The organism is Streptomyces sp. NPDC001493, assembly GCF_053597235.1.
This window is the reverse complement of record NZ_JBSFHV010000043.1, coordinates 1-49,104: the sequence shown is the minus strand read 5'-3', so window position 1 is coordinate 49,104 and position 49,104 is coordinate 1. Positions and strand designations below refer to the sequence as shown.

At 71.4% G+C, this 49,104-nt stretch carries 41 protein-coding genes and 3 pseudogenes; 16 read left to right on the top strand and 28 right to left on the bottom strand.

Annotated elements, in window-relative coordinates:
• From ACWCWD_RS35550 to ACWCWD_RS35525, 6 genes and pseudogenes are all read left to right on the top strand, one after another.
• Positions 1 to 278: pseudogene (locus tag ACWCWD_RS35550) on the top strand (hypothetical protein); the annotation flags it as partial.
• Entirely contained in the window at positions 275 to 1,066 is a 792-nt protein-coding gene (locus tag ACWCWD_RS35545) for an ABC transporter permease (protein ID WP_450779551.1), read from the top strand. The pseudogene ACWCWD_RS35550 and the gene ACWCWD_RS35545, both read left to right, overlap by 4 nt.
• Positions 1,067 to 1,185: 119 nt before the next feature.
• Positions 1,186 to 2,280 carry an NAD-dependent epimerase/dehydratase family protein gene (locus ACWCWD_RS35540; protein ID WP_450779549.1) on the top strand — a complete coding sequence of 365 codons (1,095 nt, stop codon included), beginning with the start codon at positions 1,186 to 1,188 and terminating at the stop codon, positions 2,278 to 2,280.
• Positions 2,281 to 2,395: 115 nt separating this feature from the next.
• Positions 2,396 to 3,133 (top strand): glycosyltransferase family 2 protein, encoded by a 738-nt coding sequence (locus tag ACWCWD_RS35535; protein WP_450779547.1) that lies wholly within the window; start codon positions 2,396 to 2,398, stop codon positions 3,131 to 3,133.
• Entirely contained in the window at positions 3,130 to 3,810 is a 681-nt protein-coding gene (locus ACWCWD_RS35530) for a TIGR04282 family arsenosugar biosynthesis glycosyltransferase (RefSeq protein WP_450779545.1), read from the top strand. The genes ACWCWD_RS35535 and ACWCWD_RS35530 overlap by 4 nt, the downstream gene beginning before the upstream one ends.
• Positions 3,807 to 4,619, top strand: a complete 813-nt coding sequence (locus tag ACWCWD_RS35525) for a class I SAM-dependent methyltransferase (RefSeq protein ID WP_450779543.1) — start codon at positions 3,807 to 3,809, stop codon at positions 4,617 to 4,619. Before ACWCWD_RS35530 ends, ACWCWD_RS35525 begins: the two co-directional genes overlap by 4 nt.
• A 403-nt stretch (positions 4,620 to 5,022) precedes the next feature.
• Here the strand turns inward: ACWCWD_RS35525 and ACWCWD_RS35520 are convergent, their stop codons facing one another.
• Positions 5,023 to 6,261, bottom strand: a complete 1,239-nt coding sequence (locus ACWCWD_RS35520; RefSeq protein ID WP_450779541.1) for a molybdopterin-dependent oxidoreductase — start codon at positions 6,259 to 6,261, stop codon at positions 5,023 to 5,025.
• A 175-nt stretch (positions 6,262 to 6,436) separates the two neighbouring features.
• On the opposite strand from ACWCWD_RS35520, the gene ACWCWD_RS35515 reads away from it, so the two are divergent.
• Positions 6,437 to 7,846 (top strand): hypothetical protein, encoded by a 1,410-nt coding sequence (locus tag ACWCWD_RS35515; protein WP_450779539.1) that lies wholly within the window; start codon positions 6,437 to 6,439, stop codon positions 7,844 to 7,846.
• A 55-nt stretch (positions 7,847 to 7,901) separates the two neighbouring features.
• On the opposite strand, the gene ACWCWD_RS35510 is transcribed toward ACWCWD_RS35515, so the two are convergent.
• The 5 genes from ACWCWD_RS35510 to ACWCWD_RS35490 form a co-directional block, all read right to left on the bottom strand.
• A complete protein-coding gene (locus ACWCWD_RS35510; RefSeq protein ID WP_450779537.1) occupies positions 7,902 to 8,930 on the bottom strand; it encodes an LLM class flavin-dependent oxidoreductase in 1,029 nt (342 codons plus the stop codon).
• Positions 8,931 to 9,248: 318 nt separating this feature from the next.
• Complete coding sequence (locus tag ACWCWD_RS35505) at positions 9,249 to 11,471, bottom strand: NADP-dependent isocitrate dehydrogenase (RefSeq protein ID WP_450779535.1); 2,223 nt, start codon at positions 11,469 to 11,471, stop codon at positions 9,249 to 9,251.
• 164 nt (positions 11,472 to 11,635) lie between these two features.
• A complete protein-coding gene (locus tag ACWCWD_RS35500; protein WP_450779534.1) occupies positions 11,636 to 13,228 on the bottom strand; it encodes an NCS1 family nucleobase:cation symporter-1 in 1,593 nt (530 codons plus the stop codon).
• Between the two features lie 180 nt (positions 13,229 to 13,408).
• Complete coding sequence (locus ACWCWD_RS35495) at positions 13,409 to 14,410, bottom strand: TIGR03842 family LLM class F420-dependent oxidoreductase (RefSeq protein ID WP_450779532.1); 1,002 nt, start codon at positions 14,408 to 14,410, stop codon at positions 13,409 to 13,411.
• A gap of 320 nt (positions 14,411 to 14,730) precedes the next feature.
• A complete protein-coding gene (locus tag ACWCWD_RS35490; RefSeq protein ID WP_450779530.1) occupies positions 14,731 to 16,059 on the bottom strand; it encodes a hypothetical protein in 1,329 nt (442 codons plus the stop codon).
• 449 nt (positions 16,060 to 16,508) lie between these two features.
• Here ACWCWD_RS35490 and ACWCWD_RS35485 point away from each other — a divergent pair, with 449 nt between their 5' ends.
• Positions 16,509 to 17,498, top strand: a complete 990-nt coding sequence (locus tag ACWCWD_RS35485) for an ArsR/SmtB family transcription factor (RefSeq protein ID WP_450779528.1) — start codon at positions 16,509 to 16,511, stop codon at positions 17,496 to 17,498.
• A 146-nt stretch (positions 17,499 to 17,644) separates the two neighbouring features.
• The gene (nadE, locus tag ACWCWD_RS35480) at positions 17,645 to 18,487 is read left to right on the top strand and encodes an ammonia-dependent NAD(+) synthetase (protein WP_450779526.1); all 843 of its coding nucleotides are present in this window, start codon (positions 17,645 to 17,647) and stop codon (positions 18,485 to 18,487) included.
• 151 nt (positions 18,488 to 18,638) lie between these two features.
• Here nadE and ACWCWD_RS35475 read toward each other — a convergent pair whose 3' ends face one another.
• Positions 18,639 to 19,586, bottom strand: a complete 948-nt coding sequence (locus ACWCWD_RS35475) for an endonuclease/exonuclease/phosphatase family protein (RefSeq protein WP_450779524.1) — start codon at positions 19,584 to 19,586, stop codon at positions 18,639 to 18,641.
• 416 nt (positions 19,587 to 20,002) lie between these two features.
• Between ACWCWD_RS35475 and ACWCWD_RS35470 the strand changes: the two genes are divergently transcribed.
• From ACWCWD_RS35470 to ACWCWD_RS35460, 3 genes are read left to right on the top strand one after another with little or no spacing between them, the layout of a single operon-like run.
• Positions 20,003 to 20,902 carry an ABC transporter ATP-binding protein gene (locus ACWCWD_RS35470; protein ID WP_450779522.1) on the top strand — a complete coding sequence of 300 codons (900 nt, stop codon included), beginning with the start codon at positions 20,003 to 20,005 and terminating at the stop codon, positions 20,900 to 20,902.
• Complete coding sequence (locus ACWCWD_RS35465; RefSeq protein WP_450779520.1) at positions 20,899 to 21,891, top strand: ABC transporter substrate-binding protein; 993 nt, start codon at positions 20,899 to 20,901, stop codon at positions 21,889 to 21,891. Before ACWCWD_RS35470 ends, ACWCWD_RS35465 begins: the two co-directional genes overlap by 4 nt.
• A 6-nt stretch (positions 21,892 to 21,897) precedes the next feature.
• The gene (locus ACWCWD_RS35460) at positions 21,898 to 23,964 is read left to right on the top strand and encodes an iron ABC transporter permease (RefSeq protein WP_450779518.1); all 2,067 of its coding nucleotides are present in this window, start codon (positions 21,898 to 21,900) and stop codon (positions 23,962 to 23,964) included.
• A gap of 104 nt (positions 23,965 to 24,068) precedes the next feature.
• Here ACWCWD_RS35460 and hydA read toward each other — a convergent pair whose 3' ends face one another.
• The 6 genes from hydA to ACWCWD_RS35430 form a co-directional block, all read right to left on the bottom strand.
• Positions 24,069 to 25,466: a dihydropyrimidinase gene (hydA, locus tag ACWCWD_RS35455; protein ID WP_450779516.1), complete on the bottom strand. Its 1,398-nt coding sequence runs from the start codon at positions 25,464 to 25,466 to the stop codon at positions 24,069 to 24,071.
• Between the two features lie 164 nt (positions 25,467 to 25,630).
• Positions 25,631 to 26,914: an aspartate aminotransferase family protein gene (locus ACWCWD_RS35450; RefSeq protein WP_450779514.1), complete on the bottom strand. Its 1,284-nt coding sequence runs from the start codon at positions 26,912 to 26,914 to the stop codon at positions 25,631 to 25,633.
• Positions 26,911 to 27,753, bottom strand: a complete 843-nt coding sequence (locus ACWCWD_RS35445; protein WP_390965657.1) for a nitrilase-related carbon-nitrogen hydrolase — start codon at positions 27,751 to 27,753, stop codon at positions 26,911 to 26,913. The genes ACWCWD_RS35450 and ACWCWD_RS35445 overlap by 4 nt, the downstream gene beginning before the upstream one ends.
• 220 nt (positions 27,754 to 27,973) lie before the next feature.
• Positions 27,974 to 29,383, bottom strand: a complete 1,410-nt coding sequence (locus tag ACWCWD_RS35440; protein WP_450779511.1) for a hypothetical protein — start codon at positions 29,381 to 29,383, stop codon at positions 27,974 to 27,976.
• A gap of 154 nt (positions 29,384 to 29,537) precedes the next feature.
• Positions 29,538 to 29,918 (bottom strand): PPOX class F420-dependent oxidoreductase, encoded by a 381-nt coding sequence (locus ACWCWD_RS35435; RefSeq protein WP_450779510.1) that lies wholly within the window; start codon positions 29,916 to 29,918, stop codon positions 29,538 to 29,540.
• An 85-nt stretch (positions 29,919 to 30,003) separates the two neighbouring features.
• Positions 30,004 to 30,378, bottom strand: coding sequence for a helix-turn-helix domain-containing protein (locus ACWCWD_RS35430; protein WP_450779508.1), 375 nt, complete (start codon positions 30,376 to 30,378; stop codon positions 30,004 to 30,006).
• 41 nt (positions 30,379 to 30,419) lie between these two features.
• Here ACWCWD_RS35430 and map point away from each other — a divergent pair, with 41 nt between their 5' ends.
• On the top strand, positions 30,420 to 31,187 hold the full coding sequence (map, locus tag ACWCWD_RS35425) for a type I methionyl aminopeptidase (RefSeq protein ID WP_450779506.1): 768 nt from the start codon (positions 30,420 to 30,422) through the stop codon (positions 31,185 to 31,187).
• Between the two features lie 101 nt (positions 31,188 to 31,288).
• Here the strand turns inward: map and ggt are convergent, their stop codons facing one another.
• The 3 genes from ggt to ACWCWD_RS35410 form a co-directional block, all read right to left on the bottom strand.
• The gene (gene ggt / locus ACWCWD_RS35420) at positions 31,289 to 33,100 is read right to left on the bottom strand and encodes a gamma-glutamyltransferase (RefSeq protein ID WP_450779504.1); all 1,812 of its coding nucleotides are present in this window, start codon (positions 33,098 to 33,100) and stop codon (positions 31,289 to 31,291) included.
• Between the two features lie 211 nt (positions 33,101 to 33,311).
• Positions 33,312 to 33,743, bottom strand: coding sequence for a DoxX family protein (locus tag ACWCWD_RS35415; protein ID WP_450779502.1), 432 nt, complete (start codon positions 33,741 to 33,743; stop codon positions 33,312 to 33,314).
• Positions 33,744 to 34,012: 269 nt separating this feature from the next.
• Complete coding sequence (locus tag ACWCWD_RS35410; RefSeq protein WP_450779500.1) at positions 34,013 to 35,479, bottom strand: cellulase family glycosylhydrolase; 1,467 nt, start codon at positions 35,477 to 35,479, stop codon at positions 34,013 to 34,015.
• 638 nt (positions 35,480 to 36,117) lie between these two features.
• Here ACWCWD_RS35410 and ACWCWD_RS35405 point away from each other — a divergent pair.
• Both ACWCWD_RS35405 and ACWCWD_RS35400 read left to right on the top strand, forming a co-directional pair.
• A complete protein-coding gene (locus tag ACWCWD_RS35405) occupies positions 36,118 to 37,272 on the top strand; it encodes a lytic polysaccharide monooxygenase auxiliary activity family 9 protein (protein ID WP_450779499.1) in 1,155 nt (384 codons plus the stop codon).
• 159 nt (positions 37,273 to 37,431) lie between these two features.
• Positions 37,432 to 38,175, top strand: a complete 744-nt coding sequence (locus ACWCWD_RS35400) for a hypothetical protein (protein WP_450779497.1) — start codon at positions 37,432 to 37,434, stop codon at positions 38,173 to 38,175.
• A gap of 344 nt (positions 38,176 to 38,519) precedes the next feature.
• Here the strand turns inward: ACWCWD_RS35400 and ACWCWD_RS35395 are convergent, their stop codons facing one another.
• From ACWCWD_RS35395 to ACWCWD_RS35375, 5 genes are all read right to left on the bottom strand, one after another.
• On the bottom strand, positions 38,520 to 39,383 hold the full coding sequence (locus ACWCWD_RS35395; protein ID WP_450779495.1) for an amino acid ABC transporter permease: 864 nt from the start codon (positions 39,381 to 39,383) through the stop codon (positions 38,520 to 38,522).
• Positions 39,380 to 40,024 carry an amino acid ABC transporter permease gene (locus tag ACWCWD_RS35390; protein WP_386892440.1) on the bottom strand — a complete coding sequence of 215 codons (645 nt, stop codon included), beginning with the start codon at positions 40,022 to 40,024 and terminating at the stop codon, positions 39,380 to 39,382. Before ACWCWD_RS35390 ends, ACWCWD_RS35395 begins: the two co-directional genes overlap by 4 nt.
• A gap of 13 nt (positions 40,025 to 40,037) precedes the next feature.
• On the bottom strand, positions 40,038 to 40,949 hold the full coding sequence (locus ACWCWD_RS35385) for a glutamate ABC transporter substrate-binding protein (protein ID WP_450779493.1): 912 nt from the start codon (positions 40,947 to 40,949) through the stop codon (positions 40,038 to 40,040).
• A 14-nt stretch (positions 40,950 to 40,963) separates the two neighbouring features.
• The gene (locus tag ACWCWD_RS35380; RefSeq protein WP_450779491.1) at positions 40,964 to 41,707 is read right to left on the bottom strand and encodes an amino acid ABC transporter ATP-binding protein; all 744 of its coding nucleotides are present in this window, start codon (positions 41,705 to 41,707) and stop codon (positions 40,964 to 40,966) included.
• A 147-nt stretch (positions 41,708 to 41,854) separates the two neighbouring features.
• Positions 41,855 to 42,295 carry a DUF6278 family protein gene (locus ACWCWD_RS35375; protein ID WP_450779489.1) on the bottom strand — a complete coding sequence of 147 codons (441 nt, stop codon included), beginning with the start codon at positions 42,293 to 42,295 and terminating at the stop codon, positions 41,855 to 41,857.
• Between the two features lie 109 nt (positions 42,296 to 42,404).
• Here ACWCWD_RS35375 and ACWCWD_RS35370 point away from each other — a divergent pair, with 109 nt between their 5' ends.
• A complete protein-coding gene (locus tag ACWCWD_RS35370; protein WP_450779487.1) occupies positions 42,405 to 43,184 on the top strand; it encodes an SDR family NAD(P)-dependent oxidoreductase in 780 nt (259 codons plus the stop codon).
• A gap of 59 nt (positions 43,185 to 43,243) precedes the next feature.
• On the opposite strand, the gene ACWCWD_RS35365 is transcribed toward ACWCWD_RS35370, so the two are convergent.
• From ACWCWD_RS35365 to ACWCWD_RS35335, 7 genes and pseudogenes are all read right to left on the bottom strand, one after another.
• Positions 43,244 to 43,981 (bottom strand): Clp protease N-terminal domain-containing protein, encoded by a 738-nt coding sequence (locus ACWCWD_RS35365; RefSeq protein WP_450779485.1) that lies wholly within the window; start codon positions 43,979 to 43,981, stop codon positions 43,244 to 43,246.
• Between the two features lie 88 nt (positions 43,982 to 44,069).
• Positions 44,070 to 44,849 (bottom strand): exodeoxyribonuclease III, encoded by a 780-nt coding sequence (locus ACWCWD_RS35360; RefSeq protein WP_450779483.1) that lies wholly within the window; start codon positions 44,847 to 44,849, stop codon positions 44,070 to 44,072.
• Between the two features lie 64 nt (positions 44,850 to 44,913).
• On the bottom strand, positions 44,914 to 45,561 hold the full coding sequence (locus tag ACWCWD_RS35355) for an MBL fold metallo-hydrolase (protein WP_450779481.1): 648 nt from the start codon (positions 45,559 to 45,561) through the stop codon (positions 44,914 to 44,916).
• Between the two features lie 13 nt (positions 45,562 to 45,574).
• Positions 45,575 to 46,888: a bifunctional 3-oxoadipate enol-lactonase/4-carboxymuconolactone decarboxylase PcaDC gene (gene pcaDC, locus ACWCWD_RS35350; protein WP_450779479.1), complete on the bottom strand. Its 1,314-nt coding sequence runs from the start codon at positions 46,886 to 46,888 to the stop codon at positions 45,575 to 45,577.
• Between the two features lie 25 nt (positions 46,889 to 46,913).
• Positions 46,914 to 47,711 (bottom strand): site-specific integrase, encoded by a 798-nt coding sequence (locus tag ACWCWD_RS35345; RefSeq protein WP_450779553.1) that lies wholly within the window; start codon positions 47,709 to 47,711, stop codon positions 46,914 to 46,916.
• 133 nt (positions 47,712 to 47,844) lie between these two features.
• Positions 47,845 to 48,162 (bottom strand): annotated as a pseudogene (locus ACWCWD_RS35340) (Arm DNA-binding domain-containing protein); the annotation flags it as partial.
• Positions 48,163 to 48,351: 189 nt separating this feature from the next.
• Positions 48,352 to 48,809, bottom strand: a pseudogene (locus tag ACWCWD_RS35335) (transposase family protein); the annotation flags it as partial.
• Between the last annotated feature and the right edge of the window lie 295 nt (positions 48,810 to 49,104).

Below are 49,104 nucleotides of genomic sequence, written 5' to 3'. Positions count from 1 at the left end.
TGCCCGACGCCTCCCGCGACGACGACGCCCTCGCCCTCCAGATCCTCAGCGACGGCAGCCAGCGCGAACTCCGCACCATCCTCGACCGCCTCGACACCGCCCACGTCGAAGCCGACGAACTCACCGTCCACACCCCCGACCTCGACGACGTCTTCTTCGCCCTCACCGACGCCACCCGCGTCCCGCACCAGTCCGACCCGTCCAACCCGTCCGAACAGTCCGACCCGTCCGGCGCGCCGGCCCGGTCGGTCAACTCCCAGGAGGACGAAGTCCGATGAGCTCCCTCTCCCTCGCCGTGCGCGACTCGTCCACGATGCTGCGCCGCAACCTGCTGCACGTCCGGCGCTACCCGTCCCTGACACTGAACCTGCTGCTCACGCCGGTGATGCTGTTGCTGCTCTTCGTCTACATCTTCGGCGACACCATGAGCGCGGGCATCGGCGGCGGCGGCGCGGACCGTTCCGAGTACCTGAAGTACCTCGTCCCCGGCATCCTGATGCTGACCATCGGCGGAACCACCATCGGCAGCGCGGTCTCCGTCTCCATGGACATGACCGAGGGCATCATCGCCCGCTTCCGCACCATGGCGATCCACCGGGGATCGGTGCTCATCGGACACGTCGTCGGCAGCGTGCTGCAGTGCGTGATGAGCGTGGTCGTCGTCGGGGCCGTCGCGGTGGCCATCGGTTTCCGGTCCACCGACGCCACCGTCCTCGAGTGGCTGGCGGCCTTCGGCCTGCTGGTGCTCGTCTCCCTGGCGCTCACCTGGATCGCGGTCGGCATGGGCCTCTCCAGCCCCAACGTCGAGGCGGCCTCCAACAACGCGATGCCGCTGATGATCCTTCCGCTCCTCTCCAGCGCCTTCGTCCCGCTGGACGCGATGCCCGGCTGGTTCCAGCCGGTCGCCGAGTACCAGCCCTTCACCCCGGCCATCGAGACCCTGCGCGGACTCCTGCTCGGCACCGGGATCGGCAACAATGGCTGGATCGCCGTCGCCTGGTGCCTCGGACTGGCCCTGCTCGGCTACTTCTGGTCCACCTCTCTCTTCAACCGCGACCCGAAGTAGCACCGGCACCCGGCTCGGCGGCGCACCCGACACCCCGTCGGAGTGCGCCGCCCGCGCCTGTGCGGGAACACCCCTCGCCGATCCGCCGCGAACGGCCGGACACGGCCTAACGTGGCGCCATGCGTGTACTCGTCACAGGCGGAGCTGGATTCATCGGGTCGCACATCACCGAGGCCCTGGTCTCGGCCGGGCATCAGGTGGTGGTGATCGACGCGTTGCTGCCCTCGGCCCATTCCGGCGGCACCGCCCCGGAAGGGCCGTACGAGCGGCTGATCGTGGGTGACGTACGGGACCCCGCGGCAGTGGCCGGCGCGCTGGCGGATGTCGACGCGGTCTGCCACCAGGCGGCGATGGTCGGTCTGGGCAAGGACTTCGCCGACGCGCCGCTCTACGTCGGCTGCAATGACCTGGGCACGGCGGTGCTGCTCGCCGCGATGGCGGCGGCCGGAGTCCGGGATCTGGTGCTGGCCGGGTCGATGGTGGTGTACGGCGAGGGGAAGTACGACTGCCTGCGGCACGGGCCCGTCCGGCCGGGGCCTCGCGCCCGGCACGATCTGGAGGCGGGCCGCTTCGAGCCCCGCTGCCCTTCCTGTGGGACGGATCTCGTACCGGGGCTGGTCCCCGAGGACGCCCCGGCGGACCCTCGGAACGTCTACGCCGCCAGCAAACTCGCCCAGGAGCACCTGGCCGCCGCGTGGGCGCGCGCGACGGACGGCCGGGCGGTGTCGCTCCGCTACCACAACGTGTACGGGCCGGGGATGCCGCGCGACACCCCGTACGCCGGGGTCGCCTCGCTTTTCCGCTCCGCGCTGGCGCGCGGTGAGGCGCCCCGGGTCTTCGAGGACGGCGGCCAGCGGCGCGATTTCGTGCACGTGACCGATGTCGCCGCGGCCGCCGTGACGGCGCTGACCGCCCTGCCGCAGCGGGCCCCCGGTGCCCTCACCGCCTACAACACCGGGAGCGGGGAGCCGCACACCATCGGGGAGATGGCGGCGGCGCTCGCCGCCGCGCACGGCGGTCCGCCGCCGGTCGTCACCGGGGAGTTCCGGCTCGGGGACGTACGCCACGTGACGGCCGACTCCGGTCGGCTGCGCGCGGAACTGGGCTGGCTGCCGAAGGTGGGGTTCGCCGAGGGCATGGCGGAGTTCGCCGCCGCCCCGCAGCGGGGAGCGGCGGTCGTGCCCCCGGGTGGCGCCCGGCTCGCGGACGTCTGACGGAGGGACACGGCGGAGGGCGGCCGCCGCTACGGAGGGCTGCCCGATCGACGTCACCGTTTCGGTGGGCCCGTATGCAAGCAAATGTCCGATCCGTCTCCATAGGGTGAGCCGGGTGACCGACACCTCGACCAACTCCCTCACGCCCACGCCCACCCCGTTCTCCGTCGACGTGGTGCTGCCCTGCCTCGACGAAGCCGCAGCCCTCCCCCGGGTGCTGGCCCGCATCCCGGCCGGCTGGCGCGCGATCGTCGTCGACAACGGTTCGACCGACGGCTCGGCGGAGGTGGCGCGTTCGCTCGGCGCCACCGTCGTGCACGAGCCACGCCGCGGCTTCGGCTCCGCGTGCCATGCCGGACTCGTCGCCGCCGAGGCGGAGTTCGTCTGCTTCTGCGACTGCGACGACTCGCTGGACCCCGGCCTGCTGCCCTCGTTCGTCCAGCGGGTCGCCTCCGGGACCTGCGATCTCGTGCTGGGCCGTCGCCGTCCCGAGGGGCGGGGCGCCTGGCCGCTGCACGCCCGGCTCGGCAACATCGCGCTCGCCCGGATGCTGCGGCGCCGGACGGGTCTGCGGCTGCGCGACCTCGGCCCGCTGCGCGCGGCACGCCGGACGGACCTGCTGGCCCTCGACCTCACCGACCGCCGCAGCGGGTATCCGCTCCAGATGGTGGTGCGGGCCTCGGACTCCGGGCTCAGGATCGCCGAGGCGGACGTCCCGTACCGTCCCCGAACGGGAAGGTCCAAGGTCACCGGGACCTGGCGGGGCACTTGGCACGCGGTGCTCGACATGCGTACGGTGCTGCGGGAACCGCCCGTCGCGCGCACCGCCGTACGGACGGAGTCGTGTCGATGAACCCGTACGCACCGACCTCCGCCGACGCCTCGCTCCCCTCGGGACCGACCACTGTCCTGATCCTCGCGAAGGAGCCGGTTCCCGGGCGGGTCAAGACCAGGCTCACCCCGCCGTTCAGCCCCGAGGAGGCGGCGGAGCTCGCCGCCGCGTCCCTCGCGGACACCCTGCTGGCCGTGCTCTCGCTGCCCGCCGCGCGCCGGATCCTGGTCCTGGAGGGCGGGCCCGGCCCCTGGCTGCCTCCGGGCATCGACGTCGTGCCTCAGTGCTCCGGCGGTCTGGACGAACGGCTCGCCGGGGCGTTCGGCGGCTGCGACGGTCCGGCGCTCCTCATCGGCATGGACACTCCGCAGATCGAACCGGCCCATCTGGCGCCCGCGTTGGCGCCGGACGGGTGGGACCGGTGCGATGCCTGGTTCGGGGAGGCGGAGGACGGCGGGTTCTGGGCCTTGGGGCTCGCGTCCCCGGACCCCGCCCTGCTGCGGGGCGTCCCCATGTCCGTACCCGAGACCGGCGCGGTGCAGCGTGCGCGGCTGCTCGACGCCGGGCTGAGGGTCCGTGAGCTGGACCGGCTCCGCGACGTGGACACCTCCGAGGACGCGGTACGGGTCGCCGGCCTCGCGCCGCACGGACGGTTCGCCGCGACGCTCGGCCGGCTGAACCGGACGGCGGCCCGATGAGCGACTCCCAGGTCGCGGGCAACGTCCCCTGGGCGGCCGACCCGTACGCGAACGCCCTCCGCTCCGGCCGCGGGCCGCTCTTCCTCCGCCGCACGGACGGCCTGCTGATGCCACTGGACGTGGAGCGCTGGTGCCTGAGCGCCGACGACGCCGACCTGTCGGCGCTGAGCCGCTGCGAGGGACCGGTGCTCGACATCGGCTGCGGACCGGGCCGACTGGTGGCCGCGCTCGGCCGGCGCGGTCATCGGGCGCTCGGCATCGACGTGAGCGAGGCCGCCGTGGCCCGTACCCGCGGTCTCGGCGGGTGGGCCCTGCGGCGCAGCGTGTTCGACCGGCTGCCGGGCGAGGGACGGTGGGGCACGGTGCTGCTCGTGGACGGCAACATCGGTATCGGCGGGGATCCCTCCGCGCTGCTGGATCGGGTGGAGGCGCTGCTCGCCCCGGGCGGGCTCCTCATCGTGGAGACGGACCCGCTCGACCTGGACGAGCAGTCCGAGGTACAGCTCCACGACGGAAGCCCCGCCTCGGGCGACGCACTCGACGTCCGGCGTCCCGAACCCCCGCCGGCGCCGTTCCCATGGGCCCGGCTGGGGACCCCGGCCCTGCTGCGCCACGCGTGTCCGCAGGGGTGGCGGGCAGTCGATCAGTGGGAGTCCGACGGGCGCCCCTTCGTCTCCCTGCGTCGCCGGGACTCCCGGCCGCTCCCCCGCCACGTGGACAGGACGAGCCAGAGCGCCGAGACGGCGAAGAACACCCCGGTCACGAGGAGCCAGTTGCCGAGGAAGACGTCGACGGAGAGCCCGGTGTAGCGCTCGTAACGTTCGGAGAGCCGGGCGATCAACGGGAACTGGACCACCAGGAGCAGCAGGGAGAGGAACGCCGGTACCCGTACGAAGTTGATCCGGTCGCCACCCGGGCCCGGCCGCGCCCCCAGCGCCTCGCGCAGGGCGCGGTCGGCCGTCGAGTACACCGGCAGCAGGACGAGGTCGTGCACCACGGCCGCACCGGCGAACCAGAGGATGATCCGCAGGGTGTCGCCGTGCAGGAGCCTGACCCCGGCGTACCCGGTCAGGGCGAAGGTCGCGGCCAGGAGCAGCAGGTGCAGCGGCCCCTCGCCGTACCGGCGCCGGAAGGGGCGCCTGCCGCGCGGCCGGGTCGCCGTGCTTCGTGCCCGGTCGCCGGCTCCTCCGTCCGGGTCCCGCTCGTGGCCGGTCACAGGACTCCGAAGGTCAGGGACCCGACCCATTTGGTGTTCATCACTCCGGGAGCGGCCGGCACGATGATCCGCGCCGGATGGCCGTGGTCGGCCGACAGCGTCTCGCCGTTGACCTCCAGGGCGAGCAGTGAGCGGCCGTCGCGCACCTGGTTGTCGCGCAGGGCGGCCCGGCGGAACGAGCCGGTGCGCTGTACGGATTCCACCAGGACGCCCGGGGGGTCGTCCGGGAAGCCGGCGATCGCCGCCAGGTCTCTCAGCGGCACCCCGCGCCACCACTGGTCGGAGGTGGACCAGCCTTCCACGCAGGCGATGGGGAGCGCCGCGCTCGTCTGTTCCATGGCGAGCAGTTGGGCCCGGGTGAAGCGGAAGGTACCGGCCGGGCCCCGCACGGTCAGGCGCCAGGCCGGCCCGATGTCGGCGGGGATGATGTGCACGGAGGCGGCGGTCTTGTTGATCTGGAAGCCGTTCGGCCCGCTGCCCGGGTTCTCCACCCCGTGCGGGGTGAGCAGGGCGGTGGGGCGCAGTGCGTCGGAGCTACGGCCGGCCGTGGTGGCCAGCAGCACCAGCGACCCGGCGCCCACCATGGCGAACGCGCCGCGCCGGGAGAGCGTCGCCGGGGCGGGCGCGGGCGCCGCCAGGGTGTCCTTCTCCCCGGCCGGGATCCCGGCGCGCAGGACCCGTACGGCCTTCGGGAGCTTGAGCGCGGTGTGGCTGAGGAAGCCGGCCAGGAAGACCCACGCTCCGTAGAAGTGGAGCCGGTAGAAGGAGCCGGGGAAGACGTACTCCAGCTGGATGTTGAGGAGCCCGGTGACGAACTGGAAGAGCGCGCCGCCGACCAGCAGAACGATGGAGAGCCGTTCCAGCGCGTGTCCCGGGGACCGGACCGGCGGGAGCGCGAAGAGCCGGGGGATCACCGACCAGAGCTTGGCGAGCAGCACCGGGACCAGCACGGTGCCGAGGGTGACGTGCACGCCCTGGGTGAGCCGGTAGAGCCAGTGCGGGTCGGTCGGCCAGGAGAACAGGTAGAAACCGAGCAGCCCCTTGTCCGGTGTCTTGTCGTTGACGGCCGCGAGATCGGGGTTGTACGAGGCGTAGGAGAGGAGCCCGGTGACCGCCACCAGGGTCAGCCCGACGAGCAGGACGACGCCGAGCACCGCGGTGAACCGGGCTCCCCGCAGCGGGCTGCGCCAGAAGTCCGGTCGTGCCGGGCCCGTGAGGGCTGTGAGACGTCGCATGAGGTCACCCATGGTGCGACCGTAGGGTGCGCGCGCCCTGTAGGTGCGGGGACGCGCCTCCCAACGTGCGGGCGCGTTACTCCGTGCGCGGGAGCGCGGCTGCCCGGTGACGCCCCGCCGCGCGAAGCGGCCCGGTCGGCAGGGGAATCGGCTGCCGGAGGCTTAGCGTGCCGGGGTGAGGACCGAGGAGCGCGCCGGACGCGCCGGAGGAACGGCAGCCGCGGAGACCGCGAGTGCGGCGGACCGCGCGGGACACCGGGACCTGACGGCCGCGGCCGGGGGTGCGGTGCTGGTGGCGGTGGCGGCGCTCGTCGGCTGGGCCGTGAACGGCGACGGGTCCCTCTACGCGGGGTGGCCGCCCCTGATCGCCTCGTGGGACCCGCACGTGGGACCCGGTACCCCGGCGGCGCTCGCGCTGGCCGTGCTCGCCGTCGGCGTCGGCCCCCGGGTGGCCGTCCGGACGCGCTGGCGCGGGCTGCTGGTCCTCTCCTGGGCGGTCTCGGCGGCGTGGATCTTCTCGCTCGCGCTGGTCGACGGCTGGCGGAGCGGGTTCGCCCTCAAGCTGACCAGCCGGCACGAGTACCTGGCGGGCGTCGCCGGGTTCCACGACATCGGCACCGCGCTGCGCACCTTCGAGGACCACATCGTGATGGGCCGGCCCGGCAACTGGCCGACCCATGTGGCCGGGCATCCGCCGGGCGCCACTCTGCCGTTCGTGTTCCTGGACCGGATCGGTCTCGGCGGGGCGGTGTGGGCGGCGGTCTGCTGCGTGGTGCTCGCGGCGACCGCCGCCGCCGCCGCGCTGGTCACCCTGCGGGCGCTGGCCGGTGAGCGGATCGCCCGGAAGGCGGCGCCGTTCCTCGTCCTCGCGCCGGGGGCCATCTGGGCGGGCGTCTCGGCCGACGCCGCGTTCGCGGCGGTCGCCGGCTGGTCGATGGCGCTCCTCGCGCTGGCGGCGACGCGCACGACCCGCTTCCCGGTGACGGCGGCGGCCGGGTCGGGCCTGCTGTTCGGGCTGGTCTGCTACCTGAGTTACGGACTCCCTCTGACCGGTCTCCTGCTGGCGACCGTCCTGGTACTCGCCAGGGCGGCCCGCCCGCTGCCCGCGTTCGCCGCCGGATCGCTGGTGGTGCCCGCACTGTTCACTCTGGCGGGGTTCCACTGGTGGGACGCGTATCCGCTGCTGGTGGAGCGGTACCACCAGGGGGTGGGCGGCAAGCGGCCGTACGCGTACTGGGTCTGGGCCAACCTCGCCGCCGTCACCGTCTCCGCCGGCCTGGCCACGGTGGCCGGGCTGCGCCGGTCGGTGGTCTCCGCGCCCGGAGCCGTGCGGGCGCTACGGACCGGCCGGCCGCTCACCGGGACGCAGCGCCTCGCCGTCCTCACGCTGGCGGCGGCGCTGGCGATCGTGGCGGCCGACCTGTCGGGGATGAGCAAGGCCGAGACGGAGCGCATCTGGCTGCCCTTCGTCCTCTGGCTGCTGCCCGCCGCCGCCGCGCTGCCCGATCACCACCGGCGCGGCTGGCTCGGCGCCCAGGTGGTGCTGGCGCTCCTGGTCAACCACCTGCTGCGGACGAGCTGGTGACGGGGGCGCCTCGAAGTGCCGCCCGCGAAGGCGCTCGCAGGGCTCCCGCGACGCCTCACCCCGCCGGCTTCCACCCCAGCGCGGGCCCGAGGACGGCCGCCGTGTCGTGGAGGATCTGGACGTAGTCCTCGTGCTCGAAGCTGAACGGCAGGGCGAAGGCGACCTCGTCGACCTCCCGGAACGCGGCGTGGGCGTGGAGTTGCTCGGCGAGTTGCTCCGAGGTGCCCACGAGGTCGGGGGCGAACATCATGCGCGCGGGTCCCTGCGGGGCGGTGGTGCGGGGTGCCCGGCTCCGGGCGTACTCCTCGTACTTGGCGCGCTGCGCGGGGGTGGCGGAGTCGGTGGGGATGACCACGAGCCCCTGGGAGACGCGGGCCCGGTCGCCGTCGGGGTGGTGGGCGCGGAAGGTCCGGATGTGGGAGAGCTGGATCTCGGCGAAGTCCGGTGACGCACCGGCGTCCTCCGCCTTCACCACGCTGCTCGTCAGCAGGTTCATCCCGTTCTCGCCGGCCCACCGGGCGGACCGGAGGCTGCCGGCGCCGTACCACATGCGGTCGCGGAGGCCCGGGGCGTGGGGTTCGACGCGGTCCGAGAACACCTCGATCCCCTCGGTGCCGCTGAAGGCGGTGGCCCGTTCTCCGCGTACGAGGTCGAGCAGCCGGCTCACCCGTTCGTGGCTGAAGTCCTCGTCGGCGGCCGTGTCCGGGTAGAGGGCGTCCTTGACCCGGTCGAAGTGCATCGGCGGTCCCACGCTGACGCCCGGCTCCAGGCGGCCCCCGGAGAGGATGTCCACGGTCGCCAGGTCCTCGGCGAGGCGGAGCGGGTTCTCCCAGCCGAGCGGGATGACGGCGGTACCGAGGTGGATGCGGCTGGTGCGCTGGGTGGCCGCCGCCAGGACGGCCATCGGGGAGGAGATGCCGTACTGGAGGTGACGGTGTCTCACCCAGGCGCTGTCGAAGCCGAGTTGCTCACCCAGCTCGATGATGCGCAGGGTCGACTCGTGACCGGGGCGCGGGTCCGCGCCGTCGAACAGGCCGATCGTGAGGAACCCGAGCTTGCGCAGCGGTTTCGAGGTGGGCGGCACACGTTCCTCCGTCGTCGTTCACGGCTTCCTGCCGGGCGGCCGAGCCGTGCTCATTCTGGCAGGCGGGGCCGGGTGAAAGATGGCGGCAGTGTTGCGGGATCGGTCCGCCGTCCCGGTGGCCGCGCGGTCCCGGACACGCCTCCGCCCCGGCCGGGTGACCCTGGCCGGGGCGGAGGCGTACATGCGGTGGGCGGTGCGGGCACTCGGGTACGGGCACTCAGGTACGAGCACTCAGGTACGGGCACTCAGGTACGAGCACTCGGGTACGGGCACTCAGGTACGAGTTCTCACGTGCGCGCGCTCACCCGGGCAACCGGATCAGGCGAGGGTCGCGATCGCCTGGTTGAAGGTCGCCGAGGGGCGCATGACGGCGGCGGCCTTCTCCGGGTCGGGCTGGTAGTAGCCGCCGATGTCGACCGGGGAGCCCTGCACCGCGTTCAGCTCGGCGACGATGGTGTCCGCCTGCTCGGTGAGGGTCTTGGCCAGCGGCGCGAAGGCCTCGGCGAGCTGCGCGTCGTCGGTCTGCGCGGCCAGCTCCTGCGCCCAGTACAGGGAGAGGAAGAAGTGGCTGCCGCGGTTGTCGATGCCGCCGAGCTTGCGGCTCGGGGACTTGTCCTCGTTCAGGAACGTGCCGGTGGCGCGGTCCAGGGTGTCGGCGAGGACCTGGGCGCGGGCGTTGCCGGTGGTCTGCGCGAGGTGCTCGAAGCTGACGGCCAGGGCGAGGAACTCACCGAGGCTGTCCCAGCGGAGGTAGTCCTCCTTGACGAGCTGCTGGACGTGCTTCGGGGCCGAGCCGCCGGCGCCCGTCTCGAAGAGGCCGCCGCCGTTCATCAGCGGGACCACGGAGAGCATCTTGGCGCTGGTGCCCAGCTCCAGGATCGGGAAGAGGTCCGTGAGGTAGTCACGGAGGACGTTGCCGGTCACCGAGATGGTGTCCTCGCCGCGGCGGATGCGCTCCAGCGAGAAGGCGGTGGCCTCCTCCGGCGACTTGATCGAGATGTCCAGGCCGTCCGTGTCGTGGTCGGCGAGGTACGTCTTCACCTTGGCGATGAGGTTGGCGTCGTGCGCGCGGGTCTCGTCCAGCCAGAAGACGGCCGGGACGCCGGTGGCGCGGGCGCGGGTGACGGCCAGCTTGACCCAGTCCTGGATCGGCAGGTCCTTGGTCTGGCACATGCGGAAGATGTCGCCGGCGCCGACGGCCTGCTCCAGGACGACGTCGCCCGAGGCGCCGACCACGCGGACGGTGCCGGTGACCGGGATCTCGAAGGTCTTGTCGTGGCTGCCGTACTCCTCGGCCTTCTGCGCCATCAGACCGACGTTCGGCACGGAGCCCATGGTCGACGGGTTGTAGGCGCCGTTGGCGCGGCAGTCGTCGATGACGACCTGGTAGACACCGGCGTAGCTGCTGTCGGGCAGCACGGCGAGGGTGTCGGCCTCGTTGCCGTCCGGGCCCCACATGTGGCCGGAGGTGCGGATCATGGCCGGCATGGAGGCGTCGACGATGACGTCGCTGGGGACGTGCAGGTTGGTGATGCCCTTGTCGGAGTCGACCATCGCGAGGGCCGGGCCCTCGGCGAGCTCGGCCTCGAAGGATGCCTTGATCTCGGCGCCGCCCTCGGGCAGGGAGTCCAGGCCCTTCAGGATGCCGCCGAGGCCGTCGTTCGGGGTGAGGCCGGCCGCCGCGAGCACGTCGCCGTACTTGGCGAAGGTGTTCGGGAAGAAGGCGCGGACGACGTGGCCGAAGATGATCGGGTCGGAGACCTTCATCATGGTGGCCTTGAGGTGCACCGAGAAGAGGACGCCCTCGGACTTGGCGCGGGCGACCTGCGCGGTGAAGAACTCGCGCAGCGCGGCGACGCGCATGACGGCGGCGTCGACGACCTCGCCGGCCAGGACCGGGACCGACTCGCGCAGCACGGTGGTGGAGCCGTCGTCACCGACGAGCTCGATGCGGAGCGAGCCGTCCTCGGCGATCACGGCGGACTTCTCGGTGGAGCGGAAGTCGTCGACGCCCATGGTCGCGACGTTCGTCTTCGAGTCGGCCGTCCAGGCGCCCATGCGGTGCGGGTGGGCCTTGGCGTAGTTCTTGACCGACGCGGGGGCGCGGCGGTCGGAGTTGCCCTCGCGCAGGACGGGGTTGACCGCGCTGCCCTTGACCTTGTCGTACCGGGCGCGGACGTCCTTGTCCTCGTCGGTCTGCGGGTCGTCCGGGTAGTCCGGGAGGGCGTAGCCCTGCGCCTGGAGCTCGGCCACGGCGGCCTTGAGCTGCGGGATCGAGGCCGAGATGTTCGGCAGCTTGATGATGTTGGCGCCCGGCGTCTTGGCCAGCTCGCCCAGCTCGGCAAGCGCGTCATCGATACGCTGGTCGGCCGTGAGGCGCTCCGGGAAGCTGGCGATGATCCGGCCCGCGAGGGAGATGTCGCGGCGCTCGACCGTGACACCGGCGGTCGAGGCGTAGGCCTCGACGACGGGCAGGAACGAGTACGTCGCCAGGGCAGGGGCCTCGTCGGTGTGCGTATAGATGATGGTCGAGTCAGTCACCGGGTGCTCCGCTCCACGTCTGCAACATTGCTTGACATCAAGATATCTCGTGACCGGTCCGGTCTCCACAAGGGACCCCGTACCCGCGCGCTCACGCCCCGGTCCGCCCCGTGGCGGAGGCCGGGTCCCGTGGATCGGACCCGGCCTCCGGCGGATGTTCCCGGTCAGGCCTCGCGGGCGGTCTTCACGCCGCTGAGCAGGGCGTACAGCACGAGCGACGAGGCGAGGCCGACCGCCCAGCCGTAGTCGGCGAGGGGCTTGAGGAAGGGCACGATCCCGTCCTCGGGGAAGGGGCCCGCGCCGGGTGCGGAGTGCGATCCGCCGACCGCGAGGAGGCCGCCGACGAGGAAGGCGGCGACGGCCCTCCAGTTCCATCCGCCCACGTACCAGTAGCGCCCGCCCGGCTTGTACAGGTCCGGCAGGTCGAGCACCGTGCGGCGGACGTACCAGTAGTCGGCGATGAGGATGCCCGCCACGGTACCGAGCAGGCCGCCCACCAGGCCGAGCCAGGTGTAGATGTACAGCTCGGGCGTCTCGGTGAGCTTCCACGGCATCATCAGCACGCCGACGACACCGGTGACGAGCGCCCCGGTACGGAAGCTGATCAGCTTCGGTACGACGTTGGCGAGGTCGTACGCGGGCGAGACGACGTTGGCCGCGATGTTCACGGAGAGGGTGGCGACGAGCACGGTCACCAGGCCGAAGAGAAGCCCGAAGACGTTGTCGGTCTTCGAGACCAGCTGGACCGGGTCCCAGATCGTCTCCCCGTACACCGCCTGCGAGCCGGAGGTGACGAGGACGGACAGCAGGGCGAAGAACGTCATGGTGGTCGGCAGGCCGAGGGTCTGCCCCCGGACCTGGGCGCTCTGGCCCGCGCCGAAGCGGGTGAAGTCGGGGATGTTGAGGGAGAGGGTGGACCAGAAGCCGATCATGCCCATCAGGGACGGGAAGAAGACCGGCCAGAAGTCGCTCCCCCAGCCGAGCTCGGAGGGCTGGTCCAGCAGCGGCCCGAACCCGCCGGCCTTCACCGCGATCCAGATCAGCAGCACGACCGCGCCGACGATCACGAAGGGCGCGGCCCAGCTCTCGAACCGGCGCAGGGTCTCCATGCCCCGGTAGATGATGGCGAGTTCGAGGGCCCAGAAGAGAACGAAGCAGAGCCAGAGCGTCCACGGCTGGCCGCCGACGGTGGAGGCGTCGGCCCAGCCGCCGAAGATCTTGCCGAGCAGCGTGAAGACGCCGACCCCGCCGATCCAGGTCTGGATGCCGAACCACGCGCAGGCGACGGCCGCCCGGATCAGGGCCGGCAGGTTGGCGCCGCGCAGCCCGAACGAGGCGCGGGCCAGCACGGGGAACGGGATGCCGTACTTGGGCCCCGCGTGCCCGGTCAGCAGCATCGGCAGCAGCACGATCACGTTGGCCAGCGCGATGGTGAGGACGGCCTGCTTCCAGTCCATGCCGAGGGCGACGAGCCCGGAGGCGAGCAGCCAGGACGGGATGTTGTGCGCCATCCCGATCCAGAGGGCGGCGAAGTTGTACGTGGTCCAGGTGCGCCGTTCCAGGGGGACGGGGAGCAGGTCCTCGTTGACGAAGGACGGGTGGCCGGGCACCTCCCCCGGGGCCAGGGCGACCCGCCCGGAGAGGTCGGCCCCGGCGCTCGCGGGCGCCTCGCCCGGCGGCGCGGGCGACGGCGGCGGAACGGGCGGGGTCGGTGGAGTGGGCGGCGTCGGTGGGGTGGGCGGGGTGGTTGCTGTCATGCGGCTGGACCCTTCGCTCGGGAGTGGTGCCGTGCGGGGCGCGAACGGGACCCCGGGCCGGGCTGCGGTGCCGGGCCCGGGACGTACGTACAGCCGGTGCGGGGGTGCGGTGCGGGCGGGGTGTCCCGCCGGGGCGGACGGGCGGTCGGCCGGGGCAGGGTCGGTCGACTGCCGCAGGGGTCAGTCGGCGAGGGCGGGGATGACCGTCGATCCGTAAGCGTCGATGGTGGCCTCGCGGGCGTCGTGCATGTCGTAGACGGCGAACTGGTCGACGCCGAGGTCGCGCAGGGCCCGGAGCTTCTCGATGTGCGCCTCTGCGGGGCCGAGGAGGCAGAACCGGTCGACGATCTCGTCCGGGACGAAGGCGGTGTCCGGGTTGTCGCTGCGGCCGTGGTGGCTGTAGTCGTAGCCGGAGCGGCCGGCGATGTACGCGGTGAGGGCCTCGGGCACCAGGCCGGAGTGCTCGCCGTACCGGGAGACCAGGTCGGCGACGTGGTTGCCGACCATGCCGCCGAACCAGCGGCACTGCTCGCGCGCGTGGTCGAGGTCGTCGCCCACGTAGGCCGGGGCGGCGACGCAGATGGTGACGGAGTCCGGGTCGCGGCCCGCGTCCGCCGCGGCCTTCCGTACCGCCTTGATCATCCACTCGGTGAGGAACGGGTCCGCGAGCTGGAGGATGAACCCGTCGGCCTTCTGCCCGGCGAGGGCCAGCGCCTTGGGCCCGTACGCGGCCATCCACACCGGCAGCCGGCCGTCCTTCACCCACGGGATGCGGATCCGCTGCCCGTCGACGGACGCCTCGCGCCCCTCGGCGAGGTCGCGGATGACGTCGATGGCCTCGCCGAGCCGGGCGAGGGTGTTGGGCCGGCGTCCCGCGACCCGCATCGCGGAGTCGCCCCGGCCGATGCCGCAGACGGTCCGGTTGCCGTACATGTCGTTGAGGGTGGCGAAGGTGGAGGCGGTGACCTCCCAGGTGCGGGTGCCGGGGTTGGTGACCATCGGGCCGACGATCAGCCGCTCGGTGTGTTCGAGGATGCGGCTGTAGATGACGAAGGGCTCCTGCCAGAGCACCGCCGAGTCGAAGGTCCAGCCGTACCGGAATCCGTTGCGTTCGGCGCGGCGCATCAGGCCGACGACGGACGAGGCGGGCGGGTCGGTCTGGAGTACGAGTCCGAAGTCCATGTCGCTGCTCCTGGTCCAGTGCGCGAAAGGTGGCGCGCGGGGCGGACGGCCGCGGCCGCCCCGGCCGGTGAAATTCCGTCCGTTGCAGGCTGGTTCGCCCGACAGGGGCACCGCGGGCACGCGCCCACGAGTGACGTTCTCCGGCGGAATCCTTCCATATCGGACCGTGCCGAACCCTGTACGACGGCGCCTCGGACGCGAGTCGCGGAGCGATGATTCTGGACCGCTTTCGGCACCTTGGGAAGAGGGGCTCGGGAGGTGCCGTCACCCGGTGCGGTACGTGCGGGTGGTGCGGTACGTACCGCACCACCCGCGCGCACTCAGCAGTTCGGGACGCCGGGGAGCCAGCTGGCGGCGTTGTCGATGTAGATGTTGGAGATGTAGCCGCCGTAGTCCGGCAGGTAGGACCAGGCGTCGTTGCTGTAACCGCCGGACTGGACGAGCTGTCCGTGCACCTGGCACTGCACCCGTACGGTCGTGGGTCCGGCGAGCTGGGCGACCCGGGTGGAGGTGCTGGTGGCCTGCTGGCGGATGTTGACGTCGGTGCCCCAGGTCGGGAAGGACTTGGTCGCGGCGCCTGCGCCGGTCCAGAGGTACTCGACGGTGACGTAGCCGTTGTTGTTCAGGCCGATGTTGTAGAAGGTTCCGTCGGCGAGGTCGATGCCGGCCGGGTTGAGCACCTTGCGGCCGGACCCGTCCAGACCGCCGTTGTACCCCTCCAGATAGGCGGCCTGCGCCTCGGGCTTGCCCTGCGGGAGGTCCTTGAAGGACTCGCGGGTGGAGGAGAGGTTCCAGTAGTCGTCCTTGGTGTTCCACGGGCCGACGTCCCACACCGGGGCCGTCTCGCAGCGGGCGGGTCCGCAGACCTTGACCGAGTACTGGGTGCTGCCCTTCGGGGAGAGCCCACGCCGGGACGGCAGCGCCACGAAGTGGTCGCTGGCGACGATCACGTGCCCGTTGGCGGTGGTGCCGCCCACCAGTCCCTCGCGGGTCGCGTACACGGTGGACGTGACGGACGCCGCCGCCGTGACGGACCGGGGCGCGTCGGGGTCGAGTTCGGCGCTCAGGGACAGGGCGCGGAGGCTCGGCGCGGCACCGTCGGGGGCGGCGACCAGCACGATCCGGGTCTGCACCCGGGTGACGGCCCGGGGCAGCACGGCGGGGGCGGCCTCGCTCGCCTCCCGCCATTCGGTCCACCGGCCGAGACCGTCCTGCCCGCGCACGTCGACCACGACCTGCGATCCGGCGGGGAGGGTGACGTCCACGTCCGGGGTGATCCGGTCGACGGCGCGGTCGAGTTGGCGTACGGGGAGGAGGACCGCGCCCTGGCCGCGCGGGGTGCGCGCGGAGGCGGGCCGCACGTTCCGGTCACGGAGGCGCAGGGTGCCGTCGGCGCGGCTGACGTTGGTCTCGTCCCCGGTGGGGGCGGAGAGGTCCGCCCGCCAGCTGACGCTGCCGAGCGGGGCGTCCCCGGGGGCTGCGTCGCGGGCGGCGGCGGGGCCGGCGGCGAGCGAGAGAGCGGCGACGGCCAGCAGGGAGACGGCGGCGGCCGGCCCTCGGCGGACGAGGGACGCGACGCGGCGGGGTCCCGGTACGCGGCGTACGGGCACGGGCAGGGCGGCGGGGCGGGGTCTCGGGTCACGGCGCACGGTGCGCCTCCTTCTCGGTGGGGGGCGGGGAAGGACTCGCGGGCGGTGGGTACGCCCGGGAGGGTGGTGCCGAAAAGAGGGTGGTGCCAAAAAAGGTGGGCCGGTGGTGCTGTTGGTGCTGGTGGTTCCGGGGGACGACGGACGCGGACACCGGCGACCGGGCCGTCGGCCGGAACCCGGGGCGGCACCTCCTGCGGGCCCCGGGCGCACCGGGCCGACGACCTGGTGACGACATGACACGTGACCGCCACGGTGGTGCGGCCCCGGGCGTCGCGCAAGCCATTCGTTCCTGGTCGAAGGAGGCCCTCGCACCCTTGCCGCCGGGGCGGGGCTCCCGCTACCTTCCACCTCCCCTGACATGCATGCGTCAGATCTGCAATGCGCGTAGAGTTCCGCCCGGGCGAGTGCCGCCGAACGCCCGTGACCGCCGGGGGTGCGCCGTGCTACGGGTGGAGTTCACGCACCAGGAGCTGGCCCGCCTGCGTCTCGCCCCCGACGTGGACCCGCTCTGGGAAACGGCACTGAGCCTGCATCTGCTCCAGAACCGCCAGGCACCCCTCGTGTTCGGGGCGTGGCGCCGCGAGGTGGCCGAGGCCCTGCGGAGCTCCGGGCTCGCCCCCGCGACCCGCGCCCTGTTCCGGCTCTGCCCGGACCGCTCGTACTTCCCCGACTTCCTGACACCCGGCCGCGGGGACACCGATCTCGACGCCGGCCTCGAACGGCTGCTCTCCACCCCCCGGCGCCGCCTCCGCGCCGAACTCACCCGGCTGTACGCGCACACCGGCCGGCCCGTCCCGGCAGCCGTACGCCCCCTGGCCGACGGCTGCCCCCGGGCCCTGCACCACCTCGCCGCCACCCTGCGCGCCTACCACCGGGTGGCCGTCGCGCCCTACCTCGACGCGATCCGCGAGCAGGCGGCGGCCGACCGGACCGCCCGCGCCGAAGCCGTCCTCACCCATGGCGCGGAGGGCCTTCTCACCGGGTACGACGAGCTGCCCGGCTGGCGCTACCGGGACCGCGAACTGCGCGCCCCGTACCCACGCGACCGCGAACTTGCTTTACGGGGAAGGGCGTTGACCCTCCTCCCGGCCTTCTTCTGCGTCCGCTCCCCCATCACCCTGGTGGACGAGGAGCTGCCCCCGGTTCTCGTCCACCCGCTCTCCCCCGCGCCGGGCTGGCTCGAACGCCGGCACCACGGCGGCGACGCCCCGGCGGCGCAGCTCATCGGCGCCTCGCGCGCCGAACTGCTGCGGATGCTGGACCGCCCGATGACCACCATGGACCTCGCCGCGGCGCTCCGGCTCGCCCCGTCGACCGCCAGCAGGCACGCCACCGTCCTGCGGGAGGCGGGACTGCTCCTCTCCCAGCGCCAGGGCGTACGGGTGCTCCACCACCGGACCCGGCTGGGGCGGGCGGTACTGGAGGGAGCGCTGCGGTGAGACCAGGGCGGCCCCGGGCAATGCCCCACACCGCCCCCCGGTTCGCGACGCCACCCCTGTGACCTGCGGAACAACCGGGCGGGATGACGGTGCGGCTCGACCGTGCCGACTTCTCCCTGTAACAAAGCGGCCAGTACAGTACGGGAATGGTGACCCTCAGGGAGCAGATTATCGCCGACCTCGGCGTCAAGGCGGCAGTGGAACCGAAGGTGGAGATCCGGCAGCGGATCGATTTCCTCAAGGACTACCTGCGGTCGACCCCGGCCAAGGGCTATGTGCTCGGGATCAGCGGCGGGCAGGACTCCACGCTGACCGGCAAGTTGTGCCAGCTCGCGGCCGAGGAGCTGCGGGCCGAGGGGCACGAGGCCACCTTCCTCGCGGTGCGCCTGCCGTACGGCGTGCAGGCCGACGAGCACGACGCGCAGATCGCGCTGGAGTTCATCCGCCCGGACCGGTCGGTCGCGGTGAACGTCAAGCCGGGCGCCGACACCGTGGCCGGCGAGGTCGCGGTCGCGCTGGCCCAGCTGCCGGAAGGCGAACCGGAGCTGCGGGACTTCGTACGCGGCAACGTCAAGGCCCGCGAGCGCATGGTGATCCAGTACGCGCTCGCCGGGCAGCTGGGGCTGCTCGTCGTGGGCACCGACCACGCGGCCGAGGCGGTGACCGGCTTCTTCACCAAGTACGGCGACGGAGGGGTCGACCTCACCCCGCTCACCGGACTGACCAAGCGTCAGGGCGCGGCACTGCTGCGGGAGTTGGGCGCACCGCAGAGCGCCTGGGAGAAGGTGCCGACGGCGGACCTGGAGGACGGCCGCCCCGCACTGCCGGACGAGGTGGCGCTCGGCCTGAAGTACTCGGAGATCGACGACTACCTGGAGGGCGCGGAGGTCGCCCCCGGGGTCGCGGCGAGGCTGGAGTCGATCTACCTGGCGTCGCGGCACAAGCGCACCGTCCCGGCCACCCCGCTCGACGACTGGTGGAAGAACTGACCGCAGCGGACACGGCCCGGATCGGCGCGCACGCCTCCGGGACGCGTGCGCGCCGATCGGCGGCGGTCGCCGCCCCCGGCCCTGCGGAACAGCCGCGGGGCCGGGGACGCGCGCCTTCGGTCCGGACGGTCCGGCCCGATCGGGACAGCCGTCAGGCGACGGTCGCCGTGCCGACGACGATCCGGTGGTCCGAGCAGGCCGCGACGCCCGTGCAGGACGTGGAGATGGCGAGTGAGTCCTCGCTGTACGAGCCGGCCAACGCGCTTTCACGGACGAAGATCAGGTCGATCTTCGCGTTGCCCCCGCACGGCGGTGCCGCGCCGGGGGTGCCGTCCGCCGTCCACTCCCCGTACCCGAGGCAGTTGCCCGCGTCGTTGTCGTCGAGCTCCCGGTACGCGCCGGTGTTGTTGCCGTTGTTCGGCACGTCGAGGCTCGGCGCGTAGAACGGGTTCAGCCGGCCGTAGTGCGGCTGGGCGTTGAAGTCGCCCGAGATCAGGACCGTCTCGCCCGCGGAGTGGTAGGCCTCCAGTTTCTGCCGCACGGCATCCAACTGGGCCACGTTGAACGACTGGTTCGTGGTGATGTGCGTCGTACAGAACCGGATCGCGGGGGTGGCGGCCAGCGGCGCGCACAGCAGGTTGCGCTTCTCGGCCGAGCCGTCGTCCGGCAGCGCGATACGGGCCGCGGTGCCCAGCGGCTGCTTGCTGAACAGCGCGTTGCCGAACTGCTCGCCGTTGCACACCGAGGAGTTGCCCGCCGCGCGGCTCGGTTCGAAGCGCGCGAAGTTCTGCGTGTCCGCGGGCCAGCCCTTGGCGCGCAGCGCGGTCACCAGGGCGTCGTACTGCCCCCTGCACAATTCGTTGAACCCGGCGAAGTCGGCCGCCCGGTTCACGATGGACGCGGCAGCCTGATCCACCATGCCGTCGGTGGTGGAACCGTCGTGGATGGTGTTCCCCGCCACGTTCCACTGCCACACCGTGTACGTATGAGGCGTCGCCGCCTCCGCCTGTGCCGCCACCCCCGCCGGCGACAGCACCGCGGCCAGTGCTCCCGCGAGCACGAATCGGGTGCCTCGTCGTCGAATGTCGTGAAGTCGCATCGTCAGTCCCCCTCTTTGCGTCCGGCCGCTCGGCGGCCGGACGCCGCACTGCGCCGGCACGGTGGCGATCCTAAAGCGTGTCGCGAGAGTAGCGCCGTCCACCCGGAGGGCGAGTCCGGCGGCGTCCGGCGCGTGCGACCGCACGGCGGAGAATCGCCCCGGTACCGGCTGTATCGGGCGACCCCGACCACGCGGCGAGCGTGCGTGCGTGCGTGCCAGGTGTCGCCGGGCAGGCGGGACTTCCACCTCACGGCCCAGAAGGCTGCCCCCGTCGGAGCGAGGCCGTCCCCGTGGGGAGCGCCCGCGGGGGCTGTTCCATCGTCGTGGGAGCGCCGGCGGGAAGCTGTTCCATCGTCGCCATCTTGTGACCAGGGGTGATGTTCCCCCTCATCTAAGGGCAGGCTAACCTAAGCCGCATGAAAGCTGGTGAGAGCATTTCCGGCACGGCGTACGCCTCTTCGGCCGTCGGCGTGCCACAGACGCGCGGTCACGGACTGTCCGCGGACGCGGTGACCGTGGCCTACGGCCGTACGGACGTCGTGCACGCGGCGAGCCTCGCTCTGCGGCCTGCCGAGGTGACCGCGCTGGTGGGTCCCAACGGCAGCGGCAAGTCGACGCTGCTGCGTACTCTCGCCCGGCTCCAGAACGCGCGCAGCGGCTCGCTCACCGTGGACGCCGGCACCGACGGGGCCACCGACGGCTTCGCGCTCGGTGCCCGTGAATTCGCGCGGTGCGTCGCGCTGCTGACGCAGTCCCGGTCCACTCCGGGCGGCCTCAGCGTGCGGGACGTGGTCGAGTTCGGCCGCTATCCGCACCGGGGCCGCTGGGGCCGTCCGGACCCGGACGGCTCCGCCGCGGTGGACCGCGCCCTCGCCCTCACCGGCGTCGAGGACCTCGCCGGGCGGGGCGTCGAACAGCTCTCCGGCGGGCAGCTCCAGCGCGTGTGGCTGGCGAGCTGCCTGGCGCAGGAGACGGGCGTCCTGCTCCTGGACGAGCCGACCACCTACCTCGACCTCCGCTACCAGGTCGAACTCCTCGACCTGATGCGCGATCTCGCCGACCTCCACGGCATCGCCGTGGGTGTCGTCCTCCACGACCTCGACCAGGCGGCGTCCGTCGCCGACCGGGTCGCCCTGCTCCACGCGGGACGCGTCGTCGCCGACGGCGCGCCCGAGGACGTGTTCACACCGGAACTGCTGTCCGACGTCTACGGCATCCGTATCGACGTCGACACCGATCCGTCGACCGGCAGGCTGCGCACCCGCGCGATGGGCCGCCACCACTCCAGATCCGAAAGGCTCAGCACCTCCTCATGAAGCGTCACCTCATCGCCGCGGCCACCGTCGCCGTCGCCGCCCTCTCGCTGACCGCCTGCGGCACCTCGGAGCCGTCCACGGACGACTCCGCCGCCTCGGCCTCCGCGAAGCCCGCCTCGCAGAAGATCACCGTCACCGATGCCACCGGCACGAAGGTGACCCTCGACGGGCCCGCGACCAAGGTCGTCGCCACCGAGTGGAACGTCATCGAGGACCTGGTGACCCTGGGCGTCGCTCCCGTGGGTGTGGCGGACGTGAAGGGGTACGCCGCGTGGAACACCGCGGCCCCGCTCACCGGGAACCCGAAGGACATCGGCACCCGAGGCGAGCCGAGCATGGACACGGTCGCGGCCCTCGCGCCGGACCTCGTGGTCGCCACCGACGACCTCTCCCCCGACGTCGTGGCGCAGCTGCGCAAGGTCGCCCCGGTCATCCAGGTGACCTCCGCCGACGGTGCCGACCAGGTCGGCACGATGACCAAGGGCCTCGACCTCATAGCCCAGGCCACCGGCAAGACCGCCGAGGCCGAGACGGTGAAGGACGAGTACGAGGCGAACATCGCCAAGAACAAGAAGGCCCTGGAGGACGCCGGTCTCGGCGGCGCCTCGATCGCCTCCGCCGACGGATACGTCGACGCCAACCAGGTCTCCGTCCGCGCCTTCACCGGCAAGTCCCTGCTGGGCGCGGTCAACGAGCAGCTCGGTCTGAAGAACGCCTGGACCGTCGAGGGCGACAAGGCCTACGGCCTCGCGACCACCGATGTCGAGGGTCTCACCAAGCTCGGTGACGTCCACTTCACCTACGTCGCCAACGACGTGGACGGTGACGCGTTCGCCGACAACCTCTCGAAGAACGCGGTCTGGAAGTCGCTCCCGTTCGTCAAGGACGGCAATGTGCACCGGCTGCCCGACGGTGTCTGGATGTTCGGCGGCCCCCGCTCGATGGAGGCGTACGCCGACTCCCTCGTCGACGCCCTGACGAAGAAGTAGCGCGCCGTGGCCGTCATCGACAACACCGCGGTCGGCCGTGACCGCACCGCCGCGGTCACGACGGGCGCGGTCGCGGTGACAGCCGGGCTCGTGCTGCTCGTCCTGGTCCTCGCCGTCGTCGACATCACCCAGGGCACCGCCGACGTCGGCGCCTCGCAGGTCTGGGACGCGGTTCTCGGCCGGGCCGACGCCGGGGACTCCTCCGTGGTCATCGCCTCCCGGCTGCCGCGCATGGTCGCCGGCATCCTCGTCGGGCTGGCACTCGGCGCGGCCGGTACCGCCCTCCAGGCCGTCAGCCGCAACGTCCTCGCCGCGCCGGACACCCTGGCGGTGAACGCCGGTTCGTACCTGGCGCTCGGCGTGGTCGCCGTCACCGGCGTCTCGCTGCCGTTCCTCGCCTCCTCCGGCGCCGCGTTCGTCGGCGGGCTGGCCGCCGCGGCCGTGGTGCTCGGGCTCTCCGGGCTCGGCAAGGGGACGGTCCGTCTGGTCCTGGCCGGCAGTGCGCTGATGCTGGGTCTGAACGCGGTGACCGAGGCGCTGCTGCTGCTCTTCCCCCAGCGGACCGAGGGTCTCTACCGGTGGGGGCAGGGCGGCATCGGGCAGAACGGGTTCGACGGCGTCCAGCAGATGGTCCCCTTCGTCGTGGTGGGGCTCGTCGGGCTGCTGCTCGTCGCGCGCCGGGTCGACGCGCTCGGTCTGGGCGACGACGCGGCGCGGGGGCTGGGCGTGCCGGTGCGGGGCACCCGTATCACCGCGGTCGTGCTCGCCACGCTGCTCTCCGCGGCGGCCGTCACGCTCGCCGGCCCGATCGGGTTCGTCGGCCTCTGCGCCCCCGCTCTGGTACGTCCCCTGGCCCGCCGGTTCCGCGGGCTCGTACGGTTCCGCGTCCAGATGCCCGTCGCCGGTCTGATGGGCGCCGCTCTCATCCTCGGCGCGGACGTGCTGCTGCGGGCTCTCGTGCCCGCCGATCTCGCCGTGGAGGTGCCCACGGGCGTCGTCACGACGGTGGTCGGCGGGGTCTTCCTGGTCGTGATGGCGCTCCGTACCCGGGACACGGCCTCGGCCGAGGCACCGGACCGTTTGCGGATACCCGGCCGGACGGCGTACCTGGTCACCGTGGTCGCGCTCGTCGTCGTGCTGGTCGGCGTGGTCGTCGTGGCGGTGCTCGTCGGTGACGCGAAGCTGCTGCTCGGGGACGTCGTGAACTGGGCGCAGGGCAAGTCCGGGCGGGTCGTCACGTACGTGCTCGACACCCGGGTTCCCCGTGTCGTCGCGGCCCTCCTCGCGGGCGCGGCGCTGGCCCTGTCCGGCACCCAGGTGCAGGCGGTGACCCGCAACCCGCTCGCCGAGCCGGGCATCCTCGGTGTCACCGGCGGGGCCGGCCTCGGAGCCGTACTGATCGTCACCACCGTGACGGCGGCGAGCTCCTGGCTGATCGCCGGAGCGGCGTTCGCCGGGGCGGCGGTCGCGTCCGGGCTGGTCTTCGGGCTGGCGGCGCGGGGCGGTTTCGGGCAGAACCGGCTGGTCCTGCTCGGGATGGGGGTGTTCGCCACCACCACGGCGCTGATCAGTCTGGTCATCGTGCTCAGCGACCCGTTCGACACGACACGGGCCCTGACCTGGCTGTCCGGCTCCACCTACGGCCGGAACTGGCCCGACGTGCTGCCGGTCGCGGTGGTGCTCGCGGTGGGCCTGGTGTGGTCGGTGGTACGCCGCCGGGAGCTGGATCTCGTCGCACTGGACGAGAACACCCCGAGGCTCCTCGGGCTGCACCTCACCCGGGCGCGCCTCGGTTTCCTCGTGATGTCGGTGCTGCTGGCGGCGAGCGCCGTCGCGGCGGCCGGTCTCATCGGCTTCGTCGGCCTGGTCGCCCCGCACGCGGCGCGTGCGCTGGTGGGCCGGCGGCACGCACGGGTCGTCCCGGTCGCGGTGCTGCTCGGCGCGGTCCTGGTCTGCCTCGCGGACATGGCCGGCCGTACGGTGATCGCCCCGGCGCAGCTGGGAGCGGGCCTGATGACGGCCGTCATCGGCGCCCCGTACTTCCTGTACCTGCTGGTCCGTACCCGCCGCTGACCCGCGTACGTACGTCGGAAGCCCCGCCCGGACACCACGTCCGGGCGGGGCTTCGTGCGTGCGGGCCTGCGGGCCTGCGTGGCGTTCCTGCGTCCGGGCCGCTCTCAGTGGGCGAACTGGCAGATCCCGCGCGGCAGATAGGTACCGTGGCCGGCGTGTCCGACGTACGTGTGGTTGTCGATCACCGGGACACCGCGCGAGATCACCGTCTCCACCCGGCCCGTCAGGCGCTTGCCCTCGTACGCCGAGTAGTCGACGTTCATGTGGTGGGTCGCGGCCGAGATCGTCTGCTCGGCGTGCGGGTCGTAGATGACGATGTCGGCGTCGGAGCCGGGGGCGATGGTGCCCTTCTTCGGGTACAGCCCGAACATCCGGGCCGGGGTGGCGCAGGCGATCTCGATCCAGCGGCGGAGTCCGATGTGGCCGTCGACGACGGCCTGGTGGAGCAGGTCCATGCGGTTCTCCACGCCGGGCATGCCGTTGGGGATCTTGCTGAAGTCGTCGCGCCCCAGCTCCTTCTGCCCCTTGAAGCAGAACGGGCAGTGGTCGGTGGAGACGACCTGGAGGTCGTTGGTCCGCAGCCCGCGCCAGAGCGCCGCCTGGTGCTCCTTCGGGCGCAGCGGGGTGGAGCAGACGTACTTGGCGCCTTCGAAGTCGGGTTCGGCGAGGTTGTCCGTCGACAGGAAGAGGTACTGCGGACAGGTCTCGCCGAACACCGGGTGGCCCTCGTCCCGGGCGCGTGCGATCTCGGCGAGGGCTTCCTGCGCGGATACGTGGACGACGTAGAGGGGCGCCCCGGCCACCTGGCTGAGCTTGATGACCCGGTGGGTGGCCTCCGCTTCGAGCAGCGCCTTGCGGACCTCGCCGTGGTACCGGGGGTCCCGTTCACCTCGGGCGAGCGCCTGTTCGACCAGTACGTCGATGGCGAGGCCGTTCTCGGCGTGGGCCATCACCAGTCCGCCGTTGGAACCCGCGCGCTGCATGGCCCTCAGGATCTGGCCGTCGTCGGAGTAGAAGACCCCCGGGTAGGCGGTGAAGAGCTTGAACGAGGTGACGCCGGCCGAGACGAGCTGGTCCATCTCTTTGAGCGAGGAGGCGTTCACGTCGGACATGATCATGTGGAAGCCGTAGTCGATCGCGCACTTCCCCTCGGCCTTCTCGTGCCAGGCGTCGAGTCCGGCCTTGAGCGAACCGCCCTTGGACTGGATGGCGAAGTCCACGATGGTCGTGGTGCCGCCCCAGACGGCGGCCAGGGTTCCGGTCTCGAAGGTGTCGGAGGCGTACGTGCCGCCGAACGGCATCTCCATGTGGGTGTGGGCGTCCACCCCGCCCGGGATGACGTACTTCCCGGTGGCGTCGATCCTCCGCCCGGTCCAGCCCTCGGCCGTGTCGCTGCCGTGGGCGGCGAGCGCGACGACCCGGCCCCCCTCGATCAGCACATCGGCGTGGATCTCGTCGGACGCGGTGACGACCAGACCGCCGTGGATCACGGTGCGGCTCATATGCCTCTCCTCGCTGTGCCGGGAAGGGACCAGACCCACGGGGACGGGACCCGGTGCGTGGTGAAGAAGGGAAGCGGCGAGACCCGCGGCCTCCTGGGGTGGGCGGCGCGGTGCGCGCCCTCCGAAGAGGGCGGCGGGTCGTCTCCCGGCCCGCCGCCCTGTGTTCAGCCGGCCGCGCGCAGGGCCTCGCCCAGGATCGACGCGCCCTCCTCCGCCTCGGCGACGGAGAGCGAGAGCGGCGGGGCGATCCGCAGCACGCTGGTGTTGTGCCCGCCGCCCTTGCCGATGAGCAGCCCGCCTTCGCGCGCCGCTTCCAGGACGGCCGCGGCGGCCTCCGGGTTCGCCCGGTCGGTGCCGGGCTCGGCCAGTTCGATCCCGATCATGAGCCCGCGGCCGCGTACCTCGCGTACCGAGGGCACGCGGACGGCGAGGGCCCGCAGGCGTTCGATGAGGAGCCCGCCGACCCGGCGGGCGTTGCCCTGGAGGTCGTGGTCGAGGAGGTACGTGAGGTTGGCGAGGCCGGCCGCCATGGTGACGGGTGAGCCGCCGAACGTCGAGATGGAGTTGGCGTCCAGGCAGTTCATCACCTCGGAGCGGGCCACCACTCCGCCGATGGACATGCCGTTGCCGATGCCCTTGGCGAAGGTGAGGATGTCCGGCGGGCCGTTCTCCGCGTGCGCCTGCCAGCCCCAGAAGTGGTCGCCGGTCCGGCCCCAGCCGGTCTGCACCTCGTCGGAGATCCACAGCACGCCGTGCCGGTCGAGCACCTCGCGGAAGGCGGCGTAGAGGCCGTCCGGCGGCGAGGTGAAGCCGCCGACCCCCTGGACCGGCTCGGCGATGAGCGCGGCGGGCCCGCGGGTGTGCCCGAGCAGGTCCTCCAGGTCGCGCACGCACGCGGCGGTGAACTCGGCGTCGGTCAGCTCCGCGTACGGTCCCCGGGTACGCACTCCGCCGTGTACGTACAGCGTCTGGAGCGGGGAGAGACTGGTGGGCGACCAGCCCCGGTTGCCGGTGACGGAGACCGTCGAGAACGATCTGCCGTGGTAGCTGTTGCGCATCGCGAGGATCTGGTTGGACCCCCGGAACGTGGTGGCGAGCAGCAGGGCCGTGTCGTTGGCCTCGGTGCCGGAGGTGGTGAAGAAGACGCGCGCGTCGGGGATGCCGGAGAGGGTGGCGACGCGCTCGGCGAGGTCCACCAGCGGGCGGTTGAGGTAGAGGGTGGAGGAGTGGACGATCCGCCCGGCCTGCTCGCTGATCGCCTTCGTCACTTCGGGGAGCGCGTGCGCGGTCATCGTGGTGAGGATGCCGCCGAAGAAGTCCAGGTAGCGGTTGCCGTCCGCGTCCCAGACGTGGCGCCCCTCGCCGTGGGTGATCTCCAGGGGCCGCTCGTAGTAGAGGGTGAGCCAGTCGGGGCTGACGGCGCGGTGGCGCGCGTGCAGGTTCGTCACGGCTCCACCAGCCCGTCGTAGGCGTCCGGACGGCGGTCGCGGTAGAAGGCCCATTGATTGCGGACCTCCTCGATGAGGTCGAAGTCCAGGTCTCTGACGAGGAGTTCCTCCTCCTTGTCGCTGGCGACCTCGCCGACGAACCGGCCGCGCGGGTCGACGAAGTAGCTCGTGCCGTAGAAGTCGTTGTCGCCGTACTCCTCCCGGCCGACCCGGTTGATCGCGGCGATGAAGTACTCGTTGGCGACTGCCGATGCGGGCTGCTCCAACTGCCAGAGGTAGCTGGAGAGTCCGCGCGAGGTGGCGGACGGGTTGTACACCAACTGCGCTCCGTTGAGTCCGAGTTGGCGCCACCCCTCGGGGAAGTGCCGGTCGTAGCAGATGTAGACGCCCACCTTGCCGACCGCCGTGTCGAAGACGGGCCAGCCTGCGTTCCCGGGCTTGAAGTAGTACTTCTCCCAGAACCCCTTGACCTGCGGGATGTGGTGCTTGCGGTACTTGCCGAGGTACGAACCGTCGGCGTCGATCACCGCGGCGGTGTTGTAGTAGAAGCCCGACTGCTCGATCTCGAAGACGGGCACCACGACGACCATGCCGGTCTCGCGGGCCAGGTCCTGCATCCGGGAGACCGTGGGACCGTCCGGCACGGGTTCGGCCCAGCGGTAGTGCTCCGGCTCCTGCACCTGGCAGAAGTACGGGGCGTTGAACACCTCCTGGAACCCGATGATCTTCGCCCCCTGCCGGGCGGCCTCGCGCGCGTGCTCCTCATGTTTGGCGATCATGGATTCGGTGTCGCCGGTCCAGGTCGCCTGGACGAGTGCGGCGCGAACGACGTGGGACATGAGCTGCTCCTTCGACGCGACGTCAGAGCCTCTACGCGTTTTCTACGCGGGTGGACACGGAAGGTAGGAGGAGAACGTAAGCCCCTCCCCACGGCGGGGCAAGACCGTCGCCGTGAACCGGCCGAGTCGATCACGTTTCGCGCCCGAGGGGTGCGCAACCCCGCCGGGACACGCCGGAATCAGCCCGTACGGGCCCGAACGGGCCATGTGTGACGGCGCGTCACACATCGGCGACGCCCGCGACCCGCAGGGCGTGCACCAGGTCCCACTCCCGGGCCGCCGACACCCGTCGGGCCGCCGCGAGCAGTTGCGGCACGAGATGGGCCGGCCCCGCCCCGGCGATCCGCGCGGCCTCGTGCGGGGACCTGACACGGACGAACGCGCCCAGCAGCTCCTCCGCCTCGGCCTCGCGGCCCGCCAGGTCCAGCGCGACCGCCGCGTCGGCGATCTCCTCGGCCGTACGGGAGGCGCCCTGCCGCAGAAGGTGCCCGCAGTCCTCGTCGCGCCCGGCCTCCGCGAGGGCGCCGACCGCCGCCGCCAGCCCGGCGGGCGGCAGTGAGGACACCTCCCACAACAGGGTGGCCCAGTCGGCGTCGAGGCCGGCGAGCCCCAGCGCGACGGCCAGTACCGGCAGTCGCCCGGCCGGCCAGGCGGCCGCCTCGCAGAGCACGGCGTACGCCTCTCCCGTACGCCCCTCCGCGCGCATCGCCAGGAGCAGCGCGACCACGCCGGCCGCCGCCCGCACCGCCGCCGGATCGGCAGCCGGGGCCGGTCCCGACGCCTCGGCGCTCTCCTCCGCCTCGCGGGCGGCCCCGCCGAAACGGGCCCCCCGGGGCTTCGGGGCGGACGGCGCGGCGGAGGGCAGCAGCGGGAGCACCGAGGGCGCGGGCCCGGCCCCGTCGTCGGCCTCCAGACCGGCGAACCGGGCACCCCTCGGCTTCCCGCGCACGGGCTTCGGCGCGGGGGCGGGGGACGCGGGGGCAGGCGCGGGGGCAGTGGACGCGGGAGCTGCGGGGTTGCGCGGTGCGGGCACGGTGTTCGGCGAACCGGCTTGCCCCGTACGGGCGTTCGTCGCCGCACCGCGTTCCCGTACGGCGGGTCCGGTGGCCTCCTCGTGCGGGCTCGCCTCCTCCCGGAACCAGTTGCGCGGGGCCGTGATCGCACCGAGGCGGCTGCGGAGTTCGGCGCACCGCGCGGAGGCGCGCCGGTGGTCGTCCTGGGCCCAGGCGAGCGCCTGCCGGTCGGGCTGTGCGCCGCCCGCCTCCGCCGCGCGGACCCGCCGGGCCGCCTCCTCCTGCTCGCGGGCCATCAACTCCAGCCGCTGGTGCAGCTCCTGGCGTCCGCCCGGGCGCCGGTCGTGGGCCGCCGCCGAGGCCGCGTAGAGCGAGGCGGCGCGCACGGACTCCTGTTCGGCGTGCCGCGTACCGTAGGAGGCGGCCAGATCCTGGAGGAGCGACTCGACCACGTCCCAGGGCGGGATCTCGACCCCCTCGAAGCAGGCCCGCATCCCGGCGGGATCGCGTCGGGTGAAGACCCCGTACCAACCGCTGCCGGGGTCCAGACGGGCGGCGAGCTCCCCCAGGAACCGCGCGAACACGTCCACTTCGACCACTTGCTGATGCACCGTCATCGCCGCCCTCGTCGGCCCTCGGCTGGAACCCTCCAGTCAGCTCGCATTCGACCGCAGACGTGTTACGGCGCGGCTACGCCCACTTTTCGACTTCGAGGCACCGGGAGCGCGAACCGCACGACGACGCGGGCGCGCACGCCGGGCCGCACACCCCTCAGAACGTCACGGCGATGCCCGTGTGGGGCCGCTTCCCGAGCCGCACGACCATGGCCGGCCAGTCGACCAGCCAGAACTTCCAGGTGTACTTGCGGGACAGCGCCTTGCGTACGGTCGCCATGTCCGCCCCCTCGACGAGCCGGGCGACCCCCTCCGCACTGGGCGCGCCTTCGGCGATCCGGCCCTTGACGTCGCAGACCGTGACGCGGACCCGGGGGGTGCGGCGCAGCCGCTTCACCTTCCACGAGTCGGAGCGGGTCCAGACGTAGAGCGTTCCGCCGTCGGCCGCGGCCCATACGGGGGTGGCGACGGGGGTGCCGTCCTTGCGGTAGGTGGTCAGGCTGACGTACTCGCTGCGGGCGAAGTCCTGGAGAGTCACACCCCGAGCCTAAGCGCTGCCACTCGTGAGACCTGAGCGCCGCCCGTCAGACCTGAGGCGGCCCGTCCGGCCCGATCGCCGCCCGTCAGGCCCCGAGCGGCAGCAGCTCGCCGGCGGGCACGGCCAACGCCCGACCGCCTCTCTCCACCCCGCCGGACGCCACCGCACCGGGTGCCACCACTCCGGGCGCCACCGCACCGGCCTCTTCGGCGTCGGTCTCTTCGGCGCAGCCCGCGAGGATCTCGTCCAGCGTGAGCCCGAGGGCGGCCGCGATGGCCGCCACCGTGAAGAAGGCGGGTGTCGGGGCGCGGCCGGTCTCGATCTTGCGGAGGGTTTCGGCGGAGAGGCCGGCGCTCGCCGCGACGGCGACCATACTGCGCTCGCCGCGAGCCTCACGGAGCAGAGTGCCGAGCCGCTCGCCGCGGCGGCGCTCTTCGGGTGTCAGGGGCGTACGAACCATGCCGTCATTCTAATACCGCATCGACCGGTATAGTAATTGGCATGCTGTACCTCAAGACAGACAGGTCCATCGCCGCCATGCGCGAGGCCGGCCGGGTCGTGGCCCGGATGCTGGGCGCCGCACGCGAAGCGGCGCAGATCGGTGTCAGCCTGCGCGAGATCGACGCCGTGGCACATGAGGTGCTCCGCGGGGCGGGCGCCGGGTCGCCCTTCCTCCACTACCACCCACACTTCGCACCGGTCCCCTTCCCCGCGGTGATCTGCGCGTCGGTGAACGACGCGATCGTGCACGGTGTCCCGGGCGGCTACCGGCTCCGCGACGGGGACCTGGTCAGCATCGACGCGGGCGCGACGCTGGACGGCTGGGCGGGCGACTCCGCGATCAGCTTCACCGTGGGCCGTGCGCGGCCGTCCGACACCCTGTTGATCGACACCGCGTACGCGGCGCTGGACGCGGGCATCGCGGCGGCCGTCGTCGGCAACCGCATCGGCGACATCGCGCACGCGATCGGCACGGTCTGCCGCGCGGCTGGGTACGGCATCCCCGAGGGGTTCGGCGGGCACGGCATCGGCCGGGCCATGCACGAGGACCCCTCCGTTCCGAACGAGGGGCTCCCGGGGCGGGGGCTCGCCCTGCGCCACGGGATGGTGCTGGCGATCGAGCCGATGCTGATCGCCGGCGGCGGGGACCACTTCCGGCCGGACCAGGACGGCTGGACGCTCCGCACCACCGACGGCAGCCGGGCCGCCCACGCCGAGCACACGGTGGCCATCACCGACGACGGCCCCCGCATACTGACGGCGCTCTGAGCGCTGCGACGGGCGGCCCGTATCCGCCAGGACCGCCCGCCGCACCTTTCGATCAGCGCCGGCCGTCGATCAGCGTCGGCCCTTGATCAACCAGCCATCGATCAGCGTCGCCCGTCGCTCGGCGTCACCACCATCGCCGAACCGCCGCCCCGGCGTACCGGCTCGGCCGCCGCCAGCCACCGCCCGTCGGGCAGCCGCTCGACCCCGGTGGCCGCGCCGATCTCCGGATTCAGCTTGAACACGTGCCCGAGGGACTCCAGTTGGGCCCGCAACGGACTGTCCCAGAGCGCGGGTTCGATCTCGGTGGCCGCCGCGTTGCGCTGGCTGGCGCGGGGCGCGGCGATGGCGTCGACGAGCGGCAGCCCGCGGTCGAGCCGGCCGGTCAGGGTCTGGAGCACGGTGGTGATGATGGTGGCCCCACCGGGCGAGCCGAGCGCCAGCACCGGCTTGCCGTGGACGAGGACGATCGTCGGCGAGATCGACGAGCGCGGGCGCTTGCCCGGACCGGGGAGGTTCGGGTCGTGCACGGCCGGGTTGGCGGGCGCGAAGGAGAAGTCCGTCAGCTCGTTGTTGAGCAGGAAGCCGCGTCCGGGCACCGTGATGCCACTGCCGCCGGTCGACTCGATGGTGAGGGTGTAGGCGACGACGTTGCCCCACTTGTCGGCGGCCGTCAGATGCGTGGTGTTCTCCCCCTCGTACGTCGTCGGGGCGGCGGTCCCGCCCGTCGCGCACGGGGTCGGGGACGTGGGGTCACCCGGCGCCAGCGGACTGGTCAGCACGGCGTCGTCGCGGATGAGGCAGGCGCGCGAGTCGGCGAACCGCTGACTGAGCAGCCCGGCCGTGGGCACGTCCTCGAACGCCGGGTCGCCGACCCAGCGCCCCCGGTCCGCGAAGGCGATCCGGCTCGCCTCGATGAACCGGTGCAGGTACTGCGCCTGGCTCGCCCCGGAGAGGTCGGTGGACTCCAGGATGTTGAGGGCCTCGCCGACGCTGGTCCCGCCGGACGAGGAGGGCGCGATGCCGTAGACGTCGAGCCCCCGGTAACCCACCCTGGTCGGCGCCTGCTTCAACGCCCGGTACGCCTTGAGGTCCCGGGTGCTCAGATCACCGGCCCGGGCGACGCGGCCGGACGCCGGGTCGACGGGAGGGTTCCGCACGGTACGCACGATGTCCTCCCCCAGGTCGCCGCGGTAGAGCTCCTGGACACCTTCACGGCCGAGCTCGTCGTACGTACGGGCCAGGTCCGGGTTCTTGAACACCGAGCCCACCACGGGGAGTTCACCACCGGGCAGGAAGAGCTTCGCGGTGGCCGGGAAGTCGGCGAACCGCTCCTGGTTCCCCTCGGTCTGGCTGCGGAAGGTGCTGTCGACGACGAACCCGTCGCGGGCCAGGCGCTCGGCGGGCTTCAGCAGGGTGCCGAGCGACTTGGTGCCCCAGGTGTCGAGCGCCTTGTCCCAGGTGGCGGGGGTGCCGGGGGTGCCGATGCTGAGACCGCTGGTGACGGCGTCGTTGAAGGCGAGCGGCTTGCCGTCCTCCAGGAAGAGCGAGGAGTCGGCGCTGCGGGGCGCCGTCTCGCGGCCGTCGATGGTCTGCACGGTACGGGACTTGGCGTCGTAGTAGACGAAGTACCCGCCGCCCCCGATCCCGGCCGAGTACGGTTCGGTGACACCGAGCGCGGCAGCGGTCGCCACGGCCGCGTCCACCGCGTTGCCGCCCTTGCGCAGCACCTCGATACCGGCCGCGGTGGCGTCCGCGTCCACACTGGCCACCGCTCCCCCGTACCCGGCGGCCACCGGTGTCTTGGCCGGTAAGCCGGGTCGCGGCGACGTTCCGGCGGGAGCTGCCGCCCCGACGGACGCCACCACGGCGAGCACGGCCAGGACCGATACGTTCCGTCCGACAGGACGACGCATGCGTACCTCCAGTTGACGATCGTCCGCGCAGACTAACCCCGGCCCGGCCGGATCGTCAGGACCGCCTCGGACGGGCACCCGGATGCCCGCCGCGGTCTCCGGCCATCCCCGACGGCGTACCCGACGGGCCCGTCTTCCGAGCCCCGGGCCATGACCGCGCGGTTGACCGGAGCCGCGGAGGGACCGGTGGAGCCGGACGCCGGACGGCGGCTCAGTGCCGTGTGAGCGGAACCTCCACCCGCGAGTCGTCGCTTCGCGCCAGACCCTTTTCCAGAGCCCAACGGCCCGGCCCCAGAGCCGCGATGAGGAGGAACGCCCAGCAGAACATCGCGGCTGCCTCACCGCCGTTCTCGATGGGCAGGAGCCCGGATGTCTGGTGGACGCTGAAGTAGGCGTACGCCATGGAGCCGGAGCTGATCACCGCCGTCGCCCGGGTGCCGTAGCCCACCAGCACCAGGATGCCTCCGGCTAACTGGATGAGTGCGGCCCACCATCCGGGCCACTCCCACAGGCGCGGCGACGCACCGTGGGGGCCGCCGAACACGCCGAACAGAGCCGCCGCTCCATGGCAGGCGAACAGCAACCCGACGACGACACGGAACAGTCCGAGTACACCGTCGCGGTTCTTGTCGAGCAGACCCATTGGTTTCCTCACTCTCGTGTGATCCCGGACCGGGGGTGTCCGTCCGGAGAGGCAGAGCAGTCGGGGGGTTCCGACACCACACGTCCGACGCGGGGTGGAAGGGACGGCGCCGGGGCGGGGCTTCGGCACGGCCGAAGCCCCGTCACGGGCCGACGGGCAGGTCCAGCGGATGAGCCGGCTGGTGGGTCAGGCGGTGGTTCATGCCTGGATCAGGCCCTGGACCAGGCGGTGGGTCAGGCTCTGGATCAGGCCCTGGATCAGCCGGTGGATCAGGCGGTGGGGAAGTTGTCGGAGGTGCTGATCCGGCTCTTGAGCAGCGTGCCCGACTCGGTCAGCACGCCACTGCTGCTGTAGTCGCTGCCGTCACAGGTGCCGGGCTGGAAGGCCGCACTGCTCTCGTCGGCGTCGCTGTAGGTCCAGTTCGCGTAGCCGATCTTCAGCTGGTCGAGCAGGTCCAGCCAGGCCGTGGTGCTCGTCCGGTCCAGCGCGCCGCCACCGGTGGCGCTCACGGTTCCGAACTCCGTCACGAACATCGGGAGGCGGGCGGCCGCCCGGCTCAGCGCGGCACGGTAGTTGTCCTTGTGGCTCGCGGCGTAGAAGTGGAACGCGTACATGATGTTGGTGGCATTGACGGGGCTGTTGACGACCTCGCTCTCGCTGGAGCCGTCGGAGACGCCCAGCGACGACCAGCCCCGGGTGCCGACGACGACGACCGCGTCCGGGTCGGCCGCCCGGATCACCGGAATGACCTGCTCGGCGTAGCTCTTGATGGCCGCCCAGCTCACGCCGTTGGGCTCGTTGGCGATCTCGTAGATGACGTTCGTCTTGTTCGCGTTGCGGGCCGCGACGGACGCGAAGAACGTCTTGGCGCGCGCGAGGTTGTAGTTCGGGTCACCCGGCGTCAGGGTGTGGAAGTCGATCATCGCGTACAGGCCACGGGCTTCGGCCATGTCGACGATGCTGTTCACCCGGTTGGTGAAGCCCGCCGGGTCGGTCTCGTAGCCTTCCTCCTGCACGTACATGGCGACGCGCAGCAGGTCCGCCTTCCAGTCCTGCGCCAGGGCGTCCATGGACGCGTTGTTGTAGCACCCGCTGAACCACTGGATGCCGTGCGTGCTCATCCCCCGCAACTGGATGGGGCGGTTGTACTGGTTGCAGAGATTCACGCCGCAGACGTGCACCGGTCCGTTGATGCCCACGGGGGTGCCGGTGCTCGGGCCGGGCGTCGGGGTGGGGGTCGGGGTCGGCGTGGGAGTCGGCGTGGGGGTGGGAGTCGGCGTGGGGGTGGGAGTCGGGGTCGGAGTCGGAGTGGGCGTCGGGTTGCCGCCGGTGATCGAGCCCGTGCAGGCGACGCCGTTGAGCGCGAACGCCGTGGGCTTCGGGTTGGCACCCGTGAAGGAGCCGGTGAACCCCACGTCGGCCGCCGCGCCGGTGGCCAGCGCGCGGTTCCAGTCGAGGCCGGCGGCGGTGACCGTGGAACCGGACTGCGCCCAGGTGGCGTTCCAGCCCTGGACGAGCTTCTGCCCCGCGTCCGGCATGGCGAAGGTGAGCGTCCACGCGGAGACGGGCTCGCCCAGGTTGGTGATCTTCACTCCCGCCTGGAAGCCGCCCTGCCACTGGCTGGCGACCGTGTAGTCGACCTTGCATCCGGCGGCAGCCACCGCCTGAGGGCTGAACAGAGCCGCGAGGCCCAGGACCGTCGCGCAGGTCGCCAGTAGAGCCAGAACGCGTTTCACAGCATTTCTCCTCGTGCGCAGGGGGGTTACGCGATGGGAGCGGTTCCGCAACGTGCGGTCCCGAGAGCGGTCCGTCCCGCCCGATCCGTAGCGCCGGCCCGGGTGCGGGACCGTACGGAGCCGACCGCTCGTCGCCGTGACGGCGTCCCGCGGGCCGATCACGCCGGTCCGGAGGTCTTCGGGGTGCACTGCTGCGGAAGCGCGGGGGTCGCGTTACCGGGGAACTGGAGTGGGAGCGCTCCCAATCTCAGGGACAGCGCGACGCACCGTCAAGCTCTTGGACACGATTCGCCGCCACCGGCGCCCGCGAAAAGTTTCGGACCAGCCAGTTCACCCCGACCCTGGGGCATTCCCGTCCGATGGGTTGTCAGGGGCATGGCGCGCTCCTACAGTTCTCGTGAACCTTTCATGGGAGCGCTCCCAGATCGGGCGGCGGGGCATTCCCGATGCACTGATCGCCTTGTCCGGGCACCCCTCGCACGAGGCTGTTCCACGGCCCGGTCCCGACGCACACCCGACGCTGTCGCCGCTGTACGCGCCCGGTCCCGCAGCCTCTTGCTCCAACAATCCACCCCGTGATGAACACAGGAGACAGGCCCCACCCGAAGGCAACCCCCACCCAGGCACTGGAGACTTCCATGGCTCAACGCAAGAACCGATTAGTCGCCCTGGCGGCGGCGCTCGCGACGCTGCTCGGCGGAATCGCCCTCGCTCTACTGGGCCAGGGCAGCGCGCAGGCCCACGGTGTGGCGATGTCACCGGGGTCGCGTACCTACCTCTGCTGGCTGGACGCCAAGACCAGCACCGGCTCCCTGGACCCGACGAACCCGGCGTGCAAGGCCGCGCTCGCCGAGAGCGGCGCGAACTCGCTGTACAACTGGTTCGCCGTGCTCGACTCCAACGCCGGTGGCCGAAACGCGGGTTACGTCCCGGACGGAACGCTGTGCAGCGCCGGCAACCGTTCGCCGTACAACTTCACCGGCTACAACGCCGCCCGTTCCGACTGGCCGCGCACGCACCTGACGTCCGGCGCCACGATCGAGGTCGATCACAGCAACTGGGCCGCGCACCCGGGCGAGTTCCGGGTGTACGTGTCCAAGGCCGGCTACTCGCCCAGCACCGAACTGGGCTGGGACGACCTGGAGCTGATCCAGACCGTCAGCAACCCGCCGGCGGTTGGATCACCGGGTACCGACGGCGGCCACTACTACTGGAACACGACCCTGCCGTCGGGCCGCTCCGGCGACGCGATCATGTTCATCCAGTGGGTGCGTTCCGACAGCCAGGAGAACTTCTTCTCCTGCTCCGACATCGTCTTCGACGGTGGCAAGGGCGAGGTGACCGGTATCCGCGGCGCGGGCAGCACGCCGACTCCCACCCCGACTTCGACTCCCACCCCGACCCCGACGCCCACCCCGACTCCGACGCCCACGTCGCCCACGACGCCCACCCCGACGTCCACGCCGACGCCCACCGACCCGCACACCGGCTGCATGGCCGTCTACAGCGTGACCAACTCCTGGAGCGGCGGTTTCCAGGGCTCTGTCGAAGTCATGAACCACGACACGACGGCGCGCGACGGCTGGGCCGTGAAGTGGACGCCCGGTACGGGCACCAAGGTGAGCCAGGTGTGGAACGGTGCGCTGACCACCGGGTCCGACGGCAGTCTGACGGTCAAGAACGTCGACTACAACCGGACCATCCCGGCGGACGGCAGCGTCACCTTCGGCTTCACCGCGACATCGACCGGCAACAACTTCCCGATCGGCTCGATCGGCTGCGTCAACCCGTAGCCGTCGAGGCAAGCAGCGCCGGCCCCCGCCTCGGCGGGGACCGGCGCTGTCGTGCCCCGGCCCCGGCGTCGCACCGGTCCCGCACCGGCCGGATCGCACCGGCCGGATCGTCCGGGCCGCCTCGAACGGGAACCCCGACGCCCGCTACTATCCCCGGCCATGACCGACGACGTACGCAACATCGTGCTGGGCGTCATGGCCGCAGGGATAAGCGCCGCTCTCGGCTGGCTTTCGCGCACCTACCTCTGGCGCCGCAAACTCCGCCGCAAGCAGGCCTTCTTCGGGCTTCCTGCCAACTCCGAGTGCCTGCTCGTCGTCAACCGGGACCCTGGCACGGACGGCGCGGTGCACCGCCACGACGTCTTCGCCCTGCTGGAGCTGTCGGCGATGATCAAGGAGTGCGGGGCGCACGCGCAGATCCTCTCCCACGACACGGCACGCCAGGGTTTCGGCGAGCGTACGGAGTACTGCGTCGGCGGTCCGGGCTCCAACCGGCGCATGGCCGCCCACCTCCAGTCGCTGCTGCCCGGCGTGCGGGTGAACACCGACCGCGAACCGGGCCCGGACCGGGCCTCCTTCCGCATCGGGTCGGAGTACTACCCGATGGAGAACGGCTCCCTGGAACACGTACTGCTGGCCCGTCTGAGCATCGGCCGGGAGGCGCGTCCGGTGTTCCTCCTCTGCGGCCAGCGCGCGATCACCAACCAGGCTGCCGCCCGCCATCTCACCCGTAACTACGAGAAGTTGGCACGCACCTACCGTGACTCGACCTTCTGTCTGCTGTTGAAGGTCGTCAACTCCGAGGCGTACGGCCCCGACATGGTGGAGGTGGTCGCGGACGTGACGCGCGCCGCACAGACCCCCCTCCCCGCGGCAGCCCCCGCCGCCGCAGCCACCGACTGAGCGTCGGCGCCCGCGGCACCGGCCCCCGCACACCTTGGTTCATACGGTCCTCGCAACACCCGCGATCTGTGCGAGTTGCGAGGACCTCAGAACCAGAGCAACGCGAAAACGGAGAACGGGCCTTCGTCGTGCATCCCCACGACGACGGCCCGTTCTCCGTCAACGGCACCTTCCGGTACTTCGGTTGGGCAACGCCCCCTCTGCCTTCCGGCGGGTCACCGGCGTACAGCTGACCTTCTTCCCGCAGTGGGCGGCCGGGAAATGGCTTCCCGGGCCCGTCGTGCGGGAGGTGATCTCCGGCTGCTGGCCGGCCAGGGTGTCCGAGCTCGGTCCGCCGGACACCGTCAGGGCAACAGGGGTCCAGGTCCGGCCGGGGAAACCTCCACGGCCTCCGTCTTCGGGTTGCGGCGCTGGCGCTTGGCCATCCAGGTGGCGAACCACGAGAGGAGCATGCACATCCCGATGTAGATGGGGGAGATCACCATGACGACCGGGATGAACGGCAGGTCGTAGTCGAGGTTCGAGGCGATGAGCTTCCCCGCGTGGAGGAACTCCTCGTAGGTGATCAGGTATCCGAGCGAGGTGTCCTTCAGGGCCACCACGAGCTGGCTGATGATGGTCGGCATCATGGCGCGCACCGCCTGGGGCGCGAGCACGGAGGCCGTGACCTGCGTCTTGCGCATCCCCAGCGCGTACGCGGCCTCCCGCTGGCCGCGCTCCACGGAGTTGATACCGGTACGGAACACCTCGGCGAGCACCGAACCGTTGTAGAGGGTCAGTCCGGCGACCAGGGCGGGCAGCGGCTGGACCTTCAGTGCGACGAAGATGAAGAAGATCATCACCAGTACGGGCATGGCCCGGAAGAACTCGACCAGCACGGTGGCGATCCAGCGGACCGGCCGGTGCACGGAGAGCCGTCCGACGGCGAGCACCGCGCCGAGCGCGAGCGAGAGCACCGCCGCGTACCCGAACGCCTTGAGGGTGTTGCCCAGGCCCCGCAGCAGCAGCTCCTGGATTCCCTTGTAGGTAAAGGGATTCCACTTGGCGGCGGTGAACTGGCCGGTGTCGAACAGGAGATAGACGACCCATCCGAAGAGGGCGGCGACGGCGACCGTGGCGGCGATCCCGTAGAGGAGGTGCCGCCTGCGGGCCTCGGGGCCCGGGATGTCGTAGAGGGCTGTGGCGGCGGGCATGGTGTGGGTGGTCATCGGGCCACCCCCCAGCGCTTCTCCAGCACGGTGAAGAGCGCGCTGATGGCCAGGGTGATGATCAGGTAGCCGACGGCGATCCAGACGAAGGTCCAGATGATGCTGTAGCCCAGCTCGTTGAGGGTCTTGTAGGTGCCCAGCAGCTCGGTGACGCTGAACGCGCCGGCGATCGCCGAGTTCTTGGCGAGCGCGATGAGTGTCGAGCCGACCGGCGGGATCACCGAGCGGAACGCCTGGGGCAGCACCACCGTGTTCAGGGTCTGTCCGAAGGACATGCCGAGACTGCGGGCGGCCTCGCCCTGGCCGGTGGGCACGGTGTTGATGCCGGAGCGCAGCACCTCGCAGATGAAGGCCGAGGTGTAGCAGCCGAGCGCCAGCACGGCGAAGACGTTGAACGGCAGTACGAGGCCGAAGCGCGGCAGTCCGAGGAGGACGGCGAAGAAGAGCAGGGTGAGCGGGGTGTTGCGGAGCACCGTCACCCAGACGGTGCCGACGAGCCGGAGCGAGCCGACCGGGGCGACCCGGAAGGAGGCCATGACGAAGCCGAGCGCGAGGGCCAGGAGCGAGGCGAAGACGGTGAGTTCGAGGGTGCCGAGGAACCCTTTGCCGTAGAGCGAGAAGTTCTCTGTCAGTACGTCCATGGTGGCCGGTCCCTCAGTTCGCCGGGTAGCGGTCGATGGGCGGCGGCGTCGGCGCGGGTACGCCGGACAGCCCCAGCGTCGCTTCGAACGCCTTCTTCCAGTTGCCGTTCTTCTCGTTCTCCTCCAGCGCGTCGTTGATCGCGCCGCGCAGCGCGTTGTCGCTGCGCGGCACACCGATGCCGTACGGCTCCTCGGAGAAGGGCTTGCCGACGACCTTCATCTCGTCCGGCGCCTTCGCCGCGAAGCCCAGCAGGATCGCGTCGTCCGTGGTGACGACGTCGACCTGGTAGGTCAGCAGGTTGTCGACGCAGACGGAGTACGTGTCGTACGCGACCAGGTCCGCCTCGGGGTAGTCGGCGGCGATGCGCTGGTAGGGGGTGGATCCGGCGGCCGAGCAGACCGTCTTGCCCGCGAGGTCCTGCGGGCCGTGGATGTCGTTCTCGTCGGTGCGCACCAGCAGTCCCTGTCCGGCCATGAAGTACGGGCCGGCGAACCCGACGAGCTTCTTGCGCATGGCGTTGATGGTGTAGGTACCGACGTAGTAGTCGATCTGGCCGTTCTGCAGGGCGGTTTCACGGTTGGCCGAGGCGATGGTCTTGAACTGGATCTCCTTCGGACCAAAGCCGAGGTAGGCCGCCACCATGGTGGCGATCTCGATGTCGAATCCGGAGTAGACCCCGGTGGCCGGGTCCTTCTCGCCGAGGTAGGGCTGGTCCTCCTTGGCGCCGATCACCAGGTGGCCCCGCCGCTCGGCCCGGGTCCAGGTCTTCGACGCGGGGAGCCGGAAGCCGGTGTTCACCGTGTAGTGGGGCAGCGCGTCGGCCTTGGGCCCCTTGACCGGCGGGCTGCCCTCCTTGCCGCAGCCGGCGGCGAGTACCGTCAGCAGCAGACCGGCCAGCAGTGCGGTGATCTTCTTCGTACGCAACGCGGAGCCTCCCGTCAGTGCTTGAGGATCTTGGACAGGAAGTCCTTGGCGCGGTCGCTCTCGGGGGCGGTGAAGAAATCCTCCGGAGTGCGGTCCTCGACGATGCGGCCGTCGGCCATGAACACCACGCGGTTCGCGGCGGAACGGGCGAAGCCCATCTCGTGGGTGACGACGACCATGGTCATTCCGTCGCGTGCCAGCTGCTGCATGACCTCCAGCACCTCGTTGATCATCTCCGGGTCGAGTGCCGAGGTGGGCTCGTCGAAGAGGAGGGCCTTGGGGTCCATGGCGAGAGCGCGGGCGATGGCCACGCGCTGCTGCTGGCCCCCGGAGAGCTGCGCGGGGAACTTGTCGGCGTGTGCGGCCAGCCCCACGCGCTCCAGCAGCTCGCGGGAACGGGCGTCGGCCTCCGGCCTCTTCCGCTTGCGTACCTTCATCTGCGCGAGGGAGACGTTGGCCAGCACGGTCTTGTGTGCGAACAGGTTGAACGACTGGAAGACCATGCCGACTTCGGCCCGGAGTTGCGCCAGCCCCTTGCCCTCCTCGGGGAGCGGCTTCCCGTCGATCGCGATCCTGCCGGACTCGATCGTCTCCAGCCGGTTGATGGCACGGCAGAGCGTGGACTTTCCGGAGCCGGAGGGGCCGATGACCACCACCACCTCCCCGCGGCCGACGGTGAGATTGATGTCCCGCAGAACGTGCAACTCTCCGAAATGCTTGTTGACGTCCCGCAGGTCGATCAACGGATCGACGGCCATACGCTGCCCTGCCCATGTGTCGCTGTGTGTCGGCTCAGCGGAAACTATCCGCATGGGTAAGGGACTTCGCGTCCGACACGCAAACAGGGCAAAAGGCTGTTTATCTAGGTGGTGTCCGGCGCATCAGGACCGGACACCACCGGAGCGTCATTCCTCGGCCGCCTCCGCGTACACCTGGGACAGTTCGGGGCTGCCGTAGACCGCCCAGTCCAGGCCGGCCCCGACGACGTCGACCTCCCTGCCGGAGGCGAGCCGTACGACGGGCTGCCCGCTGGGCCAGACGTCCCACCGGGCGCCGGGGACGGTCCGTACCAGCACGGTGCCGAGGTAGAGGCCCGCGTCGTTCCCGAACCAGGGCGCCTCCTCCGGATCGTCGCGCCAGCGGGGCGGCAGCTGGTCGAGCGCGGTCAACGACGCCGGGGTGTCGTCCAGTTCGAGTCCGTAGTCCCCCGTCCGGACACGCAGCAGCTCGCACTCGGCGAGGACTTCCGCGAGGCCGGCGGGGTCGGCCGCGGCGGTCTCCGCCAGCGTCGCCGTGCGCGTATCACCTTGACGCTTGCGCCAGTTGTCCAAGAAGGGGATGTTCACCCCACAAGGGTCGCACCTTTGTCCCGCCGTACGCCACAGGGCGCGCGCCGCCCTCCTACGCGTGGTACCCGGCTCCGGCGGAGTGCCGCCCGAACCATAGGCTGCCGGGATGAACACACCGAACTATCTGTCCGGGCTCTTCTCCCTGGAGGGCCGGACCGCCCTCGTCACCGGCGGCAGCTCCGGCATCGGCCGGGCGATCACGGAAGCACTCGCCCGTGCGGGCGCGGAGGTCACCGTCGTGGCCCGTCGCGAGGCCGAACTGAAGGCGACCGTGGACGAGTTGACCGAAGCCGGCTGTCGCGTCGGCTGGGTGAGCGCGGACCTCGCCACGACCGACGGGGTCCGGCGGGCAGCCGACGCCGTGGTCGCACGGTCCGGGGAGCCGGACATCGTGGTGAACTCCGCGGGGATCAACCTGCGCCCGCCGATGGGCGAGCTGGACGAGGACGTCTGGGACACCACGATGGCCATCAACCTCAAGGCCCCCTACCTGCTCGGCGAGCGGTTCGGACCGGGGATGGCGGAGCGCGGGTACGGACGCCTGATCCACATCACCTCGCAGCAGGCGCACCGGGCCTTCGTGAACAGCGGGGCGTACGGGGTCTCCAAGGGCGGGCTGGAGTCGCTCGCCCGGTCGCAGGCCGAGGCGTGGTCGCCGTACGGGGTCACCGTGAACACCCTGGTCCCCGGCTTCGTGATGACCCCGCTGAACGCCCGGCTCTCCTCCGACCCGGAGAAGGTGGCCGCGCTGGCCGCCCGCACGATGGTGGGGCGCAACGGGCTGGCCGAGGACTTCGCCGCGGCGGCGGTGTTCCTGGCCGGCCCCGGCTCGTCGTACGTGACCGGGCAGTCGCTCTTCGTGGACGGCGGGCTCTCGGTCCACTGACGTCCTTCACCCGGATCCGGGGGGCGTCCGCCGGGCGCGGGCACCCCCCGGACCGGAGGTCAGGCGCCCGGACGGTCGCCGGCGGCCGCGCTCAGCGACTCGGCGGCGGCGGACGCCGCCTGCTTGTCGATCCCGAGGCCGGTGAGCACCCCGTCGCCGCCCTCGTGCTCCAGAAGTGCCAGCAGGACGTGCTCGGTTCCCACGTGGGGGTGGCCGAGCCGCAGGGACTCGCGGTAGGCGAGTTCGAGGACCTTACGGGAGCCCGCGTCGTACGGGACGAGCTCGGGAACCTCGTCGGCGGCGGGCGGCAGGGCGGCGAGGGCGGCCGCGCGCACGGCTTCCGGGGTGATCCCCTGAGCCGCGATCACCTGTGCGCCGACGCTCCCGGTGTCGGCGACGACACCCAGCACCAGGTGCGCGGGGAGGACCTCGGTGCCCCCCGCGAGTCGGGCCTCGTTGTGGGCGGCGACCACCACGTTCCGGGCGCGCGTGGTGAAGCGCGCGAACCCGTCCTTGGGTTCCGGTTCGGCGGACTCGTCGGGCTTCTTCGGGACGAAGCGCTTCTGCGCCGCCTGCCGGGTCACCCCCATGCTCCTGCCGATGTCGGTCCAGGAGGCGCCCGAGCGGCGGGCCTGGTCCACGAAGTGGCCGATGAGGTGGTCCGCGATGTCACCGAGGTGGTCGGCCGCGACGACCGCGCCGGAGAGCTGTTCGAGGGCGTCGGTGTGGGTCTTCTTGATGGCCTCGATGAGGTCGTCGAGGCGCACGGGAGGGTTGACTGATGCCGGTTGCGTCATGTGTCAACCGTAAGTTGACACATGCGGGGGCGTCAACCTTCGGTTGTCAGTTGTCGTCGGTCCCTCCGAGGGGCGGTGGCCGTCCGGCTCAGAACTCCAGGTCCACCACGACCGGTGCGTGGTCCGACGCGCCCTTGCCCTTGCGCGCCTCGCGGTCGACGTAGGCATCCTTCACCGCGGCGGTGAACGGGGCGTTGCCGTAGGCGAGGTCGATCCGCATGCCCCTGTTCTTGGGGAAGCGGAGCTCGCGGTAGTCCCAGAAGGTGAACGGGTGGTCGTACTTCAGGGGGCGCGGCACGACGTCGCTCAGACCCTCCTCGCGCAGCGCGGCCAAGGCGTCCCGCTCGGCGGGGGTGACGTGGGTGGCGCCCTCGAAGAGCGCCGGGTCCCACACGTCCTCGTCGGTGGGCGCGACGTTGTAGTCGCCGAGCACGGCGAAGGGCCGGGAGGCCGCCGCGTCCGCGGCGACGGCGCTCCGCAGCGCTTCCAGCCAGCGCAGCTTGTACGCGTAGTGCTCGTGCGTGACCTCGCGGCCGTTGGGAACGTAGACCGACCAGAGCCGGACGGGACCGCAGGTCGCGGAGATCGCCCGGGGCTCTTCCGTGCCGTCGTACGCGGGACCGCCCGGAAGGCCGGCGACCACGTCGTCCAGGCCCACCCGGGAGATCAGCGCCACGCCGTTCCACCGGCCGGTGGCGTTCACGGCGGAGGCGTACCCCAGCTCCCGCAGCTCGTCGGCGGGGAACTGCTCGGCCGTGCACTTGGTCTCCTGGACGCACAGCACGTCGGTGCCGGTGCTCTCCAGCCAGGCCAGCAGCCTCGGCAGGCGGGCGGTGATCGAGTTGACGTTCCACGTGGCGATGCGCATGGCACCCAACCTAACCGGTACCACCGACAGTCGCGGCCCCGCGCCCTTCCGGCCGGTACGGCCTTCAGAACCCGGTGTGCTCCCCCGGCGCCATCCGGCTGTGGTCGCTGCCGCCGAGCGCCCCGATCTGCGCGTCGTAGATCGGCCGGGCCAGGTCCGTGAGCAGGGCGTCGTGGATGTCGATGGCCCGGCGCGGCCCGACCTCGCGCACGTAGTCGATGACCTCCGAGATCTTGTTCCACGGCGCCATCACCGGCAGCATCAGGGTGTCGACCGGCTGCCCGGGGACGGTGAGCGCGTCGCCCGGGTGGAAGACCGAACCGTCGACGAGGTAGCCGACGTTGGTGATGCGCGGGATGTCCGGGTGGATCACCGCGTGGAGCTCACCGTGGACCTGGACGTCGAACCCGGCGGCGCGGAAGGTGTCGCCGTGTCCGACCGTGTGCACCCGCCCGGGGAAGGCCGTCGCCAATTGCCCGGCGACACTCCGCAGCGTCCAGATCTCCGCCGCCGGGTTGGCCTCCATGGCGGCCCTGATCCGGTCCTCGTCGAAGTGGTCCGGGTGCTCGTGGGTCACCAGGATGGCGTCGGCGCCGACCGCGTCGCCCTCCCCGGAGAAACCGCCCGGGTCGATGACGAGGGCCTGCCCGTCCTTGTCCAGGCGGACGCAGGAGTGCCGCTTCTTGGTGAGTGTGAGAGGCGATGCGTTCATGCTCCCCATCCTGCTACGCGGGCGGTGTCGTTTCTTCCTGAATCACGGACTGGGCCACGGCGAACGCGGCCCCGGCGGCGGGAACGCCGCAGTACACGGCGGTCTGGAGCAGCACTTCCTTGATCTCGGCGGGCGTCAGGCCGTTGCGCAGGGCCGCCCGCAGATGTGCGGCGAGGCCCTCCAGCCGTCCGGACGCGATCAGCGCGGTGAGCGTGACGCAGCTGCGGGTACGGCGGTCGAGGCCCTCGCGGCTCCAGACCTCGCCCCACGCGTAGCGGGTGACGAGGTCCTCGTAGTCCTCGGTGAACGGGTCGGCGGCCGCGTCGGCCCGGTCCACGTGGGCGTCGCCGAGGACCTCCCGGCGGATCTTCGTGCCGAGCGCGTGCAGGTCCGTACGCTCCCCGTCGTCGTCCGTACGCGGGGCCGGCGGAGCGATCTCCGCGACGGGCGCGTAGGGGGCGGAGAGCGGCGGGACGGCGGCCGGGGGCGCGCCCAGGGGCACCGGAACGGCGCCGAGGGTGTCCTGCCAGGTGGTCGAGAAGTGGGTGAACAGCAGGTCCATCACGGCGGCCGGCTGCTCGACGGGCGCGAGGTGCGACGCCCCGGGCACCAGGGCGAGCCGGGCGTCGGGGATACCCGCGACCAGGGTGCGCGCCTCGGCGGGGCCGGTGACCCGGTCCTCCGCGCCGACGACGACGAGCGTCGGCACACCGATACGGCCCAGTTCACCGCGGATGTCGAAGGCCGCGAGCGCCTCGCACGCGGCGATGTAGCAGCCGGGGTCGGTGGTACGCACCATCTGCACGGCCCACTCGACGATGGCGCTCTGCGCGGCGGCGAAGCCGGGCGTGAACCAGCGCTCGGGGGCACTGCGGGCGATGGGCTCCAGGCCGTTCGTACGGACGATCACACCGCGCTGGCGGAACTCGTCGGCGCTGCCGAATCTGGGCGAGGTCGCGACCAGCGCGAGCGAGGCCACCCGGTGGGGGTGACGCAGCGCGAGGTCGGCGCCGACGGCCCCACCGATGGAGCACCCCGCGTAACCGAAGCGCTGGACACCCAGGGAGTCGAGGGTGGCGATCAGCCGGTCCCCGAGTTCGGCGACGGAGACCGCGGGCCGGGCGGGGGCGCCACCGTGGCCCGGCAGGTCGTAACGGAGTACCCGGTAGTGCTGGGAGAGGTCCGGTATCTGGCGATCCCACATGTGCCATGTAGTACCCAGGGACGGCCCGATCACCAGGACCGGAGCGTCTTTTGGCCCGTCAAAGCGGTATTGGAGGGTGTTCGATGATGTCTCGCTCACCCGCCCGACCCTCTCATCTCTCACTATCTCTCACTGAACCGGGTCGGCCCTACCGGCTGCGCCCCTTCGCCTGCGGGGGCAGCCCCGCCGCCGGCCCTCCCGCCGGACGCCCGTGGAGCCCGTCCCACGTGACGGCGGCAGCGCGCAGGTCCTCCACGCCGGGCTTCACGTAGTACCTCTTGGTCGTACTCACGTTCTTGTGACCGGCCCACCGCGCGAGAATATGGTCAGGCACTCCGTTGTTGGCCAGGAAAGTCAGGCACGACGAGCGAGCGTCGTACAACCGGACACGTCGATGTTCGAGGATTTCCATAATCCTGTACGCGCGCCGACGCAGCTGCTTTCCCGTGAATGCTTCTCCGTTTTCGTGGACCACGACATAGCCAGAATTCACGTATGCCCCGCCGAGAGCCAACTTCTCTTGGGCCTGACAGGACCTCAATGCCCGGAGTGCCTCGAGAACTGGGACAGGAAGCGGGAGTTCTCGCTCCCCCGCAAGCGACTTGGTATCCTTCTCAACGACGGCCCGGTTCCCCATCATCGTGCGGGTGTTGGCGATCGCGATCATACCTCGGTCCAAGTCGACGTCCTGCCAACGGAGACCACACACTTCCGCAGGCCGTAGCCCCATGAGGGACAGCAGGAACGGCGCGTACAGCCGATCCCCCCGGACCCCCATCACAAATCCCTGGACCTCGGGAACCGTCCAGGGCTTCAAGTCCACCTTTCTGCGGCGATCCTCTTTCCTCGCCCTGAGCGGGATCGTCACGTTCTCGGCCACGTTCATGACCACCAAGCGACGGGTCACCGCCCGATTCAACGCCTCCTTCAGCCGGCCGAGACTCATCTCCACAGTGGTTACACTCAGAGGAGTTCCGGCCCCTTGGCCCTCGCAGCCGACCGCTCTCAAGGGCCCAATCCCTCCACTCCTCGACCTGCTCCTCGGTGAGTTCCTGAAGGCGAATTTCGCCGAGTCGACCACGCACCCGGTCCAGCGTGACTCTGTAGCTGTAAAGGGTGGTCTCCTCCAGGTCCTGAGACCTCAGAGCGATCCATTGATCAAGCCACTCGTTTACGGTGATCGCATTAGAATGAACAAACGTCCCGTTGTTGCGTTGCTCCGTGACTCTCGCATATTCCGCCTTCGCTTCCTTCAGCGTGTCGAAGGTTCGAGTGTGCTGTTTGCGTTTCCTCGTCTCGGGATCTATACCAATATCCACTACGAGTCGATAGCGGACCCTGCCACTGGAGTTGGGCGGCAGTTTCCTTATGGGCGAAGACAGCTGAAGACCTTTCATTCCGGCACCACCGTCGCCCCGTGTCTCTCTGCAATCCACACGAGGCCTCTCGCGTTCTCTCCGACTCCACCGCCAAGCGCAGCCGGATGCGAACAACCTCAATGGTCGGCACAATTACCGGTTTGGCCAACCGGCAGACGTCACCTACACTCCCTCTCGCACTCACACCATGAACCTTTTCCGTCTTGATCAGGTGGCGAGTTCGAGGGCGACGACGGCTTTGACGGCGACGGTGAGCCGGGTGATGCTGCAGCGGAGCTTCCAGGACTTGAGAGTCGCCATGGCGCGTTCACCGAGGCTGCGGATCTTCGTGTGGTCCCCGTTGTGACGTCGGCGCCAGCCGGGCAGGTGCTTGCCACGGATCGGCGCGAGGATCGCAGGGCTGGCGCCCTGATACGCCTTGTCGTCCCAGCACTTGATGTCCTCCCCGGCGAGGGTGGCGGGAATACCGTGGGCCCGCGCCGCGGTCAGGTCGTGCGTGGCTCACGGCAGTGCGTCCGAGACCCAGACCAGGCGTCCCGTCCCGTGGGATCCGCGAGGACCTGCACGTTCATCCCGTGATGCTTCTCCTTCCCGGAGTAGTACGGCCGGTCTGCGGCGATGCGGTCAATCGGCAGCACCGTGCCGTTGAGAATCACGTACGCCTCGACCACGTGATCAGGAAAGTACGAGTCGTCATACATCTGCCGCAGGACCGCGTGTCCCGCTATCTGCTGGTTTGTGATCGGCATGGCACTTCCCTACTTCCGCGAAAAACTGACGCGCCGATCATGCACAGCGCCACTGACAACGACGCCCCCATGGACGCCGAACCTCACGCGACCAGGACTTTCACAACAGGCCCTAGTCTTCCGAGTCAGGAATTCTGTTCAGATATGAGGCGAGGCGTTCGAGGATCTCGTCCGCGGTCTTGGTCCAGACGTAGGGCTTGGGGTCGGTGTT

What these genes read in the sequence shown, in the direction of transcription:
- ACWCWD_RS35520 (WP_450779541.1), bottom strand. Translation starts at nt 6,261, where the DNA reads ATGCGACGTCTCACAGCCCTCACGGGCCCGGCACGACCGGACTTCTGG.
- ACWCWD_RS35545 (WP_450779551.1), top strand. Translation starts at nt 275, where the DNA reads ATGAGCTCCCTCTCCCTCGCCGTGCGCGACTCGTCCACGATGCTGCGC.
- ACWCWD_RS35495 (WP_450779532.1), bottom strand. Translation starts at nt 14,410, where the DNA reads ATGGACTTCGGACTCGTACTCCAGACCGACCCGCCCGCCTCGTCCGTC.
- ACWCWD_RS35415 (WP_450779502.1), bottom strand. Translation starts at nt 33,743, where the DNA reads ATGGGTCTGCTCGACAAGAACCGCGACGGTGTACTCGGACTGTTCCGT.
- ACWCWD_RS35355 (WP_450779481.1), bottom strand. Translation starts at nt 45,561, where the DNA reads ATGAACGCATCGCCTCTCACACTCACCAAGAAGCGGCACTCCTGCGTC.
- ACWCWD_RS35405 (WP_450779499.1), top strand. Translation starts at nt 36,118, where the DNA reads ATGGCTCAACGCAAGAACCGATTAGTCGCCCTGGCGGCGGCGCTCGCG.
- ACWCWD_RS35345 (WP_450779553.1), bottom strand. Translation starts at nt 47,711, where the DNA reads ATGAGTCTCGGCCGGCTGAAGGAGGCGTTGAATCGGGCGGTGACCCGT.
- ACWCWD_RS35475 (WP_450779524.1), bottom strand. Translation starts at nt 19,586, where the DNA reads ATGCGACTTCACGACATTCGACGACGAGGCACCCGATTCGTGCTCGCG.
- ACWCWD_RS35430 (WP_450779508.1), bottom strand. Translation starts at nt 30,378, where the DNA reads ATGGTTCGTACGCCCCTGACACCCGAAGAGCGCCGCCGCGGCGAGCGG.
- ACWCWD_RS35445 (WP_390965657.1), bottom strand. Translation starts at nt 27,753, where the DNA reads ATGTCCCACGTCGTTCGCGCCGCACTCGTCCAGGCGACCTGGACCGGC.
- ACWCWD_RS35400 (WP_450779497.1), top strand. Translation starts at nt 37,432, where the DNA reads ATGACCGACGACGTACGCAACATCGTGCTGGGCGTCATGGCCGCAGGG.
- ACWCWD_RS35465 (WP_450779520.1), top strand. Translation starts at nt 20,899, where the DNA reads ATGAAGCGTCACCTCATCGCCGCGGCCACCGTCGCCGTCGCCGCCCTC.
- ACWCWD_RS35370 (WP_450779487.1), top strand. Translation starts at nt 42,405, where the DNA reads ATGAACACACCGAACTATCTGTCCGGGCTCTTCTCCCTGGAGGGCCGG.
- ACWCWD_RS35470 (WP_450779522.1), top strand. Translation starts at nt 20,003, where the DNA reads ATGAAAGCTGGTGAGAGCATTTCCGGCACGGCGTACGCCTCTTCGGCC.
- ACWCWD_RS35390 (WP_386892440.1), bottom strand. Translation starts at nt 40,024, where the DNA reads ATGGACGTACTGACAGAGAACTTCTCGCTCTACGGCAAAGGGTTCCTC.
- nadE (WP_450779526.1), top strand. Translation starts at nt 17,645, where the DNA reads ATGGTGACCCTCAGGGAGCAGATTATCGCCGACCTCGGCGTCAAGGCG.
- ACWCWD_RS35440 (WP_450779511.1), bottom strand. Translation starts at nt 29,383, where the DNA reads ATGACGGTGCATCAGCAAGTGGTCGAAGTGGACGTGTTCGCGCGGTTC.
- map (WP_450779506.1), top strand. Translation starts at nt 30,420, where the DNA reads ATGCTGTACCTCAAGACAGACAGGTCCATCGCCGCCATGCGCGAGGCC.
- hydA (WP_450779516.1), bottom strand. Translation starts at nt 25,466, where the DNA reads ATGAGCCGCACCGTGATCCACGGCGGTCTGGTCGTCACCGCGTCCGAC.
- ACWCWD_RS35360 (WP_450779483.1), bottom strand. Translation starts at nt 44,849, where the DNA reads ATGCGCATCGCCACGTGGAACGTCAACTCGATCACCGCCCGCCTGCCG.
- ACWCWD_RS35395 (WP_450779495.1), bottom strand. Translation starts at nt 39,383, where the DNA reads ATGACCACCCACACCATGCCCGCCGCCACAGCCCTCTACGACATCCCG.
- ACWCWD_RS35500 (WP_450779534.1), bottom strand. Translation starts at nt 13,228, where the DNA reads ATGACAGCAACCACCCCGCCCACCCCACCGACGCCGCCCACTCCACCG.
- ACWCWD_RS35365 (WP_450779485.1), bottom strand. Translation starts at nt 43,981, where the DNA reads ATGACGCAACCGGCATCAGTCAACCCTCCCGTGCGCCTCGACGACCTC.
- ggt (WP_450779504.1), bottom strand. Translation starts at nt 33,100, where the DNA reads ATGCGTCGTCCTGTCGGACGGAACGTATCGGTCCTGGCCGTGCTCGCC.
- ACWCWD_RS35540 (WP_450779549.1), top strand. Translation starts at nt 1,186, where the DNA reads ATGCGTGTACTCGTCACAGGCGGAGCTGGATTCATCGGGTCGCACATC.
- ACWCWD_RS35380 (WP_450779491.1), bottom strand. Translation starts at nt 41,707, where the DNA reads ATGGCCGTCGATCCGTTGATCGACCTGCGGGACGTCAACAAGCATTTC.
- ACWCWD_RS35525 (WP_450779543.1), top strand. Translation starts at nt 3,807, where the DNA reads ATGAGCGACTCCCAGGTCGCGGGCAACGTCCCCTGGGCGGCCGACCCG.
- ACWCWD_RS35530 (WP_450779545.1), top strand. Translation starts at nt 3,130, where the DNA reads ATGAACCCGTACGCACCGACCTCCGCCGACGCCTCGCTCCCCTCGGGA.